This is a genomic window from Paludibacterium sp., from assembly GCF_019232825.1.
GTDB lineage: Bacteria > Pseudomonadota > Gammaproteobacteria > Burkholderiales > Chromobacteriaceae > Paludibacterium.
On the sequence record NZ_JAFAND010000094.1, the window covers coordinates 1 to 50,583 of the forward strand.

The window sequence follows — 50,583 nt, forward strand, 5'->3', positions numbered from 1 at the left end:
GCAATATGGCGATTATCGGCAATGGGCTTCTGTTCGCCGTAGCCGCGCGATGCGATCCGCCCGGGATCGATATGCTGCGCGATCAGTGCACGTCGAACGGTATCGGCGCGCCGCTCGGATAGCGCCAGATTGCGCGCCTCCGACCCGATGCTATCGGTGTGCCCCTCGACCAGCACCTGATAATCGGGATACCGATGCAACACCCCCGCCAGCTTGGCGACCGTTTCTTTCCCCCCCGGGCGCAGCGACGTGCCGGCAAAGTCGAACAACACATTGCTAAGCGTAATCACCACGCCGCGATCCGTCTGGCGCGAGGGGGTCGCCAATGCCGCATCCAGCGCGCGCTGCAATTGCGCCGCCCGCTGCTCGGCCGAACGCGCGCGCGCTTCGGCGAGCAGCCGTTCACGCTCTTGCGAGACCCGGGCGATACGCTCTTCCGCCTCGCGCCCCGCCGCCGCCTGCTCGGCGATCGCCGCCTGTTCCACCGCCAAATGCGCCAAGTGTTGCGCCTCCAGCGCTTGACGCCTTTGCGCCCAGACCTGCTCAGCCCGCGCGAGCGCGTCGCGCGCACGGGCGAGCTCGACGGGCGCCAGCCGGACCACCACGCTGTTTTGCCGTGCCGCCTCATAGGCCTGCCGCGCCGACTCCAACTCGGGATCCGGCGCTGGCGAGGTCGCGCAGCCGGCCAAGAGCGCCAACATCATGGCCTCGACACAGCGAAAGTTCTTGCTTGCCATACCCCTCTCCTCACAGTTTGTCGCGTGCCGGCAGGGGCGCCATACGCCGCGCCCGCTCGTCGATCTCCTGGCGCAACGCCCGAATCGACCGATCGAGCTCCTCGACCGCGCGCGATGACTTGGCGGTCCCGGTCCGGACGAGCGCCAAGGTCGCGGCGATCTCCGCTTCGGCGGCAAAACGCCTAGCCCGCTCGGTTTCGTTCAACAAGACCGCGTTTCTCGCTTGCTCGAGCCGATCGCGCGCCCGGGCGAGCTCATGGCTGGCGTATTGGCTCGCGCCCGCGTTCTGAGCGTGATCGATGGCGGACTGCGCCGCCGCCAACTGTTCCCTGGGCAGCGGCGAGGAGGCGCACGCGACAAGCATGCTCAACACCCCCATTCCATACATCGGACGGATGATTTTCATAGCAACGCTCCGTACTGTATCGGCCCGGCCGCGTCCGGACCGCTTGGTCGAACACGGCCCGAGCCGATTATTGTTGCGGCGGCTGGACAATGATGTGATTACGGACATCCTTGACGCCGGGCACCGAACGGGCGATCTCGCCGGCACGCATCTTCTCGGCCTCGCTCACCGCGAAGCCGGAAAGCTCCACCACGCCTTTGAGCGTCTCTACCGAAATGCGCATGGCACTGACTTTCGGCTCGGTGGCCAAGCGTTTTTTGACGCGTGCCGTCACCGTCGCATCATCGACGTATTGGCCCACGGTGCTCTGCCCGCTGGTCACCGTGCAGCCCGAGACCGAGAAGCCCATGGCAACAGCCAAGCCCAAAGCTGAGAACAGTTTCTTCATGAATGACGGCCCTCCTCCAACGTGGATCAACCTAGTAGATAAATCGCCATGCCAGCTTGTCTCCTGCTCCGCAAATGCTGTGCCAGCCGGCACCGTCCCGGCGGCGGGCCGGCTCTGTCTGGCATATGAATTGCGTGCGGCAGCAGGGTTCTTGACTCATGGGAGAGCCATCATGATTTCACCAGCCTTGCGCCTCGAGCATCGCCAAAACCAGGTATTGACCCCCCGCCTGCAACAGGCGGTGCGGTTATTGCAAATTTCGACCCAGGAGTTCAACCAAACGCTGCAACAGATGCTGAGCATCAACCCCTTTCTCGACTGCATCGATGAGGAGAGCGACACGCACGATGGCGAGGCCGAGCCGGAGCAAGAGGAAGAAGCGGAAGTACCGACGGATGCGGATCGGCTGGAAATCATCGCCCGCGACGAGCGTTTCGACCCCTTTACCGACTGCGCGCCGTGGGGCGCCCGCAAGGACAGCGCGGAAGGCCCGCACGAGGAGACGTGGCGGCAAGTGCCGGCCGAACGCACATTACGCGAACATCTGCACCAACAATGGCGTACCTATCCGCTTTCCGAGCGAGAGTGGCTGATTGGCGCCGCGGTGATCGAGGCGCTCGACGAAGACGGCTACCTACGCGTCGATCTGAGCGAGCTGCGCGCCCTTCTCGGGCTCAAGCCGCCTGTGGGCATGTCAGAAATGCACATCGCGTTGAAACTTGTGCAATCGCTCGACCCCCCAGGGGTAGGCTGCCGCGATGTCCGCGAATGCCTGCGACTGCAATTACAGAATTTGCCCGATAGCGAGGCGCGCGCCATGGCGATCGCCATTGTCGACGGCGAATTCGAGCGGTTCGTGCGCCGCGACATGACGGGCCTCGGGAAACGCTTGGCCTGCCCGCAGGAACGGCTCGAACTCGGCTGCGCGATGATCCGCCAGCTCGCCCCCCGTCCAGGGCGCCCCTTTGGCGCAAACACCCCGCCGTATCTCGTGCCGGATGTTTTCGTCCACAAGGAAGGCGGCGCCTGGCGCGCCCGGCTCAACCCGGCGGCCATTCCCAATATCGGCATCAATCAAACTTACGTGCAAATGTTCCGGCGGCATCGCCAATCCCATCACCAGGATATGGCCGCCTATCTGCACGAGGCGCGCTGGACCGTGCGCAACATCGAGCAACGCTTCAACACCATTTTGCGCGTCGCGGAGGAGATCGTTGCTCGCCAGCAGCGTTTTTTCGAACAGGGCGCGCTCGCCATGCAGCCCCTAGGGCTGCGCGATATCGCCGCGAACCTCGGACTGCATGAGTCCACGGTTTCCCGCGCCACCTGCAACAAATACCTCGCCGCACCGGCAGGCATCCTCGAGCTGAAGTATTTCTTCTCGCGCGCATTGCACACTTTGCACGGCAGCCCCTGCTCCAGCATCGCCATTCGCGATGCCATTCGACGCATGATTCGCGACGAAGACCGCAACGCGCCATTATCCGACGCCGCCATTACCCGCTTCTTGACGCAGCAGGGGCTGAGCGTGGCGCGCCGCACGGTCACCAAGTATCGGCAAGCGATGCAGCTCCCACCGATGGAAATGCGGCGAGGCGCCGTCTAAGGCCGAATCGGGCACGCAGGTTGCTCAAACAACCGCATGAAACGTCGCCGCCCAACCATCCGTCCGAGAAGGAGAAAACCTCGATGAAACCTTACCCGATCCGCACCGTCATCCTGCCGGTACTCGCGAGCCTCGCCGCACTGGTTGCCTGCGACAGACAGGCGCCGACCGCCGCGACGGACGAGGCGGACCCCACGTTAAGCGACAAGGCGGGCGAGATGATCGATGACGCTGCCATCACGGCACGCGTCAAAACCAAGCTCGCGGCGGATGCCGGTCTAAGCACCATCAAGTTGAGCGTCGACACGGATAACGGCGTCGTTACCGTGTGCGGCAAGGTGCCGGACGAAGCCATGCGCGACGCCGTCTCGCGTGTCGCAGCGGGCGTCGCTGGCGTCGTGCTGATCAACAATCACGTCACCGTCGGTCCATGAAGGAAAGGAACCTCATGAGCAATCACACCGCTATCGCGGCGCGCAATACCAGCAAATGGAAAACACCAACTACCGGCTAGTCATACAACATCCGGCGGCCATGCTGTCGGTGGCGGCGCTGATCGGCATCGTCATCGGCTGCTTGGCGTCATCCTCCACGTCACACTGATAAAGGATTCAACCATGCCATCCACTCACTTCACCGGCGCCACGGGACGCGCCGCGCCGCTGACGGACGACGAGACATTGCGGGCGCGGGCACGCCACCATATCGAGCAAGGCCCCGTGACCGCCGGCTATCGCGGCGACCGCCAAGTACTGCTCGACCTGCTTGCCCGCGCCTTGGCCACAGAGCTCACCTGCATGCTGCGCTACAAACAGCATGCGTTAACCGCCCAGGGACTGAATGCGGAAAGCGTGTCCGCCGAATTCGACAAGCATGCGCAGCAAGCGCAGGCGCATGCCTATGCCGTGGCGGCGCGGATCGTACAGCTTGGCGGTCTGCCCACGCTGAACCCGTGGCATATCGCCGCGCGCAGCCATGTCGAATATGTCGAGTGCGCCACGCTGAAAGACATGATCCGCGAAAACCTCGTCGCCGAGAGGATCGCCATCGAAAGCTACCGGGAAACCATCGACTACATCGCCGCCGACGACCCTACCACGCGTCGGCTGCTGGAGGAGATTCTCGCCGTCGAAGAGCAGCATGCCGACGAACTGACCAGTCTGATGGGCCGCTACGCGTAGCGCCCTTGGCAAGGAGGGAAACCATGATGTACAGAAATGGCATCGCGGTCGCGTTCGCAGCCGGTCTGGTCCTGAAGATCGGCAGTGTTTGGCATGCTCAGCGCCGCATATGAACGATCCGCATGGCCGCAAGGCCAACCCGCCGAACACCGCCTCATAAACCATCACCGCTGAGCCTGCTTCGCCTCTACGAGGCAGGCCCTCTCATGAATGCCGCCGATCATGTCTAGTCCTCTCGGACGGAAGGCCGGGCAACCGCCGGGTTCATCCTGAAATCGTATGAGAAGATGCCTACCCCAGAATGCACGTTTACACGATTGACGCGCCAGCCATGGCAATTAGGATGGTAAAGCCAGAAGCCATCATTCACCGTTGCCACCCCATCGCTGAACTCGCCTAGCACCAAACGCCGTTCAGTGTCCTCACGGAGAAGGAATGCAATATGTTCGAGAACCTTCGAGACGAGCCCACCTCTTCCTCCATGCCTCCTTTGCCATCGCCCTTTTCGGCCGCCGCGACCGACCTCCATGATCACGAAGCGCATCGATTCGGCTGCCTCTATGGCGCTTCATCCGCCATGCGAAAGGTATTCCGGCTGATCGGCCGCGTCGCCGCCAGCGACGCATCGGTCATGATCATGGGAGAGAGCGGCTGCGGCAAAGAGCTGGTCGCCCAAACCATCCATGAAATGAGCGGATACGCCTCCGCCCCCTTTATCGCGATCAATTGCGGCGCATTGCCGGTTTCGTTGATCGAATCGGAACTCTTCGGCTACGAACGGGGCGCCTTCACCGGCGCGAACAAGACGCATCAAGGTTTCTTCGAACGCGCGCAAGGCGGCACCTTGTTCTTGGATGAAATCACGGAAATGCCGGTTGACCTGCAGGTGCGTCTATTGCGCGTCTTGGAAACGGGGAGCTTCACGCGTGTCGGCGGCGACCGGGAGATTCGTTGCAACGCCCGCATTTTGGCGGCCACCAACCGCGAACCGCTGGATGCCGTGCGCCATGGGCAGTTGCGTCAAGATCTCCTGTACCGGTTGGCCGTTTTCCCGATTCCGCTGCCGCCGCTGCGCGAGCGCGCCGAGGACGTGCTCCTGCTGGCACACCATTTTTTGAAGGGCTGGAACACGCAATTCGGCACTCAAAAGCATTTTGCGCAGGATGTGGCCGGCAAACTCTGCCGGCACGATTGGCCCGGCAACGTGCGCGAGCTGAAAAACTGTATTCACCGCGCCTACATCATGGCGGACAAGGTGGTCGACATCGACATCGACACGCTGGTCCCGTTGACCTCGTTCACGCGCCCCCAAGAGCGGACAGTCATCGAGGTGGAGGTCGGCACCCCGCTGGAAGAGGTTGAGCGCCGGCTCATCTTCGCCACGTTGGATCGCTATCATGGCAATAAGCGCCGCACGGCCAAAGCGTTGGGCATCAGCCTGAAAACGATCTATAACCGGCTTAATTCCTATGCGGATCGCATTGCCAAATCCGCGGCCGAGATCCATCCTTCCTTGGCATGACATCCGGGGAACATTATGAGCGGCAGTAGTCGATGGCCTGTTCGAGGCGTTCGACCGCGATCACTTCCAATCCTTCAATCGGCTGGCGCGGGCGGTTGGCAAGCGGCACGATGGCGCGGGTAAAGCCGAGCTTCGCCGCCTCGCGCAAGCGCTCCTGTCCACGCATGACGGCACGCACTTCGCCAGCGAGCCCGACCTCGCCAAAAACCGCCAGTTTGGCGGGCAGGGGGCGGTTGCGCAGCGAAGAAACAATGGCGAGGATCAGCGCCAGGTCGGCCGCGGGTTCAGTGATTTTCACGCCCCCCACGGCATTGAGAAAGACGTCCTGATCGAAGCAAGCCACCCCGGCATGGCGGTGCAGCACGGCCAGCAACATCGCCAACCGATTCTGCTCCAACCCGACGGAAAGCCGCTTGGGTTGAAAACCGTGCGCATCATCCACCAACGCCTGCACCTCGACCAAGAGCGGGCGCGACCCTTCCTGCGTGACCAGCACGCAGGCGCCGGCAACATCGTCTCGCCAGGAGGAAAGAAAAATGGCGGAAGGATTGGACACCCCTTTCAGGCCACGCTCCGTCATGGCGAACAGCCCGAGCTCGTTGGCGGCGCCGAATCGGTTCTTCACCGCGCGGATCATGCGGAAACTCGAGTGGGAGTCCCCCTCGAAATAGAGCACGGTATCCACCATGTGCTCCAACACGCGGGGGCCGGCCAGCGAGCCTTCCTTGGTCACATGGCCGACCAAGAGCAGCGTCGTGCCGCTTTGCTTGGCCATGCGCGTCAACTGCGCGGCGCACTCGCGCACCTGCGTGACCGAGCCCGGCGCCGACGTCGCCTGATCGGTGTACAGCGTCTGGATCGAATCGATCACCGCCACTTCGGGCCGGTCGCGCTTGAGCACCGCCATGATGGCCTCGATACGGATTTCCGACAGCAAACGCACTTTGCCGGCATCCACCGCCAACCGCGAGGCGCGCATGGCGATCTGCTGCGGCGACTCTTCGCCCGACACGTATAACACCGGACGCGTCGCGCCCATCGAAGCCAAGGCCTGCAGCAACAAGGTGGATTTACCGATGCCCGGATCGCCGCCGATCAGAATCACGGCGCCACGGACCATTCCGCCGCCGAGCACCCGGTCCAGTTCTTCAATACCGGAACTGTCACGCGGCACGTCCTCCGCCTGGACCTCGGACAGAAGCTGCACTTCGGCCGTACCGCTCCAGGCGGCATAGCGCCCGCCGGATGCCGGCGCCGCCACAGACTCGGTCAGGGTGTTCCAAGCGCCGCAATGCGGACACTGGCCCTGCCATTTCAGGGTCTCGCCGCCGCACTCGGTGCAGGCAAAAACGATTTTGCTCTTAGCCATGTCCGTTGGATTTTTTCGATTTCGGCGGCGCCGAACTGGACGCCCCTTGTTTGAGCAACTGCTGCAGCTGCTTTTGCTCGTCGTTGCTCGGCTGGGACATGCCGTTGCCATTGCTGCGATTGTTGATGGTATCGAGCACCGCCTGCACCTCGGGGTCGGGCTTGCCGCCATCCTCGCCGGAATCCGACGTCGCTCCCGCCGGTTGTCCGCCATTGTCGCCATGCGGCGGCTCGGCATGCGCCGGCGCCGAGGCCGCGGGAGGCGGCGGCTCCGGTGGCGGCGACATCGTCGGCAGCGATTGCTTGGTCATGTACTCGTGCATTTCGCGCCAGCCGGAGTACACCTGCGCCTTGTCCGCATCCGGGTTGCGCCGGTAACACTCCTCCAGCGAGCGGCCGGTCTGGCGGCATCCCGCGCCGATGGCGCGGTCGTCATCCTTGGATAAGCCTGTGACATGGTTGATCCAGTTACAGCCCGTCAAGAGCAGCACCAACGGCAATACCCGCAACGCACGCATCCTAGCCCCCTTCTTGATCACGCCGGCGTAGATCCAACTCGATGATTTCACCACTGCGGCCGGCGCTGTCGCTCCCCAACCAGTATAGGAACCAAGGCATCACGTCCGACAGCTCGGCCCGCTCGCTCCGGTCTTCGCCGGGATGGGTCTTCATACGCAACGGCGAATTGATCGGTCCCGGCACCAGCAAATTGACGCGCAAATTCGGCTTGTCGTCCCACTCGCTCGCCGCCACCTGGGTGAGATAAACCAAGCCGGCCTTGGAGGCGCCGAACCCGCCCCAATACGCGCCGGGGTGCAGCCCATGCGTCTCGCCGACGAACAGCACCGATGCATCCGGCGCCTGCGTCAACAACGGCAGGCAGGCACGGGTCAGCGCCAACGGCGCCACCGTGTTGATGCGGTACTGGTTCATCCATTCCTCGATGCTTTGATCGGACAGCGGCGAGACGGCGTAAAGGTAAGAAGCACAGTGAACGATGCCGTCGAGCCGACCCAATTCACGTTGAATTTGCAACGCCGCGCTATTGAATTCGTTTTCGGTCGCGGTAAACAGATCGAGCGGCAGCGCCGCCGGCTCCGGTCCGCCATTGGCGACGATTTCGTCGTAGATGGCCTCCAACCGTTTCACGTTGCGCGCCGACAGCACCACGGTGGCGCCGTGCGCCGCACAGGTCAGTGCCAGCTGGCGTCCCAATCCCTTGGTGGCGCCGGTCACCAAAATGACGCGACCGGCCAGATAATCCCGGGCAAATTCTTTTCTCATCGTTATTATCGCTCTGTGTGAGTCATGTCCTGCATTAACGCGTGAGCCGCGGCAACGCCGCTTTGCACTGCGCCTTCCAGCGTCGCCGGGTACTCCCCCTCCACCCAGTCGCCCGCCAAGAACAACGATTGTACGCCAAGCCGGACACCGGGCCGAGTCAAACCCGGCGTGGCGGCGAAGGTTGCGCGCCGCTCCACCACCACCCGCGTCCAAGCGGGCTCTGGCAGATCCGCCACTATGCGCCGCGCGTCGGCCAGCACGGCGGCAATCAGCGCCGCGTCGCCCTCGGGCAGCGCCCCCGGCTGCGGCGCGCTGATGACCGCCGCCAGCATCCCCGCCTCGCCGCACAACGCATCGCGGTCGAACAGCCAATCCGCCGTACCGCGGCGCAGGCCGATCATCGGCTCCGGCAACCTCGGCGGCCGGGCGAAACGCAGGTATACGGTATATATCGGCAGGAAAGAGAGTTTCTTGACGATCGGCGGCACGATCGCCGCCGGCAACAGGCGCGCGGCATGATACGGCGCGCAGGCAACGATGGCGGCGTCGAATGCCTCGCCGTCGACCAGCACCCCATTCGCCACCGGCTCGACCGAAGTCACGCGATGGCCGAAATGAAACATGCCCCCTTGCGCCGCCAGCCACGCCACCGCGGGCTCGGGGAACAACGCGGAGAGATCCCGCCGGGGCAGCAGCATGTCGCTCGCCGCGCGCGCCGCGCCCAAACTGTCACGCAGCACCGCCGCCAGCATGCGCATCGAAGCCTGCTCCGGGGGGGTATTCAACGCCGCCAGCACCAGCGGCCGCCAAAAGGTTTCTTTTAACACCGCATCTTGTCGTGCGGCATCGAGCCATTCGGCCACGGTCGGGTCGCCGGCAACCTGCCAACGGGCCAGCGAGAGCCGCCCCAACGCAAAGATCAACCGGCCCTTATCGCGCCAGGACAGCCCACGCGCGGACAACAGCCCGGCAAGCAAATGCCATGGCGCCGGCCAGCGCGGACATCGCATACGGAGTCCGTCGGCCTGCACCCAGGTGAGCGGCAGACGCAGCAACGCCGACGCCTGATCGGCCCCCACCTGACGCATCAGACGCCAGCAGGTTTGGTAAGCGCCAAGCAGGATATGCTGGCCATTGTCGATGGTGTGCTCCGCGTCGCGTACGCGGCGCGCACGCCCCCCCGGCGTCCGCCCGGCTTCGAATACCGTCAGGCGGACATGCGGCGCCAACTCGACCGCGGCGGCCAAGCCGGCCCAGCCGGCACCGATAACGGCGACCCGCGGCTTCACGGACGGTAACCGAACGTCCAGGTCGTCCAGGCCAGCCATAATTTTCGCAACGGCGTCAGCGACAGCCGCTGATTAAGCACTTTTTCCGGCCCATCCCGCCGAATTTCTTCCAGCGTGGCGCGATAGATGGCCGCCATCACAAGCCCTGTGCGCTGGGCTTTGCGGTCGGCCGCCGGCAACAGCGACCAGGCTTGGCGGTAGTAGTCTTGCGCCCGGTCGATCTGAAACAGCATGAGCTGCCGGAACGCATCGCTCTCGCGGCCATGCTGCAGGTCGGCGGCGGGCACCTTGAAGGCATGCAGGTCTTCGATCGGCAGATAGATGCGGCCGCGGCGCGCGTCCTCGCCAACGTCGCGGATGATATTGGTCAGCTGCAGCGCCACGCCGAGGCGGTCGGCATACTGCAGCGTCTGGGCATCGGAAAAGCCGAAGATGCGCGCCGACAACTCGCCCACCACCCCGGCGACGCGCCGGCAATACAGCAGCAAATCCTGAAAACGCTCGTAGCGGGCAAACTTCAGGTCCATTTCCATGCCGTCGACGATTTCCAGCAACCCCTCCGCCGGCAACGCAAAGGGCGCGACGTGCGGCGCCAGCGCCTGCGTCACCGGATGGCCGGGCCGGCCGGTATACAACCGCCCGATTTCGTCACGCCACCAGGCCAGCTTTGCATGCGCCACCGCGTGCTCATGCGCTTCGTCGACAACATCGTCCACCTCGCGGCAAAAGGCGTATAACGCCGTGATTGCCTGCCGGCGCGCGTCGGACAGAAAACGGAAACTGTAGTAGAAGCTGGAGCCGCTCGCGGCGGCCTTGTCCTGACAATATTGCTCGGGCGTCACTCGCCTCTCCTTGTCGAAAAACGCATATTAGCGCGCCCAAAGCGCGCGCCACAGCATGCCGACCCAATCGCGCGTGCCAAGCACGGGGCGCGCCGTGAACACGTTGCCGCCGCTATGATGCAATTTTTGCAAAATGCGGTCGCCGCCCAGGATGATCAGACGCAACTCCAGACCGATCCGACCGTGCAGCTTTTTCCCGAGCGGCGCGCCGGCGTGCAGCAATTTACGCGCGCGCTCGATCTGTTTGAGCATCATCGGCGTCCACAGCCCGCCGGCATCGCCGGCGGCGATCTGCGCCTCGCCGACCCGGAACCGCGCCAGGTCCTCCTGCGGCAAATACACCCTGCCTTTGCGCCAATCGACACCGACGTCCTGCAGAAAATTGATCAACTGCAACGCGCTGCAGATGCCGTCGGACATCGCCAAACTTCTGGCATCGGTCTCGCCGTACAGCGACAACATCAGCCGGCCGACGGGATTGGCCGAGCGCCGGCAGTAATCCATCACTTCGGCGAAATTTTCATAGCGGGTCTTGACCACGTCCTGCTCGAAGGCCGACAACAGATCGTAAAACGGATCGAGCGCCAACGCGTGCTTGGCGATCACCGACGCCAGCGCCGCCATGAGCGCGGTCTGCGGCGTCTCGCCGGCGCCAATGCGGCCAAGCTCGTCACGCAACGCCTGCAGCGCCGCCAGACGCTCCGCGGCGGTAGCATCGCCCTCGTCGGCCAAATCGTCGGCATAGCGCGCGAAACGGTAGATCACGTGCACGGCCGCGCGCAAACGGCGCGGCAACAGCAACGATCCGACCGGGAAATTTTCGTAGTGACCGACCGACATGACGAACGACTCATCCGAGGCAAAGTCCGGATTATAACCGAGCCGATACCGCCTGCCCCCGCCTCGCCGCGCAAGGTTCGACAAAAAATTTTTGCCTACCCCCTTTACAGCGCAAAATGTCGTCCATATAATGCGCCCCACTGTTCGCAGTACGGGGGTATAGCTCAGCTGGGAGAGCGCTTGCATGGCATGCAAGAGGTCAGCGGTTCGATCCCGCTTATCTCCACCACAGTCCCTATAGTTTAGCGGTTAGAACACTGCCCTTTCACGGCGGCGGCCGGGGTTCGATTCCCCGTGGGGACGCCAAATACAGAAAGCCACTGGCCATTGCGGCAAGTGGCTTTTTTCATACCGGATCCAGTCCATAAAAAAAAAGCGGCGCTTGAACGGCGCCGCCAAAGACTGTGCTCAAGGCACGGGGATCAAAATGCCGGAATGATCGAGCCTTTGTATTTGCTCTCGATGAACTGGCGCACCTCGGGCGAATTCAACGCCGCCGCCAGTTTCTTCACCGCCGGGCTATTCTGGTTGTCTGGCCGCGCCACCAGCAGGTTGGCGTAGACCGAGCGGCCGTTCTCCAGGGCAATCGCATCGCGTGTCGGCGTAAGCTTGGCTTCCAGCGCGTAATTGGTATTGATCACCGCCAGATCGACCTGGTCGAGCACACGCGGCAACACTGCCGCGTCCAGCTCGCGGATCTGCAGATTCTTGGGATTGGCGACAATGTCCTGCGTCGTCGACAAGATATTGTGCGGGTCCTTCAGCGTGATCAGCCCATTGCGCGCGAGCAGCAGCAAGGCGCGGCCGACATTGGCCGGATCGTTCGGGATGGCGACCACGCCTTCGTCCGGCACCTGGGCCAATGACTTGTAACGATGCGAGTAGACGCCGAACGGCTCGATATGCACCGGAACGACGCCGACCAAGTGCGTGCCATGGCTCTGGTTGTATTTATCCAGGTAGGGCTGGTGCTGGAAAAAATTCACATCGATATGTTTTTCACTGACCTGCACATTGGGTTGGACATAATCATCGAAAACCTTCACCTGCAGATCCACGCCTTGGCGTGCCAACTGCGGTTTGACGAACTCCAGAATCTCCGCGTGCGGCACCGCGCTGGCGGCAACCGTCAACGTCTCCGCGCGCAGCGTGAAAGACGCCACCCCCAGCAGGGCAGCAAGCAAAAGATAGCGTTTTTTCAACATCATCGTCCTCTCTTCTCTCTATGAACCAGGTATTTATTTACGGGTAAAATGCAGCGTCAGCCGGTCGCCCGCCCACTGAAGCAGCTGGACCAGCACAACCATGAGCGCCACGGTGATCACCATCACGTCCACCTGAAAACGTTGATAGCCATAGCGAATCGCCAAATCGCCCAGTCCGCCGCCGCCAATGGCGCCGGCCATGGCCGAATAGGACACGAGCGCCACGCCAGTCACCGTCGCGGCAGCCACCAGGCCCGGTAAAGATTCGGGCAGCAGCGCGCCGAAGATAATCTGGCGCGTCGTCGCCCCCATGGCCTGACAGGCATCGAACAAGCCGCGATCCACTTCGCGCAGAACGTTTTCCACCAGCCGGGCATAGAAAGGCGCGGCGGAAATCACCAGCGGCGGCACGGCGCCCGCCACGCCAATGGATGTACCGATCAGCAAGACCGTGAAGGGAATCATGACGATGAGCAAAATGATGAACGGCACGGAACGCAGCCCATTCACCACCGCCGACAAGCCGGCATGCACGCCGTGGTGCTGCAACAACTGACGTCTGCCGCTGAGGAACAACAACACGCCAAGCGGCAGCCCCAGCAACACAGCAAACACCAGCGACACGCCACTCATCACCAGCGTATCGATCAATCCTTGTCCGATCTCGGGCCAGACGACATCGCTAAAATTCATGCCACCACCTCGTGATGAACGTTCCAACGGGTGAAAAACGCCAGCGCCGGGCCGATCTCGACGTGAGCGCCGACGGCTTCGACCAACAACTGGCCGTACGGCGTCTCCTTGATGCGGCCGACCGATCCTTGCAGGATGTTGAACCGCAGGCCGGTCTCCTCCGTAGCGCGGCTGAGCAGCGGCTGATAGGTGGTGTCGCCGACAAAGGTCAGACGCAGCAACGGACCGGTTGCCCGCTGACGCAGCTGTATCAGCGCCCCTTCATCCGGCGTGCCGCTTTCGGCCAACAGGCTGCGGGTCACGGCATGCTGGGGGTGAAGAAAGATATCGGCGACGCGCCCGGTTTCGACGACGCGACCGTGGTCGAGCACCGCGACGCGATCGCATAGATTGCGAATGACCGACATCTCGTGCGTGATCAATACGATGGTCAGCCCCAGCTCGCGATTGATGTCTTGCAACAATTGCAAAATCGACAACGTGGTCTGAGGGTCCAGCGCCGAGGTAGCCTCGTCGGACAGCAGCACGCTCGGCGCATTGGCCAACGCCCGGGCAATGCCGACGCGCTGCTTCTGCCCGCCGGAAAGGCGGGCCGGATAGCTGTCGCGGTATGCGCTCAGGCCGACGCGCTCAAGCAGCGCATCGACGCGGCGGTCGATGGCATCGCGATCATGCCGGCCCGCCAACCGGAGCGGGAAAGACACGTTTTGCGCCACCGTCTTTGCGTGCAGCAGATTGAAGTGCTGGAAAATCATGCCCAAACGCTGGCGCATCCGCGGCAACTCGCGCGCGCTGAGCGTGCTCAGATCTTGGCCATCGACCAGCACCCTGCCGGACGACGGCGTCTCAAGACGATTCAGGCAACGGATCAAGGTGCTTTTGCCGGCGCCTGAGCGGCCGATGATGCCAAAGATCTCCCCCTTGTCGATCGACAGATCGACCGCGTCCAACGCCAGATGGTCGGCGCCTCTTCCGGGATAGATTTTTGTTAACTGTTCGATACGAATCACTGCAGCGGTCCTCAGTCATGGCGGCGTACTTTGGATACTGTATCAACGATTAGATATTTCAAACAATTATTTAAATTGTTAAATATATAGCCAATAGGAATATAGAGAAATCAGCGGAACAGGACACCAACGGCAACAACGCAAGGATATGGCACCGGACGAGGAACGCCCGGTGCGCCGAGGAAACGCTTAAGCGGGAGAGGCGGCGCCGCCGCGCGCCCAGGCGGACACGGCGGCGATTTCCGCCGGGCCGGTGCGGCAGCAACCGCCGATCAGCCGCGCGCCGGCGCGATGCCAATCGCGCGCGGCGGCGGAGAATTCGGCGGCATCGCGCGGGCCATGCCAACATTTGTGTTGCGGATCGTAGGTTTCGCCCGAATTGGGATAGACCAGAATCGGTTTGGCGGTGACCTGCGCCGCCGCCGCGATCAGCGCGGGCACATGCACCGGCGCCGTGCAATTGAGGCCCACCGCGACTACTTGATCGAACGCCGCCAAGGCCGCCAGGCAATCCGCCAACGGCTCGCCCTGACAGTTATGCGCGCCATCGCGGCAGGAAAAGCTGATCCAGGCGCGCGCCGCGGGGAACTCCGCCAACAGTCGCGCCAAAGCCCGCGCTTCGGCCAAGCACGGCACCGTCTCGCACGCCAGCAGATCCGGCTCGGCCGACAGCAGGGCCGCCATGCGCGGCCGGTGAAAATCCATCAGCGCCGTCTCGTCGAGCCCGTAATCACCCCGGTATTCCGAGCCATCCGCCAACATCGCGCCATAAGGCCCAACCGAAGCCGCCACCAGCGGCCGCAAGCGGCCGGCGCGATGCGCCGGCTCGGCCCAGAACGCGTCGCGCGCCTCGCGCGCCAATTCGATCGAGCGTCGCATCAACGCGGCGGCCTGCGCCTCGGCGATGCCGCGGCGGGCAAATCCCTCGAAAGTCGCCTGATAGCTGGCTGTGGTGGCCACGTCGGCGCCGGCGGCGAAATAATCGACATGCACTTGGCGAATCAGCTCGGGCGCCTCGATCAGCACCCGCGCCGACCAAAGCGGATCGTTCAGATCGCAGCCGCGCGCCTCCAGCTCGGTCGCCAGCGCGCCGTCCAGCACCATCACCGGTCGCGCCGCCAAAAAATCTTGCACCGAATGGCGCTCGTCATCGTGCATATCGTCTCCTAGCGCTCGCGCGGTTGCCGGCGCCAAAAAGCCAGCAAATCCGCTTGGGTAATCAGACCGACATAATGCCCCCGATCCACCACCAGCGCCACATAACCGTCGTTGAACACCTGCAGCAAATCCTGCAGCCCGGCGTCCGGCGCCAGCGTCGTGACCTCGGTGCTCATCGCCTCCGCCACCCGCAGGCGGAAATTCTCCGGTTCGCCATGTACCGACAGCAGCAGATCCCACTCGTCGATCACGCCGACCACCCGGTCTCCATCGAGCACCGGCAGCTGCGACACATCGAACAAACGCATGCGCTGATAAACCTGAGCGAGCGCCTCATCCGGCAGGCAGGTGATCGACTGGCCCAAGTCATGCCGATGCGTAATCAGATCGAGCAAAGTACCGACCTGCGGCAGCACGATCATGCCTTGATCCTGCATCCAGTCATCCGAGTACATTTTGGAGAGATACTTGTTGCCGCTATCGCAAACGAACGTAACGACCCGTTTAGGCGTCGTCTGCGCGCGGCAGTAGCGCAATGCCGCCGCCACCAGCGTGCCGGACGACGACCCCGCCAGCACGCCCTCCTTTTGCAGCAACAAGCGCGCCGTCTCGAAGCTCTCGCGGTCGCTGATGCGAAAAGCGTGTTTGACGCGCGACAGATCCGCCTGCGGCGGCACGAAATCCTCGCCCACCCCCTCGACCAGCCAGCTGCCGGCCTCGCCATGGGTGCCCGTCTCGACATAGTCGGCCAGCACCGATCCTTGCGGATCGGCCAGAACAAACTCGGTATGCGGCGACGTGCGCGCGAAGAAGCGCGACAAACCGGATAACGTGCCGCCGGAACCCACGCCCACCACCACCGCGTCCACCTCGTGCCGCATCTGCCGCCAAATTTCCGGCGCCGTGCCGGTTTCATGCGCGCGGGGATTGGCGGGGTTGTTGAACTGATCGATGTAGTAGGCGCCCGGCGTCTCCTCGGCGATGCGGCGCGCCATGTCCTGGTAATACGCCGGGTGCCCCTTGCCCACGTCGGAGCGGGTCAAGCGCACTTCGGCGCCCAAGGCCTGCAAATGCAGCACCTTTTCCCGGCTCATCTTGTCAGGCACCACCAAAATCAACCGGTAACCGCGTTGCGCGGCCACCAGGGCCAATCCCAAACCGGTATTGCCGGCCGTCGCCTCCACCAAGGTGCCGCCGGGACGCAGCAATCCGTCGCGCTCGGCCGCGTCGATCATGGCAAGCCCAATACGGTCCTTGATCGAGCCGCCGGGATTACTGCTCTCCAGTTTGAGAAACAACTGGCATAGCCCGGTATCCAGGTGATTGACCTGCACCAGCGGGGTATTGCCGATCAACCCCAGCACCGACGAATTCGACATGGCCTTCTCTCCTGTTCGTCGCGGACAACATTGCCCGCAAAAGATCGAACAAATATAGCAGTTCGATTTTATATTTCAAACAGGAATATACGAATTGCATCCAAAGGCCAGGTCCGTTATTTCAGGAACGCGATAGCAGCCGGTCCAACCGCAAACGGTGCCGGTCGTCGGTTAGCCGGTAAACGCCACCCATGACCGCCGCCAGCGCCCCTAGGCCCGTTCCGCCGCCGATCAGAAACAAAATCAGGATCTGATATTTGACCGCCTGCGCCGGCGGTACGCCACCGAGAATCTGGCCAGTCATCATGCCCGGCAGCGCCACCACGCCGGAAGCGGACATGGTGTTGATGATCGGCATCATCGCCGACACCAGCGCCTCGCGCGTCACGGGCGCCAGCGCCGAACGGCGGTCGTGACCCAGCATCAGACGCGCCTCGATGGCGGCGCGGCGATTGACGAGCCCAGTGGTCAGCCCGTTGAGCCCCAAACCAATGCCGGTCATGGTATTGCCGAGGATCATGCCCAACAACGGGATGGCATAGCGCGGGTCGTACCAGGGGTCCGGCCGCAGCGCGCCGGTCAGCGCAAAAATCGTCACCAGCGCCGCGGCGAGAAACATGCTGAGCGTGCCGAGCCCGTAGCTCCAGCCACCCGACATTGGCCGTTGCTGCCGCGAGGCCGCCTCATGACCGGCAAAACCCACCATCGTGAGCGCCGCCAGCAGCGTCGCCCATGGCGACACCCAAGCGAACAGCTTCACCAGCACCCACCCCATCAGCGACAGCTGCAGCACCATGCGCGCCGCCGCCACCAACAGTTTCCGCTCCAGCCCCAATTGCCAACGCAACGACAGGGCCGCGTTGCACAACACCAGCACGCTGGCGAGCGCCAGGTCTCCCGCGCTCAATGCGATATAGCCGCTCATGCACCCGCCTCCTCGCGAAAGCCCTCGCCATCCCAGCGCAGCCGACGCCGCGCCACCCGCGTCACCTGGGCCGGGTCGTGGCTCACCCAAACCACCGCCAGACCGGCACGCAGGTTCTCGGCGATCAAGTCCTCGACCCGCGTCACCGAAGCCGCATCCAGCGCCGCGGTCGGCTCGTCCAGCAACAACACGCGCGGCCGGTTCATCAGTGCACGCACCAACGCCAATCGCAGCCGTTCACCGCTCGATGGCCTGGTCATCGGCCAATCGCCGGCATCCAGCGGCAAACCGAGACGAGCCGCCAGCTCGGCGGCTGCCGGCCAATCGCTGAAATGCTGACCCACGGTATCGGCCCACCAGCCGGGCTCGGCTGGGACATAGCCCACCAACCGGCGCCAAGCGGGCGCCGCCATGGCCGAGCGCAAGGCGCCGTCAAGGCAAACCTCGCCCTGGTTTGGATCCAGGTCGGCAATGGCACGCAACATCAGGGATTTACCACAACCGGAAGGGCCGGATACCGCCAGGCCCTCGCCGGCAGCCAAGGAAAACGACACCGGCTGCAGGCCAGTGCGCCGCACCGCGCGGACGTCCATCAACATAAGATTGTTTACGCGAAGGAGATAATAGATCAGTAGATTATACCCACCGCATCAGACAGGCGGCATCCCCTCAGGAAGCCAGACGGCGCCGCGCGCCGAGCCAAGTTTCAAACTCGCCGGCGGGCAACGGCCGCGCATAGAGGAACCCTTGAAACGTGTCGCACTGCCGCGCGCGCAGAAAATCCGCCTGCGCTTGCGTCTCCACGCCTTCGGCGACAGTCGACAGGCCGAGCGCGCGCGCCACCGCCACAATCGCCTCGACAATCGCCACGTCGTTGCAATCGCCCGGCACCCCGCGAACGAAGGCTTGGTCGATCTTGAGCCGGTCGACCGGAAACTGCTTCAAATAGCTGAGATTGGAATAGCCGGTGCCGAAATCGTCGATCGCCAGCCCCACGCCCAACGTCTTGAGCCGGTTGAGCTGATTGAGCGTGGCAATGGAGTTGCGCATCAGCGCGCTTTCGGTAATTTCGAACTCGATCAGTGACGGCGACAGCTGATTGGCGTCGAGCGCCTGCGTGATGACCTCGAACAAATGCGGATCCTGCAGCTGCAGCGGCGACAAGTTGATCGACAGCGCGCCCACGTCCAGATTCTGCCATTGCCGCCGCTGGCGGCATGCCTCGCGAATCACCCAGGCGCCGATCGGCACGATCAGCCCGGTCTCTTCGGCCACGGCAATGAATTCGCCCGGCCCAACCAGCCCCCTGTGCGGATGATTCAAGCGCAGCAGAGCCTCCACGCCGGTCAACGCCCCGGTCTTGGCCGCCACCTGCGGCTGAAAATGCAGCGCGAACCCATCGTGCTCCAGTGCCTGAACCAGATCCGCCGACAAGCTCAAACGGTCGCGCGCGCGCTCGTTCAACGCTTGCACGAAGAAGCGGAAATGATCGCCCCCGTTTTGCGCGGCCTCCATCCGGGCGCTATCGGCGTGCTTGAGCAAGGTATCGACGTCATCGCCATCGGTGGGAAACAGCGCGATACCGATACACGCCGTCTGGCGGATCGTGACACCGTTGAGCGTATACGGACGCGTGGCCGTCTTGAGCAACAGACTTGCCGCGCTCTCGGCTTGTTGCGCACCAGCCAAGGCCGGCAACAGCGCCACGAAGGCGCCGCCGGACAGGCGCGACAACATGCACTGCTCGCCGAGCGCCTCGCTGAAGCGCTCGGCCATGATCTTCAGCACTTGGTCGCCGGCCGCATGGCCGAGCGATTCGTTGACGTAATGAAACCGGTCCAGATTGATGCTCAGCAACGCCACCTGCTGGCCGTGGTCGCGCGCATAGGCGATCGCGGCGGCGGCATTTTCCTCCAGCGCCGCGCGGTTGGGCAGCCGCGTCAGCAGGTCGTAACGCTTCAGCCATTGCAGCTCCTCGCGCGCGCGGTGCTCGGACAAATCGCTGATCACCTCGAAATATTGGCTCACCTGGCCCGACTCGTCGTGGATGGCGTAAATCTTCACCCAGCAGGGGAACAACTCGCCATTCATGCGCCGATCCCACACCTCGCCCTGCCAGCAACCGTCCTTCAGCAGGGAGTCCCACATGTCGTGGTAGAACGCCGCGCCATGACGGCCGGAGCTGAGCAGGCGCGGCGACTGGCCGATCAAGGCGTCCATCGGATAGCCGAAGAGCGTGGTGATGGCACGATTGGCCATCAAAATCACATTATTGCGGTCACAGATCAGAATGCCGTCACGGCTCTCCTCGAATACCCGCGCAAGCAACATCATGCGCTCCATCGTCGACGCCTGGCGTTCCGCCTCGCGCAGATTCTTCAACGCAAACGATACCTCCTTGCCGACCTCCTGCATCAAGGCCACGACTTCTTCGTCGAAGAAATGTTTTTCGCTGGCATAGGCAGTCAGCGTGCCCTGAAAGCCGCCGCCGCCAATCGCCATCGAGATGCAGGAGAACAGGCCGTGCACATTGGCCACGCGCAAGCCCACCACCAAGGGGTTGCTCAGCGTGGAAAAGTCGTTTTCGATCACCGCCGTCTGCTGCTGCCAGGCACGCCCGGCGGGCGTATCGGCCTCGATCAGCTGGTTCCAGGTGTAGGTCGCGAGCTCATCCAAAAAGGCGGTGGCATGCCCCGCATAGGCCAGCGGCACCACCGGCGCCGACAACCCCATCTGCGGCGAGCCGACCCACACCAGCCGAAACACGCCGATCTTCAGCATCGCCTGGCACACCATGTCGAACAGCTCCGGCCGCGAACGGGCGTGGATGATTGCCTGATTGGTGCCGCTCAAGACGGCGTACATCGCCTGGCGCCGCCGCAGAGACTGTTCCAGTGTCTTGCGCTCGCTGATGTCGTGCACCATGGCCAACACCACATCCTCTGCGCCGACCCTTGCCGGCTCCAGCGCCACCTCGACCCAGAGCGGCTTACCCGACTGGTGCCGCGCCATCCAGTCGAAACGTTGCGATCCGTCGGTCGTCGCTTTCAGCAGCCGCACCCGGGCTTCGGCCACCGTATAGGGCAAGGTCCCGGACGAAAGCTGGCCGAAATCGCGCGCTGAGAACGCCTGACGCGCATAGCCGAACATATCGACGGCATGCTGGTTGGCGTCGAGAATCTGCCCGCTGACCGGATGGAGAATGAATACCGCCTCGCTGACGGCATTGTAGACATGACGGAAGCGCTGCTCGCGCAGATAGAGATCGGCCATGGAACGCTCGAACCAAGCGCGCGCGCGTCCATGCAGCCAGAACAGCAATAACAGGCCGGCGAGCGCCGCGGCCGCCAGGCCGAGCGACAAACGCCCACCCTGCCAAACCGACCACGCAAAAGCCGCGACGCACGCCCCCCACGCGCCGGCGGCAACGGCATATAGCACGGCAAGGCGTGACAAAGCAAACCTGGCAGGGTGGCTCATGGTATCCCGACGAGCGGGCCAGCGGCTCGCGTTAAGGAGAATACCTTACATATAATATATTGATTAATAATTTGAAGTGAAAATTGGAGTCAGACTCACACAGCTTGCTGCAAGGCAATATTTTCGAGCTTAGACACTATTTTTATGACCTACATTTGATTTATGTACAGTCGGCACGCCCGTCCGTCATGTTTCAATACCGGATTAACGAAGCCAGAGGTTGGGCCAGGATGTTGAACAAGCAGCAGATGATCACGGTGGACGGCAACGAGGCCTGCGCCTCGGTCGCCTACCGCAGCAACGAAATCGCCGTCATCTATCCGATTACCCCGTCGTCCACCATGGGCGAACTTGCCGATCAGTGGGCCGCCGAAGGCCGGCGCAATCTGTGGGGCGTCGTACCGGAAATCACCGAGATGCAGTCCGAGGGCGGCGCAGCCGGCGCCGTGCACGGGGCGATTCAAGCCGGCGCGCTGGGCACCACGTTCACCGCCTCGCAAGGCTTGTTGTTGATGATCCCGAACATGTACAAGATTGCCGGCGAATTGACGCCGTTCGTCATGCATGTTTCTGCGCGCACCATCGCCACCCATGCCTTGTCGATCTTCGGCGATCACTCCGACGTCATGGCTACGCGCCAGACCGGCTTCGCCATGCTGGCTTCGAGTTCGGTGCAGGAAGCGCAAGACATGGCCGCCATCGCCCAGGCGGCGACGCTGAAAAGCCGTGTGCCGTTCCTGCATTTCTTCGATGGTTTCCGCACCTCGCATGAAGTGGCCAAAATCGCGTACCTGGACGACGACGCGCTGGGCGCGATGATCGACGAGGCGCAGATTCACGCCGCGCGCGAGCGCGCGCTGAGTCCGGACCACCCGGTGGTACGCGGCACCGCGCAAAACCCGGACACCTTCTTCCAAGCGCAGGAAGCGCGCAATCCGTTTTACGATACCTGCGCCGCCACCGTGCAGCAGGAAATGGACCGCTTCGCCGCGCTGACCGGACGCCAATACAAGCTGTTCGACTATGTCGGCGCCGCCGACGCCGAACAGGTGATCGTCATCATGGGCTCCGGCGCCGAAACCGCCGACCTCACCTGCCAGGCGCTCAACCGCGCGGGCGGTAAGACCGGCGTGCTCAAAGTACGGCTCTACCGTCCGCTCTCGGCGCGCGATCTGGTCGCCGCGCTGCCGGCCACGGTCAAGTCGATCGCCGTGCTCGACCGCTGCAAGGAACCGGGCAGCCTGGGCGAACCGCTGTTTCTCGACGTGGTGGCCGCACTGGAAGAAGGCCGTGCCGCCGGCTGGCTCGCCGAGGACTTCCGGCCGCGCGTCATCGGTGGCCGCTATGGCCTGGCGTCAAAAGAATTCACCCCGGCCATGGTCAAGGCGGTCTACGACGCGCTGGGCACGCCCACGCCGAAGCGCCGCTTCACCGTCGGCATCAACGACGACGTCAGCGGACTGTCCCTCCCCGTCGACGAGCGGTTCCACCTGCGCGAACCCGGCGAGCAATGCGCGGTGTTCTTCGGCCTGGGCGCCGACGGCACGGTGGGCGCCAACAAAAACTCGATCAAGATCATCGCCGACAACACGCCGCTCTATGCCCAAGGCTACTTCGTCTACGATTCGAAGAAATCCGGCGCGGTGACGATTTCCCACCTGCGCTTCTGCCCGGCGCCGATCCAGTCGAGCTATCTGGTGCAGGAAGCCCAATTCCTCGCCTGCCACCACTTCGTCTTCCTCGATCGCTACGACGTGCTGCAGTACGCCGCGCCCGGCGCCACGTTATTGCTCAACGCGCCGCACCCGGCCGATCAGCTGTGGGATCATCTGCCGCGTTCGGTGCAGCAGCAGATTTTGGACAAGAACCTCCAGGTCTACACGATCGACGCCCGCGCCGTGGCGCAAGCCACCGGCATGGGCGCGCGCATCAACACCATCATGCAGACCTGCTTCTTCGCGCTGTCGGCCGTGCTGCCGCGCGAGGAGGCGATCGCCCAGATCAAGCGCGCCATCGAGAAGACATACAGCCGCAAGGGCCGCCCGGTGGTGGAAAAGAATTTCGCCGCCGTCGACCAGACGCTGGCCGGCTTGCAGCCGGTGGTCATCGGCGCACGCGCCGACGCCCAGCGCGATCTGCCGCCGATCGTACCGGCCGACGCGCCCAACTTCGTCCAGCGCGTGACCGCCATGATGCTGGCGGGCAAGGGGGACATGCTGCCGGTCAGCGCCTTCCCGGTGGACGGCACCTGGCCTGTCGGCACGGCCAAATACGAAAAACGCAATATCGCCGACGAAATTCCGGTATGGGAACCCTCGTTGTGCATTCAATGCAACAAGTGCGCAATGGTGTGCCCGCACGCGGCCATCCGCGTCAAGGGCGTCGCGAGCGACGCGCTCGATGGCGCGCCGGCCACGCTCAAATCGATGCCGTACAAGGGCGCGGAAGCCAAGGGCGGCGCCTATCTGCTGCAAGTGGCGCCGGAAGACTGCACCGGCTGCACGTTGTGCATGAAGGTTTGCCCGGGCAAGGACAAGGCCAATCCGGAACGCCTGGCGCTGGCCATGGCGCCGAAGGCGCCCATCGCGGCCGGCGAGCGCGATAATTTCGACTTCTTCCTCGGTCTGCCGGAGTTCGACCGCGCCGACATCAAACTGAGCCTGAAGACCACGCAGCTGATCCAGCCGCTGTTCGAATTCTCCGGCGCCTGCCTCGGCTGCGGTGAAACGCCGTACGTCAAACTGCTGACCCAGCTGTTCGGCGACCGCACGCTGATCGCCAACGCCACCGGCTGCTCGTCGATCTTCGGCGGCAATCTGCCGACCACGCCGTACACCACCGACCGCGCCGGCCGCGGCCCCGCCTGGTCCAACTCGCTGTTCGAGGACAACGCCGAGTTCGGTCTAGGCTTCCGCCTGGCGCTCGACCAGCACAAGACGCAATGCCACGAACTATTGCGCCAATTGGCGCCCGTTCTGCCGCCCGACTTGGCCGACATGCTGATCAACGCCGACCAAAGCAGCGACGCCGGCATCAAGGCACAACGCGAGCGCGTGGCCCTGCTGCGTCAGACGCTCGCCGGCAACGCGGAGCCCGCCGCCGCGCGCTTATTGGAACTGGCCGACTACTTGGTGGAAAAAGTGGTCTGGATCGTCGGCGGCGACGGCTGGGCCTACGATATCGGCTACGGCGGCCTCGACCACGTGCTGGCCTCCGGCCGCAACGTCAATATCCTGGTGATGGATACCGAGGTGTACTCCAACACCGGCGGCCAGCAGTCCAAGGCTACGCCGCTCGGCGCCGCGGCCAAGTTCGCCACCGCCGGCAAGGTGCGGCCGAAGAAGGATCTCGGCCAGATCGCCATGACTTACGGCAATGTCTACGTCGCCTCGGTCGCCTTCGGCGCCAAGGATGTGCAAACGGTACGCGCGCTGCAGGACGCGGTGAGCTATGACGGCGTGTCGCTGATCATCGCTTACGCGCATTGCATTGCCCATGGCTACGATATGGGCGATGGGCTGGACCGGCAAAAGGCCGCGGTACAAGCCGGCTACTGGCCGCTATACCGCTATGACCCGCGCAGGGCCGCTTCGGGAGAGAATCCGCTCAAACTGGACAGCGCCGCGCCGACGCTGCCGTTGTCGGATTTCATGGCGCAGGAAGGCCGCTTCCGCATCACCGAACGCACGCACCCCGACCACTACCAGGATTTGGTGCGTGAGGCCGACACGCAACTGCGTCAGCGTTTCGAGCATTTGCAACAGATGGCCGGCGGCGACGCGGACGGCGGCGACAACTAATCGTTCAACGCCTCTACATAACAACGCCCCAGACGGGTCACCGTCTGGGGCGTTGTCACGAACAAAAACATGTCCTCTTTTTTGCCCCAAAGTGACTACCGGACCAAAAACTGATTTTTCCACTCCTTGCACAGTTTTCTGAACGACCGACTTCCGTCAAAAGCTTGTTGTAAATCCATCGCTGCAGAGAGGGCCGGCTGATCCATTATTTCCTTATACGACTTCCCCGGCATATGTTCGCTCATCCATCCTTTTGCGTTTCGCGGCTCTTCCGCATCCATTTGAATGCCATCATAGATAAAGCCTCTTGCACCATTTAGAGAAGGCGCAGCAGCGATAAACCAGGCTTCATACTCTCGCTTGGCAATTACAACTGAAACATGGACATGAGGAATATAGGCACTGGCCCGGTTTTTTATCTGATCTGCAAGAACCACTGGGCAGTCATCATCTGCATCAAGCAGGATAAGCACCCAGTCGCCTTCTTCTACATTGCATTTGGCTGCCGCCAGCAACAAATGCTTTTTGAACTCATCTTCTTTGTTGATGAACCGATCTTTTCGTACTCGAATGGGTGTCGGGATATTGATATATTCGCCAGGAGCATACCATTCGGTCAGACGACGAAGAAGAATTGGCAACGCTTGAACTTCACCATCGCCCTCCACAACCGTTACCACCGCCGTCATTTCGCGCCTACTCCAAACAGATCTAGTTGACTACCTGCCTGTGCAGCTAGGACGTTCCTATTTGGGCTAAGTTGGTTCAACCTCAACAGCTCGCCTGGAGAAAAAATCTTCTCCCGAATCATGCTGCGGGAACCATCGTCTACCGGGGCAATATAAGTCTCGCCGCCTTCAGAGATAACGGACAAGAGCTCATCCCCCTGCAACTCCTGATCATCAAGCAGGTCTGGACTATGGCTAGTGACTATGACCTGAACCTGTTGTGATGCGCTTCTAAGTGCGACTCGGAGCGCCGCGCTAGCCGCAGGATGCAATGCAGTTTCCGGCTCTTCAATTCCGACCAATGATGGCGCGTACTCCAGAGTACCTTGGTATAGTGCAGCAAGAACCCCCAGTGCGCGCAATGTACCGTCCGACATATTCTGCGCGAGAAAGCGCCATGGGTGCTTAGCTCCCGCCATGTCTTGGCGGAATTCCAAGGTTTCCATTGGGCCAATTTGCTTGCGCTCAACGCCATGAACCATCGGGACGACTTGCTGCAGGTACTCTGTGATCAGCGACATAGTCTCGGGAGCAACCCGCTCAAGATGACCAATAACGCTTGAGATATTTTCACCCACAGGTTTTAGCAGCCGCCCCTCTTGTGGCTTTTGCAGATCACGCATTACTTTGGGATTGAGATTATAAAATCCCATGCAAGTGAGAGCGTCGAATACAGGGCGAAAAGAAGATAAACCCGACGCTGCGACTAAACCAAGCCGGTCCGCTGTGATAGCCGGAAAGGAGGTTTCGCTGGAAGCAGTAACAAGGCCTTTTTCTATTTTGAAATAGGGCCCGCGACCTACTCCCAGGATTGCACACTCCTCCTGGCGAACCTCGTAACCGCGACCAGCCAACGCCCCTATGTCGAACGCATAGTACCCTTGTTGACCATCTGCAAGACGAAACTCAAGTCTGATACCGAAATTCGTTGGATGGCCACTCGATCTTCTGCGTACCTCTGGAAGTCCACCCCGTTCGTTAAGCGCATTATCAAGTGAGCCGGCAAGCGCATCTTTGACGAGATGCATTGCATCCATGAAATTGCTTTTACCCGAACCATTGCTACCAACGAGATAGGTTAACGGGCCAAGCTTGACATCGCAGAAACCGATGCTTTTGTAATTTCGCAGAACGACCCGAGTGATGAATACTGCCTTGTTCATCCGACATTTCCTCGGCGTAGGGGTTGCTTGAAAAATAGAGCATATCGTAGCACGCCGAGGCATGAGGTAACATCGCCATCATTGGCCGACAGCGTGACGATCAACATCAATTTTCCAAAATTTTTCCCTATGATCCTGCGTAAGTCATGAAAGCAATGTGACCTTTTCCTATTTGCGCCGACTGCCGTCGTGCATCCAGCGCGCATGCTGCGGCGCTTTCTTAGTACGGTCCCACTCCTCCAGCATCGCCCACTTGACCTCGTCCAACTTGCGGTTCATCTCGGCGGTGGCGGTGTTGCAAGCCAACTCCACGCGGTGTCCGCTCGGGTCGAAAAAATAAATCGACTGAAACAGCGTATGGTCGATCGGCCCGATCACGTCGATGCCGTCGGCCATGAGTTTGGCTTTGGCGGTCAATAGATCGTCGATCGCGCCGACCTCCAAGGCCAAATGCTGCGTCCAGACGGGCGTATTCGGGTCGCGCCCCATCGGCGGCCGGGTCGGCAGTTCGAAAAACGCCAGCACGTTGCCGTTGCCCGCGTCGAGAAACACGTGCATGTACGGATCCGGCTCGCCGGTCGACGGCACCTGATCCTCGGCGATGGCCAGGATGAAGCGCATGTTCAAATACTTGCCATACCACTCGACCGTTTCCTTGGCATTGCGGCAACGGTACGCCACATGATGAATCTTGCGGATTTGCATAACGAGCACTCCAGGAGATTCCTCTATTGAAGACCAAGAATATTTATTGTACAAACCGCATTAAATAATGGATTTATAAGGTTTACCGATGAATATCTCGTTGCGTCAGCTGCGCGCCTTCGTCGCCGTGGCAAAAAGCGGCAGCTTCACCTTGGCGGCGGACAGCCTGTTCGTGACGCAATCGGCATTGAGCGGACTGATCAAGGAATTGGAAAGCGCGCTGGGTTTGAAGCTGTTCGACCGCACCACCCGGCGCATTCAGCTGTCGGACGTCGGCCATAGCCTCTACCCCCGTGTGGAAAACATTTTGCACGAACTCGACGGCGTGCTGGAGGAAGCCAGCAGTCTGCGCGCGCTCAAGACCGGCTCGGTCAGCGTCGCCGCGCCGCAGTTGATGGCGGCGACCTTTCTGCCGGAGGTCATGGCCGCGTACGGCGCGCGCCATCCGGGCGTGCGCGTGCGGCTGATGGACTGCGTGGTGGAGAACATCATGGCGCCGGTCTTTTCCGGCGAAGTGGATTTCGCCATCGGCCCGGAACGCAAACTGAACTCGGACATTCAAGCCGAGCCGCTGTTCGCGCTGCCCTTCATGGCGGTTTGCCCCGCCGGCCACCCGCTGGCGGCGCAAGACGAGGTCCGCTGGGCCGACTTGTTGGCCCAGCCGTTCATTTCGTTACGCGGCGAATTCACCCAGCGCCTGTCGGGCGATTTACTCCCGGTGTTTCGCGACCGGGCGCTGGAGCCCGGCATCGAAGTCACCTTCATGCCGACCGCGCTGTCGATGGTCAGCGCCGGTCTCGGCGTCACCGCCTGCATGCCTTACGCCGCGGCGATGGTGCGCCACTACGGCCTCGCCATGCGGCCGCTGACCGCGCCGCGCGTCACCCGGCGCTTTTTCATCTACACGCGCAAAGCGCGCGCGCTGTCACCGGCCGCGCGGCAGTTCCGCGATAGCCTCATCGCGTTTCTGGCGGAGCGCGACGACACGCTCTCGCCGCGCGCTCACTCGCCGGTGCCGCCGACGGTCAACCCGCCGTCGATGCGCAGCGTCGGCTGACCGACGCCGACCGGCACGCTCTGCCCTTCCTTGCCGCAGACGCCGACGCCTTGGTCGAGCGCCAGATCGTTGCCGATCATCGAAACATAATTCAGCACGTCCGGACCGTTGCCGATCAGCGTCGCGCCTTTGACCGGATAGGTCAGCTTGCCGTTTTCGATACGCCAAGCCTCGGAGGCGGAGAACACGAACTTGCCGCTGGTGATATCGACCTGGCCGCCGCCGAAATTGACTGCATACAGGCCGTCCTTCACCGAGGCGATGATTTCTCTCGGATCGTGCTGCCCCGCCAGCATATAGGTGTTGGTCATGCGCGGCATCGGGATGCTGGCGTACGACTCGCGCCGGCCGTTGCCGGTCGGCGCCGTCTTCATCAGGCGCGCGTTCATCGCGTCTTGCATGTAGCCGCGCAGGATGCCGTCCTCGATCAACGTGGTGCACTGGGTGGGATTGCCCTCATCGTCGATGGCCAGCGATCCGCGGCGCCCCGCCAGCGTGCCGTCGTCCACCACGGTGACGCCCCTGGCGGCCACGCGCTCGCCCAAACGGCCGCTGAACGCCGAGGTGCCCTTGCGGTTGAAATCCCCTTCCAAACCATGGCCGATCGCTTCATGCAGCAGCACGCCCGGCCAGCCTGGGCCGAGCACCACGGTCATCTGTCCGGCGGGCGCCGGCCGGGAGTCGAGATTGGTCAACGCCTGATCGACCGCTTGCCGCACGAACCGCTCGACCACCTCGTCGGTGAAATTCGACAGATCGTAGCGCCCGCCGCCGCCACTGGAGCCTTGTTCGCGACGGCCATTCTGCTCGGCGATGACATAGACCGACAGCCGCACCAACGGCCGGATATCGGCGGCGCGCACGCCGTCGTGACGCGCCAGGTAAACCACGTCGTATTCGGCGGCGAGGCCGGCCATCACTTGAATGATGCGCGGGTCCATCGCGCGGGCCAGTTTTTCCACCCGCTCCAGCAACGCCACCTTGGCGGCGGCCTCAAGGCTCGCGCAAGGGTCGATGGCCGGATACAGATCGCGCTTGGCGCGCCGCTCCGGCACCGTCACCGGCAGATGGCCCTCGTGGCTGCCGATGGCGCGCACCGCGTCGACCGCCCGCGCCAGCGCCGCGCCGCTGATATCGTCCGAATAGGCGAAGGCGGTCTTGTCGCCGCTGACGGCGCGGATGCCGACCCCTTGCTCGATGTTGAAGCTGCCGGACTTGACGATGCCTTCCTCCAGGCTCCAACCCTCGTTGCGGATATATTCGAAGTACAGGTCGGCATAGTCGATGTCGCGCCGGGCGATGCGGGCGAAGGCGGCTTCGAGGATGTCCTCGTCCAGGCCACTGGGTTTCAACAATAGCTGCTCGGCGGCGGCAAAGGCTTCTTGCATGACGGGCTCTTTCATTTCAGTACCCGGTGCGCCAAAGCGGGCAGGCGCGACCGGACGGATTGGATCAGGTTGGCGTCGATCTCGGCCAGCACCACGCCCTCACCTTCGGCTTGTTCGGCGAGAATGCGGCCCCAGGGGTCGATGATCATCGAATGGCCATGCGTGGCACGGCCGTTCTGGTGCCGCCCCCCTTGTGCCGAAGCGATGACGTAACATTGATTTTCAATAGCGCGGGCGCGCAACAGCACCTCCCAGTGCGCTTCGCCGGTGGTGGCGGTGAAAGCGGCCGGCAGCACCAGCACATTGAACGGCGCGAGCGCTCGGAAGAGTTCGGGAAAGCGCAGATCGTAGCAAATGCCCAACGCCAAGTCGCCCAGTTCGGTGTGGGCGCACACGGCTTCGCCGCCCGGCGTGATGGTATTGGACTCGCAATACGTCTCGCCCAGGCCGGAAAAACCGAACAGATGGATCTTGTCGTAACGCGCCGCCGGCACGCCGGTGGGATCGAACAGCCAGGTCGTGTTATAGACCTTGCCTGGCTCGGGCGACGCAAGCGGCACGGTGCCGCCGACGAGCCAAATGCCGTGGCAACGCGCCATATCCGCCAGCGCCTGTTGTAGCTCGCCCTGTCCCGGCATTTCGGCCAGCGCCACCTTATCATCCTCGCGCTCGCCCATCAGGCAGAAATACTCCGGCAGCGCCACCAGGCTCGCGCCACGCCGGGCCGCCTCGGCGACCAGCGCTTGCGCATCGCGCAGATTGCGGCGCCAATCGGTGCCGGACACCATCTGCACCGCAGCGGCAAGGTATTTGGTTTTCATGGCCGTTTCCATGGAATGTTGACCGGCGAAACCGGCTTGAGGCGGGTCACCACCGGCTCGGTGATCTTGCCGCTCACGCTGTAGTCCACCGAAAAAATCTTGCTCACCGGATCGCGCAGCACTTTTTGCGCCGCGAGCGCCGCCACGCCGACAACCGGGTTGATCAGCGCCGCGCCGGTGGCGAGCGCGACGCCTTCTGACAGATGCGGCTCGACATGCACCATCAGTTGCTGCGTTTCCGTGACCAGATTGACTTCGCCTTTGATGCCGACATCGGCGCCCGGCCCGCGCATGACCAAGTTATCAGATTTAAATATACCGTGATTGACCGTCGCGTCACCCCGCAATACGTCAAAGGCAAACCCATCGCTGAACACGTCGGTAAAGTCGAGATGGATGCGCCGCGGCAGCGACTGCAGGCTCAACACGCCCAACAGCCGCGCCACGCCTGGATCGACCTTGGCAAAACGGCCATCGGCCAGGTCCGTCGACACCTGTCCACTGATCTGAGCAGCGTCGAAGTCCGCCAGACCGCCAGGCCAGGACAACGCGCCACTGAGCGTGCCGTGCCCTTTGTCGAACGAGTCCTTGAGACCGGCACGCGTCAGCAGCTTGCCCAAATCCGCCGCCTGCACCTTGAAGCGCGTCTCGACCGACCCGGCGTCCAATACCCGCACCGAACCGGTGAAACTGCCCTCTGGCAAAGTCAGGCTGACATTATCCAACAGCCAGTCGCGCGCCGCGTAACGGGCGTTGAGCGCGAGACTGCCAATCGGGGTGCCGTGATACACCAGCTTGCCGACACGGATGTCCATAGCCGGCAGCGTCGAGGGCAAGCCGCCCGACAAGCCGCTCACGCCGCCACGCGGCAACTGGCTCAACGACAACAGGGGCAAGCGGGCATGGATGCTGCCGTTATTGCTCGGGTCGTAATCGATCGCGCCCTGCACCTCGGCGGCATCGATCATGGCGTGCCAAACGCGGTCATTGGGCTCGTGCCCCAACCATAAGCTCGCGCGATGCAACGTGTACGGTCCCCAACTGAGCAACGGGGTGCCCAATTCGACATGCAACAGCGGCAGCGAGGACATATCGCCGGCGCCGCTCGACGCGGCCATCACCCAGTCGCTCCAGGCGCGCGCGTCGATTTCCGGCAACGCCGCCTTGATGCGCACCCCGGGACCTGGCTGATCGCTCAAGGTTCGGCCGATCGCCACCTCGGTTCCCAGCACCGTGCCGTTAGCCGCGAAACGCGACCGCCCGGCGATCTGGCTGCCGGCGGAAAAATCGAGACGCATGCCGTCGCCGCCCCGTTCGGGCATCAGCGTCAAATTGAAAGGCAGCACCGCGGGCGCCGGCTTGGCCAGTGGCGCGGGCGCATCCAGCCCGGTGCCCGCCAGGTCGGATGCGACCTGCAAAAACTCCAAGCCGTTATGCAGGGTAAAACGCGCTTGATAGTGAGATTGCCCGCTGAAGTGCGGCGCCAGGAAGTCGACATAGCGCGCCACCACCTGGCGGCTGTCGGCCTGGCCGTCGACGCTGAAGCGCATGCGCGCGTTGGCGTCGCTGGCCGCCTTAAGAACGAAGGGCCCGCCAAAAGCCTTGAAAGCGATGCCGGAGGTGGCGACACCGTGTTCAGTGAAAGCCAGCGTGCCGTTGGCCGCCTGCAACGGCGGCAACGGCAGCGAGGTCATCGTCAGCTGATTGTCCATCAGATGCAACTGCCCGTTGACCTTGGCGGATTCCCGCCCCGCCAGCGGAATCGACAACGACAATCGCAAGGCCGCTTGTCCCGTGGCGCGGGTCTTGCCGAGAAATCCCGACAACCAGCCGTCCACCGGGCTCTTGACGGTATAGCGCAGCATTTGGGCCAACTCGCCCGCGCTTTGCCCCTGAATCTCCAGCCACGGCACGCCGGCGCCCAAATCGGGAATGCTGACCAGCACCTGAGTCAAGCGGTTGCCCAGCGTTTCCACCTGGGCCGAGCGGATGTCCATGCGTTCGTTGTGGAACGAAAGGCTCGCATCGAAGCCGGTCAGCGCCGGCCAGGCCTTGTCGAACAGCAAGGAGGCATTGCGCACCGTGCCCGTCACCAGGAATTCGCCCCCTTGCCCGCCCTTGAACGGGAAGCGGTCCAGGTCGCCGCGCAAGCGCAGCGCCGCGTTTTCAAGCACGCCCCCCTTGAGCGCGCCCTCAAGCCAGTGCAGCGTGCCGGCGCCGGCCTGATAGGGCAGATAGTCCGCCACGCGCGCGGCCGCGACCCGATCGATGCCGCCGCTCAAATCGATATTCCCGGCACCGCTGCCGGCACGGCGGTAATGTCCGCTGAATTGGCCGTGCAGATCGTCGTTGGCCAGCTGCAATTTATTGAGGTCGACCTCGACGCCCACCCCGCTCGTGCGCCAGCCGATATCGGCCAATAGCGCGGTAAAGCGCAGCGGTTTGGGGAACACGTGAGGCATCGTCACGCTATCGGCCGCCGAGAGCTGCAAGCGGCCGCCGTCCTGGTCGAACTTGACCGAGCCGCTGACGCCATCGACGCCAGGCACCTCGCCAAACGGCTGCCAAGCCAGCCGCGAGAAATCGGCGTCGAAGCGGTAACGGCTGGGCGCCTCCATCCGCCCCTCCCAGCCGACCGCCAGCCGCTGCAACTGCCCCGACGGCGCGAAATGGGCAAACAACGGGCTGCTATCCATGCCGAAAGCGTGCAGAAACGGCGTCAGGTGCGCCAGATTGACGTTATCGACGCGCATCTCTCCGCCGCCGACATTGCCGATGTTCCAATAACCGTCGATGTTCGAGTCCTCAAACACCGGTCCGCTCGCACTCAAAAGCGACAAATGGGTCGCGCTGAGCTGATAGCGGTCGCCATTGCGTATCAGCGACAGATGCCCCGCCAGCACCGGCACGGTCAACTCGGACGCGCCGGGCACCTTGTAGGCGGCGTTCTTGACCTGGACGTCGGCTTCCAGCCGGTTGACATGACCGCCACTGAACGACAGATCGACCGTGCCATCGCCTTCGCCGCTGCTCAACAGGCCGAAAGACTGCAGATAGCGGCTCCACGGCGTCACGCGGGCCCCGTGCAGGCTGGCGCTCAGGCTGCCGCGCCATTGTTGCCACTGGTCAAGCTGGTCGCCATGCCAGCTGCCGGAAAGCTCGACGCTGTCGCCGACGGCGGCTGGCGGCTTGCCGGAAAGCCGCAAGTCGTGGCCGAACAGGCCATTGCTCAGTTCGAGCTGGCCCTCCGTCAGCGTGATCTTTGGCAACCCCAGATATTCGTCCTGCCAGGCGATGCGCGCGCCGGTGACAACGATACTGTTCTGCCGCAGCAGCCAATCGCCCGGATGGGTCTTGCCCGCAGCGCGATTGCCCGTGCCGGACAGCGGAAAGCCATTGAAATAGAAGCGTCCGTCAGACCCGCGGTGAATGTCGAGCGACGGCGAGGTCAGCTCGATCAGCGCCAGGCGCGGTTCGAAGGCAATCAAACTTTGCCACGACGGCACCAGCACGACCCGATCCAGCGTCAGCGGCGCCCCGCGCGGATCGGAGATCGACAGCGCGGAGAGTTCGAAGCGCGGCGCCAAACCATCCCAGCTGCCCGCCAGCCGGCCGATGCGCACCTGACGGCCCACCGCCTGCCCCGCCTGCTGTTCGAGCGCGACGCGGTAGCGGTCCAGATTGGGCAGCACTTGGAAGGTAAACAACAGGAAACCCGCCGCGACGGCAAACGCCGCCACGCCGACAATCCAAACCAGCAGCCGCAGCAGTGCCTTGAGGGTGCGGACAACCGGAAGATGACGCAACCAGCCGATAAGCTTTTTCAACGGAGACAAACCAGTACAATGGAGGGAGACATGTCAGCACATTCTCTCGGGATCCCGAAACGCGGAGACATTATGCCATCAAACGCCGGCAGTGCCAGCGCCATTGACAAAGCAACTGGCTTTTCTCGCTATTTGTCGCGACTCTTGCAGGCTCATCCGGAGGAAGGCGCGCGGCTGCAGCGGGATCTCGCCCTGCCGTTCGACCGCGCGCAAATGCAGGCTTTCGCCGACTGGCCGGCGCTCGATACGCCGGAGACGCTGGCGCCGGCGCTACGCGCCTTGCGCCGCGCCGTCATGGCAAGACTGATCGGACGCGACGTCGGCGGCTTGGCCACGCTCGACGAAGTGGTCAGCACCATCTCGCTGCTCGCCGAATTCGCGATCCATACGGCGCTGCCGGTGGCGTGCCATGCGCTGGCGCATCACGGAACGCCGATCGGCGAGGACAGCGGCGAGCCGCAGACGCTGATCGTGATCGGCATGGGCAAGCTCGGCGGCGGCGAACTCAACGCCTCCAGCGACATCGACCTCATTTTCATTTACCCGGAAAACGGCCAAACCGACGGCGCGAAACGCATCGGCAACCACGAGTATTTCTGCCTGGTGGGCAAAAAACTGATTGCGCTGCTCAACGACGTCACCGCCGACGGCCAGGTATTCCGGGTCGATATGCGTCTGCGGCCCTATGGCGACTCGGGGCCGCTGGCCATGAGCTTCAGCGCGCTGGAAAACTATTTGCTGACGCAAGGGCGCGAATGGGAGCGCTATGCGTGGATCAAGGCGCGCGCGTTGACCGGCGACGCCGCCGGCCTATCGGAGCTCGTCCGCCCGTTCGTCTACCGCAAATACCTCGATTACAACGCCTATGGCGCCATGCGCGAGCTGTCGAGCCAGATTCGGCGCGAAGTGGCCCGGCGCGATCTGGCCGACAACATCAAGCTGGGGCCGGGCGGCATCCGCGAAATCGAGTTCATCGCCCAAGTGTTCCAACTGATCCGTGGCGGCCGCGAAAAAAGCCTGCAGCTATTCGGCACGCGGGAAACGCTCGCGCGGCTGGCCGAATTGCGCTTGCTCGAACCCTCGGCGGTCGCCGAACTCGCCGACGCCTACACGTTCTTGCGCAATTTGGAACACCGGCTGCAATACGTCGACGACCAGCAGACCCAAACGCTGCCGGCCGACGCCGAGGCACTGGAGCGCATCGCCGCCAGCATGGACTTCGCCAGCACCGATGCCTTTCTGTCGGCCCTCACCCGCCATCGGCGCCACGTCACGCGCCATTTCGAACAAGTCTTCTTCCTGCCGACCGAGAGCGCGCCCGATCATCCGCTGACCGCGCTGTGGCGCGACATCGGCGAGAACGACATCCGCCCCGCCCTGGCCGAGCACGGCTACCAGCATCCCGACGACGTGGCCCGACTGTTGCATGGGCTGTCGACCAGCCAGCGCTATCAGCAGATGGCGCTGGCCAACCGCAAACGGTTCGACGCGCTGATCCCGCCGCTCATCGAGGTCTGCGGCCATTTTCCCAATCCGGACGCCACACTGTCGCGCGTGCTGACCCTGCTTGAGGCCATCAGCCGGCGCGCGCCTTACCTGGCGCTCTTGACCGAATACCCGCAGACCCTGCAGCGATTGGCATCGCTCTCGTCGGCCAGCGCCTGGGTCTCGACCTATTTGACCCGCCACCCGATTCTGCTCGACGAGCTGTTGGACGCCCGGGTGCTCTACGGCCCGCCCGATTGGCCGGCCATCGCCGCGCAACTGGAGCAACAGCTGGCCGATTGCGAGGGCGATGTCGAGGCCAAGATGGACACCCTGCGCCATGTCCAGCATGCGCAGGCCTTTCGCCTGGTGGCACAGGATCTGGCCGGCATGTGGACGGTCGAGGCGCTATCGGACGAGCTGTCGCGCCTCGCCGATCTGATTCTCGACGCCACCTTGCGCCATGCCTGGCGCGATATCGCCAGCCGGCACCGCGAGACGCCCGCCTTCGCCGTGATCGGCTACGGCAAGCTGGGCGGCAAGGAACTGGGATATGCCTCCGACCTGGACGTCATCTTCCTCTTCGACGACCCGCATCCGGACGCGCCGGAGCGCTATGCGCGCCTGGCGCGCAAGATGGTGACGTGGCTGACCAGCACCACCGCGGCCGGCGGCCTGTACGACATCGACCTGCGCCTGCGGCCCAACGGATCGAGCGGTTTGTTGGTCAGCACCATGCAGGCTTTCGAACAGTACCAGGAGAAACAGGCCTGGGTCTGGGAGCACCAAGCGCTGACCCGCGCGCGCTTCGTGGCCGGCGACCGGCACATCCACCAGCGCTTCGACCGCGCCCGCCGCGCGATTCTCGCGGAGCCTCGCGATCCGGCGGCATTGGTCGACGAGGTGCGCGCCATGCGCAAGCGCATGCTGGAAACCCACCCGGCCGACCCGGCCGACGTCAAGCACGCGCGCGGCGGCCTGGTGGACATCGAATTCATCATCCAGTACCTGATCCTGGCGCACGCCGGCACGCTGCCCGCCTTGACCGCCAATACCGGCACCATCGCGCTGTTGGCGGTGGCGGCCGAGGCGGAGCTGATTCCCGCCGACCTGGCCGAAGCCGCGCGCCAGACGTATCGCTACTGCCGGCGGCTGCAGCATGCGGCCCGGCTCAACGAGGCGCGGCGCTGCGAAGTGACGGCCGAACTGGAAGAACACTACCGCCAAGCCCAGGCGCTATGGCACTATTTATTCGGAACGAACTGATTTATGTATTGCCACTAACGCGGCGTTATAATTGCCGCTACACAAAATATACAAACGGAGAAACTAATCATGTCGATGGCAGACCGAGACGGATTCATTTGGTACAACGGCGAACTGGTCGAGTGGCGCTCGGCCACCACTCACGTCCTGACACACACGCTGCACTACGGCATGGGCGTGTTCGAGGGCGTGCGCGCTTACGAAACCGCCCGCGGCCCGGCCATCTTCCGCCTGCAGGACCACACCGACCGCCTGTTCCGCTCGGCGCACATTCTCGGCATTCAACTGCCGTTCAGCAAAGAAGACATCAACCGCGCCCACCACGAGGTGGTGACAGCCAACAAACTGTCGTCCTGTTACTTCCGCCCGATGGCCTTCTACGGTTCCGGCAAGCTTGGCGTGGCGCCGCCGGCCAACGACGTTCAAGTCATCGTGGCCGCTTGGCCGTGGGGCGCCTACCTTGGCGCCGACGGACTGGAGAAAGGCATCCGCGTCAAGACCTCGTCCTTCACCCGGCATCACGTCAACATCACCATGTGCAAGGCGAAGGCCAACGGCAACTACATGAACTCCATCCTGGCCAACACCGAGGCCACGCGCGACGGTTATGACGAGGCGCTGCTGCTCGACGTCGAGGGCTATGTGGCGGAAGGCTCGGGCGAAAACGTCTTCATCGTGCGCCGCGGCAAGCTGTATACTCCCGACCTGACCTCGGCGCTGGAGGGCATCACGCGCGATACCGTGATCCAGCTCGCCGCCGAAATGGGGCTCGATATCGTCGAGAAGCGCCTGACGCGCGACGAAGTGTACAGTGCCGACGAGGCGTTCTTCACCGGCACCGCGGCCGAAGTCACGCCGATTCGCGAATTGGATGGCCGCCAGATCGGCAGCGGCACCCGCGGACCGGTCACCGCCGAGATCCAGCGCCGTTTCTTTGACTGCGTCAAAGGCCTCGACGCCAGCCACGACGCTTGGCTGACCTACGTGAAATAAGCAAGGAACCGCGAATCATGCCCGAATTGAAACCCAACACCGAGCGCCAGATCGAGATTACCGCGGCGGACCTGCCGTTGGCTTGCCCGATGCCGGACATGCTGAAGTGGAACGCCCACCCTCGTGTCTATCTGTCGCTGGACGAGCACGGCGAGGCGCGATGTCCCTACTGTTCCACCCGCTACCATCTGCAAGGTGGCAAGCCGGACGGGCACCATTGAGCCGCCAGTGCTTTGTTGAAGGGTGCCTGGCACCCTTTTTTAATTGAATCCGAACCGCATGAAAAAAATCCTGGTCATTGCCCCCTCCTGGGTCGGCGACAGCGTGATGGCCCAGCCGCTATACCGGCGGCTGCATGAGCTCCACGGCGAGCTCGAACTGCATGTCTTCGCGCCGCAATGGACGCTGCCGCTTTTGGCGCGCATGCCCGAAGTGGCACAGGCGCATCTCAACCCGTTCGGCCATGGCGCCTTGAGCCTGGTGGCGCGCTGGAAGACCGCCCGCCAGCTGGCCAAATACCGCTTCGATCAAGCGATCGTGCTGCCCAACTCGCTCAAGTCGGCGCTGATCCCGCTCTTCGCCGGCATTCCCAGCCGCACCGGCTTCATCGGCGAATCGCGTTACGGTCTGCTCAACGATTGGCGCGAATTGGACGAAAACCGCCTGCCGATGATGGTGGAACGGTTCTGTGCGCTGGGCACCCACCGCGGCCAAGCGCTCAAGCGCCCTATTCCCTACCCGCGGCTGACCGTCGAAGCGGCGCGCCAAGACGCGACGCTGGCCTCCCTATCGCTCACGGCCGACAAGCCGATCGCCGCCTTCTGCCCGGGCGCGGAATATGGCCCGGCCAAGCGCTGGCCGGCGCGCCACTTCGCCACGCTGGCCAGCCGCTTCGCCGAAGCCGGGTTCCAAGTTTGGCTATTCGGCTCGGCCAAGGACGCCGAGATCGGCGCCGAGATCGACCGGCTGTCAAACGGCGTGGCCGTCAATCTCTGCGGCCGTACCGGCCTGGACCAGGCGATCGATCTGATTGGCCTGGCGGATATCGTCGTGTGCAACGACTCCGGCCTCATGCACGTGGCCGCCGCGCTCGACAAACCGTTGGTGGCGCTCTATGGCTCGTCGAGCCCGGACTTCACCCCGCCGTTGTCCGACCGCGCCGAAATCGTCACCTTGGGCCTGGAATGCAGCCCCTGCTTCGAACGCGTCTGCCCGTTCGGCCATACCGACTGCCTGGAGAAGCTGGCGCCCGAACTGGCGTGGCAGGCCGTCGCCAAACTATTGCCCAGACTGCAGCCCTCCCTCGACACAGAACATGAATAACCTCGCACACGACCATAACAGCCGCCGCATGGAACTGGTGCTGGCCGCCGCCAGCCTGTTCCGCGATCAAGGCTACGAACGCACAACCGTGCGCGACTTGGGCCACGCGGTCGGCCTGCAATCCGGCAGCCTGTTCTATCACTTCCGCAGCAAGGAAGAGATTCTGGTGGCGGTGATGGCGCTGGGCATCACCCGCACCACCGAGCAGCTCGAGTCGGCGCTTGCCCGCGCAGACACGCTCAACGCCAAGCTCGCGGCCTTGTTTCATGTGCATTTGCATTCGCTGTTGGGTGAAAACCAGGCGGCGCTCGAAGTCATGCTGTACGAGTGGCGCAGCGTGAGCGAAGCGGCCCGCCCGGGACTCATCGTGCTGCGCGACCGCTATGAGGCTTTGTGGCAAGGCGTGCTGGACGAGGCCGCCGCCGCGGGTCTGGTCAGAAGCGACACGCGGCTGTTGCGCCGCACCTTGCTTGGCAGCCTGCACTGGACCGTGCAGTGGTTCCACCCGGACGGCGACATGAGCGTCGACGAGCTGGCCGAGCGGATGCTGGCGCTGGTCCTACGCGAGGAAAATACGGCAACACGCTGATTTTTCTTGTTTTATGGGTTAAGCTAGAAAAAGGTTCCTTGACGGAGTCAGGTTATGCCGCAACCCATTGCCAGCCTTCCCGCCAGTGTCGCCACTGGCATCCAGGCGCAGCAGGCGGCCCAACAAGCACAGGCGGCCGACAACAGCCGCAAGCAGCAAACCACGCAGACCGCCGCCACCCAGCAGGTGGAAGCGCCCGCGCCCAAAGCCGTGGTCCAGACGCAGCAGAATCAGCAAACCGCGCGCGTCGAGGCCGAGCTGCGGCAACAGCTGACCACCGCGCAAGCCAACGTGGCGACGCAAAGCCGTGGACAACCGACGCCGACGCCGCCGCAAACCCTGCAGGCGGAAAACAATCAAACCCAGCAAGCCGAGGCAACGCGCGCCGACGCCAAGCGCCAGGCCGCCGCGGCGCAAAATCAACGGCAAGCCCAGGCCGAGCAGGACCAGAAAACGCAACAAACCGAACAGCAGACGCGGCAGGCGGCCGCCCAGGCGGAAAAATCCCGCGCGCCCAATCCCGAAACCATCGCGCAACACTATCAAGCGACGCAAATCGTGTTGCAGCCAGCCAGCACCAACACCCATCAGGTCAACACGCAAGCGTAGGTCTCCATGTTCAGAGGGTCCCTAACGTCGCCGGACCCATTCGGCGAAGGTCTCGTCTTCAAGACGGTACTCACCCAAGGCGAGCCGCGTCACCACATTCGCCGCCTGAAGACGCCTCAGGGCATGGCTGACCGTGTTTTTGGTCACCGCCTGACGAAGCAATGACGATAACTTGGCCTGCGCGGGCGCTGCATACAAATCCGACTCGCCATGCACCAGCAACGACAAGACAGCTTGATCGGCGGGAAGCAAATTGTTCCATTGCTTCAAAAAATGCCCATCGGAAAACACTGAAGCCTTAGTATGCGCCAGCGCCGCTGCTTCACCCTCCATTTGGTAGAGCATATAGCGCTCGATAAAGCGTTTGAAAAACTCTGGCGTGCGGTGCAGTTCGTCAAAAGCGCGATGTGCATAGTCCAGACTCAAAGGCATCCTTGCCATGCTGTTGGCAAGCTCGGTGGTAAACGAGACAAACTCCGCACCCAATAGCGGAAACGGCTCCAAGGCCGCCCAGTTATAGAATGGCTCTAGCGGACGGGCAAACATATCCCGTAATGTCGTCTCCGAACTCCCGGCAAAAATCACCTTGATCCGATCTTTCCGGATATCGAGTGCCGAACGCAGGGCATGGGAAAAATCACTATGTTCCGCGCTAGCAAGAACCTGTGCTTCGTCTATCGCCAACAATAAGGGCTGCTTCTGCCGATCCAATTGCGCGAGCACATCTTGCAGGGCCAGCACCCCCTCTACCGCCGCCGAGGTCAGCTCCGCCTCAAACCCGCCTTCGACACCACCGGGGATGCTTGCACTGGCTCTGACCCGCTTGACCGGCGCACGAAATTTGGCGAGCAACGCCTGCACACCCTGAGGCTTGAGCGCCATGGCCAGCGCCGAGACGAGCGCGCTATCGGGTGCGGCACGGTTATCCCATAGATTGGTATAGGCAACGAGATAGCCCTGTTTGGCGGCAGCCGGCAACAAGTCCCGGCACAGGAACTCCGTCTTGCCCATCCGGCGGCGGGCAAACAATCCGCGCGCGGACGTGAGCTTTAAATCGAACATAGCGAGATAAGCTTCGGCCAGCGCCGGGCGCGGGAAATGCCAGGGATCGGCAAGGACAGTTTCCATTTTTCTCATTATTTTTGAGAAGTATCAAAATTGATGATACTAAATGATACTGGAAGGGATGGGGCATACACAACGTCAAAATTGAAGCTCGCCGAACGAACAGATGAGAAGTATCAAAATCGATGATACTTGATGATACCAACCGGGGAGCGGACGCTCCCCGCCTCGGTTAGCGCCTTATTCGGCAGTTAAAATCACGCACCCCGCCACCCGTCTCGTGCGCACCACTTCCGGGAAATACAGCCAAGATCGCTCCGAATCGACGCGCAGCGACGCCCACGGCAGACGGCTGTCGACGATCAGCCGGCAGATGCCGGGGTCGGCTTGGCCCGCGCGCGGCGCGCACAGTTCCGAGATCAGAGCGAACAGCGGCAGTTGCCGGAGGTCGCGGTTTGAAGCGGCGGTGGGGATTGCAGTACGATGCGAGATAGCCATTCAACTTCTCCGAGTAAAAGGGATAAGGAGTTGCGTGGTCAGCGGTCCGGGGGTGTTCCTAGGCACCCTCGGGCCGCGCCTGTTTGCGGCTGATGCCGCAAACCAAAAGCCTAGGGAGCAAGCGGAAAAAAGACAAGCCAGCACGGCTGTCAGTAAAATCTGAAACTGAGCTGACCTGCTCCCTTGAGACGGTCAACGCACTGGTCTACTATGCGGGCAAATCATCGCCATCGGGTGGACATCATGCCTTTGCATCGGTTTGGCTGGCTGCAGAAAACCGTCCGTCATTCGATCGACCTTCAACACGAGCAGGACATCCTGCTGCGCCGCGCCGCGGACCTTGCCGGCCAATCCACCGCGCAATTCATCATCGACAGCGTCTGCAAAGCGGCCGAACGGACCGTGCTCGATCAGCGCCACTTCGTCGTCTCCGGCAGCGAACGGCAGAAAATCATCGCGCTGCGCCAGCGCGTCGCGACGCCCTCCCCGGCCCTATGCCGTTTGTTGACCCAAAAAGCGCCATGGGAAGGCGAATCGGCGCTGCATGCGCCAGAACCGCTGGCGCCGGCGCATTCGATCGTGCAATTCGACTGCGGACGTCCGGCGCTCAACGACTGGCTCGCGCACCGCGCGCGCCAGGCGCAGCTGAAGAACGCGGCGCGCACCTTCGTGGTCAGCGCCCAAGGGCGCGTTGTCGGTTACTTCAGCCTGAGCGTCGGTCAGATCGACTCGCGCGAATTTCCCGGCTACGGCACGCCGGCCGTCGACCGGCAGATCTTCCCCCTGCCCATCGCCCTGCTGAACCGCCTAGCGGTCGACTCGCTCTATCAGCACCAAGGGCTTGGCCGCGCGCTGTTGCGCGACGCCATCCTGCACGTGCTGTCGATCAGCGAACAGATCGGCGTGACGGCGCTACTGATCCAGCCGCTCAACGAGCCGGCGGCGCGCTTCTACCTCGCGTGCGGCTTCATCCAGTCGCCGGCCGCCTACAAACAACTGATGCTGCCGTTCGAGGACATGCAAGCGGCGTGGCGCGACGCGCAAACGCCGGCGCTGACGCAGCGCCAGGCTTGATCGAAGTATTTACGTGGTCTTTACACGCCTCATGCTAGCCTGACGTTAGCGTTACTCACGAAAGGCCGCCATGGATCCGCGTCATCTCTGGCTGTATGGGGTGTTCCTGTTTGCCGTTACGCTATGCGTGCGTCCGCTGGGACGCTATCTGACGCACGTTTTCAACCGCGAACCCACCTTGCTCGACCCGCTGCTGCTCCCGCTGGAACGCCGGCTTTACCGCCTTGCCGGCATCCATCCGCAACAGGAGATGTCCTGGCAAGCCTATACCGGCGCGCTCATCGTCGCCGGGCTTCTGGGGGTCGCTTTCGTCACGCTGATGCTGTTGTTGCAGCCGCTAGGCCAACCCGCCGATCCACACTATCGCCCCGGCCCCTTGTCTTTTCTGCTGGCGCTGAACACCGCCATCAGTTTCGCCACCACTACCACGTGGCAAGCCTATAGCGGCGAATCGGCGCTTAGCTACCTGAGCCAATCGCTGGCGCTGACGTCGCAGAATTTCCTTGCCGGCGGCGCGGGCCTGGCGGTCGGCATCGCCTTTATCCGCGGCTTCAGCCGCCGCCACTGCGATACCTTGGGCAATTTCTGGGTGGATCTGACCCGTGCCGTGCTGTGGGTATTGCTGCCGATGTCGCTCGTGGGCGGCCTGCTGCTGGTCTGGCAAGGCGTGCCGCAGAACTGGCATGCGTACATTCCGCTCAAGACGCTGGCGGGAGCGGGGCAGCTGTTGCCGCAAGGCCCGGTCGCCTCGCTGGAATTCATCAAAAACCTCGGCACCAACGGCGGCGGCTTTTTCGCCGCCAATGGCGCGCATCCCTATGCCAATCCCTCCGGGCTCAGCAACCTGATCGGCATGCTGGCGATCGTGCTGCTGCCCGCCGCGCTCACCTACACCTTCGGTCAGATGACACAGCGCCAAGCGCACGGCTGGGTGCTCTATGGCGTCATGGTTACGCTGTTCTGCGCCGGCCTGGGGCTGCACGACCGCGCAGAGCAGGCCGGCAACCCGCGCTTGGCGGCGCAGGCCATCGCGCAACAAGAAAGCCCCTGGCAGAGCGGCGGCAACATGGAAGGCAAGGAAACGCGCTTTGGCATCGCCTCGACCACCCTCACGGCCATCGTCACCTCCAATACCGCCACCGGCTCCATCAACCAATCGATCGACAGCGACACGCCACTTGGCGGGGGGGTGCTGCTCATCAACCTGCTATTGGGCGAAGTGGTGTTCGGCGGCTTGGGCAGCGGCCTTTACAGCCTGGTGCTGACCGCGTTGGTGGCGGTGTTCGTGACCGGGCTGATGATCGGGCGAACGCCGGAATATCTCGGCAAAACCCTCGGCCCCCAGGAAGTCAAACTGATTGCGCTCTACACGGTGATCGCCCCCGCGGTGATCCTTCCGCTCGGCGCGCTGGCGCTGATCGCGCCCGCCGGGCTCGCCGGCCTCGCCACCAATCAGGGCGCGCACAACCTGACTGCCGTACTGATCGCCTACGCTTCCTGTTTCGCCAACAATGGCATGAGCTTCGGCGGCATGAGCGTGGACAGCCCGTTCTATCACCTCACGACCATGCTTGCGATGCTGGCCGGCCGCTTCGGCCTCGCGGCGCCAATCCTCGCCCTTGCCGGGTGTTTTGCCCGTCAGGGGCGCCGGCCGCAATCCGCCGGCACGCTGCCCACCGACGGCTGGGGCTTTGGCGGCGTGATCCTCGCCACGCTCTTGCTGGTCGTCGGCTTGAGTTTTCTGCCCGTATGGGTGATGGGCCCCCTGGTGGAGCATCTGCAGATGCTAAAAGGCCCATGAAGCGGCTGCTTCATGGGCCTTGGGAAAACAACAATTACCGTACCGAATGCTTAGGCGCGAACGTCGACGTTTTGCCCCAAATGCGCCGGGTTCGACGCCGTCGACTGGATCTGTTGCGATTCCTGTACGGCGGAATTCAACAGCGGCAGCACGGCGGCAGCGTCGGCGCTCTTGGCCTTATTGAGCACGGAAACCTGGATGGCCTGCGATACACCGCTGCCATCACTACCGATATTTGCTACTTGACTGGCAATGTTCATGCCCCAATCTCCCGAGAAAGCGCTTACTGCTTTAAGGCCAAGTGTAGCTGGCCATCTCACTGCTGTCAGGCCAAACTGCTAAAATAGTCCTGACTCATACTAAAACTGCAACAGGAAGACCACGATGACCCAATCCCGTCACAGCCGACTTTTGATCCTCGGCTCCGGCCCGGCCGGCTACACCGCCGCCGTCTATGCCGCCCGCGCCAATCTGCAGCCCGTCATGATCACCGGCCTCGCGCAAGGCGGTCAGCTGATGACCACCACCGAGGTCGACAACTGGCCGGCCGATGCCGACGGCGTGCAAGGCCCGGAACTGATGGCCCGCTTCCAGCGTCACGCCGAACGTTTCGGCACGGAAATCCTGTTCGACCACATCCACACTACCCATCTGACCGAAAAACCGATCCGGCTGGTCGGCGACGCCGGCACCTATACCTGCGACGCCCTGATCATCGCCACCGGCGCCTCGGCCAAATACCTCGGCCTGCCGACGGAAGAAGCCTTCATGGGTAAAGGCGTATCCGGTTGCGCCACCTGCGACGGCTTCTTCTACCGCAACCAGGACGTCGCCGTGGTCGGCGGCGGCAACACCGCCGTGGAAGAAGCGCTGTACCTGGCCAATATCGCCCGTCACGTCACCCTGATTCACCGCCGCGACAGCTTCCGCGCCGAAAAGATCATGATCGACAAGCTCAACGAGCGCGTAGCCGAAGGCAAGATCAGTCTCAAACTGCACGCCGTGCTGGACGAAGTGCTCGGCGACGACAGCGGCGTGACCGGCGCCCGTATCAAATACGTTATCGACGGAAAAACGGAAGACTTGAGTCTTTCCGGCGTTTTTATTGCCATTGGCCATCAGCCGAACACCGAGATTTTCAAGGGACAGTTGGAAATGGACACCACCGGCTACCTGATCACCCAAGGCGGCAATGCCGGCAATGCCACGGCAACCAGCCTGCCGGGCGTGTTCGCCGCCGGCGACGTGCAGGACCACATTTATCGTCAGGCGGTAACCAGCGCCGCCTCGGGCTGCCAAGCCGCGCTGGATGCGGAACGTTACCTCGACCAGCTGAAGTAAGTAAGCGTGTTGAAATCGCTCAAGGACAAGTTGCGCGCGCGCGGGGCGATCAAGGCGCCCTCCGCGCCGACCCCGGCGCCGCTACCGGTCCCTGAGCCCGACGCGGACTTCCAACGCGAAATGCGCGGCGTCACGCCGCTCGCGGATGATGGCCGCGTCCACTTCCCGCTTCCCCGTCCGAGCCCCCATCCGAAGAAACGGCCGCGCAACCCCGCCGGCGACGTCAGACAACACGCCGTCGGCTGGTTCGAACCCGCCGAGGAAGCGCAGCAATTCATCCGCGCCGGCATGCAAAACGGCACCTTGCGTAAATTGCGCGCCGCGCATTGGCCGGTATGCGCCGAACTCGACCTGCACGGTCTAGACCGTTACCAAGCACAGGACCGGCTGGCGGTGTTTCTGCACCACGCGCGCCAGCACGGCCAATGCGTGCGCATCATCCACGGCCGCGGCATCGGCTCCAACGGCGAGCCGGTGCTCAAACGCACCACGCGGCTATGGCTGACGCACCACCCGGATGTGCTGGCCTGGTGCGACAGCAACGACGGCGGCGCCTTGCTGGTACTGCTGCGTAAAATGACTGATTGATTATTCATATGCACTTCATGCTAATCTTAGATAAAACATGGAGACATCCAGCCGCAAACAGCGCGTCACATCAGCATGAGAAGATTGCGAACCACCACTGACGCCACAGGAGTGTTTATGCAAGATGAGCTGTGCCCCGATTTCACCCTTCCCGCCACCTCGGGCAAAACCTTCACTCTGGCCGGCGCGCCTCGGCCTCTGGTGATCTACTTCTACCCCAAGGACAACACGCCGGGCTGCACCAACGAAAGCATCGCCTTCCGTGATCTTTACCCGGCCTTCCAGGCCAAGGGGGCGGAGATTGTCGGCATCTCGCGCGACAGTCTGAAATCGCACGAAAACTTCAAAACCAAATTCTCGCTGCCGTTCGAATTGCTGTCCGACGGCGAGGAAACCGTTTGCCGGCTGTTTGACGTCATCAAGACCAAAAACATGTACGGCAAAAAGGTGCTGGGCATCGAGCGCAGCACCTTCGTCATCGGCGCCGATGGTCGGGTGGCGCACGCATGGCGCGGCGTTAAGGTACCCGGCCACGCAGAGGAGGTGTTGGCCGTCGTCGAGTCGCTGTAAACCTGGCAGTGCCCGATGCCCGGCGCCTTATCCAGGCGCCGGATAGGATCTTGAAGCTAATAAGGGATATCCATCATGGCAAGCCGCAAAAAAAACAAGAACGTTAAACTGTTCGTTCTCGATACCAACGTTCTGCTGCATGACCCCACCTGCTTGTTCCGCTTCGAAGAGCACGACGTTTTCATCCCCATCATCACCCTCGAAGAGCTCGACGAGCATAAGAAGGGCATGTCCGAAGTCGCCCGCAACGCTCGCCAGGCCAGCCGTTTCCTCGACGAGATCGTCAGCGGCATCGAAGCGCATATCGAGTCGGGCATCACCCTCAAGGCGGCGAGCAAGAACGCCGCCAGCGGCAAACTGATCCTGCAGACCCAAGCCATCCACAGCGTATTGCCCGCCTCGTTGCCGGTCGGCAAGGCCGACAACCAGATTCTCGGCATCGTCGCGGCGCTGCGCGACCTGCATCCCGACCGTCCGGTCATTTTGGTGTCCAAAGACATCAACATGCGCATCAAGGCGCGCGCGCTCGGCCTGTCGGCGGAGGACTACTTCAACGACAAGGTGCTGGAAGACACCGACATCCTGTACACCGGCACGCGCGAGATCGACACCAGCTTCTGGGAGCGCAACGGCAAAGACTTGAAGTCGTGGCAGGACAAAGGCCGCAGCTATTACCAGCTGCGCGGCCCGGACACCGCCGCACTGCACGTCAATCAGATGCTGTGGCAAGAGGGCGAGACGCCCTTGCAGGCGCGCGTCTTGAGTCTGACGGGCAAAGACGCCGTTCTGGAGACGTTGAAGGATTACTCCCATAGCAAAAACAACGTCTGGGGCATCACCGCGCGCAACCGCGAACAGAATTTCGCCCTCAATCTGCTGATGAATCCGGAGATCGACTTCATCACCCTGCTCGGCCAGGCCGGCACCGGCAAAACCTTGTTGACGCTCGCCGCCGGGCTTGCGCTGACGCTGGAACAGAAAATCTACAGCGAAATCATCATGACGCGCGTCACCGTGCCGGTGGGCGAGGATATCGGCTTCCTGCCCGGCACCGAGGAAGAGAAGATGGCGCCGTGGATGGGCGCGCTGGAGGATAACCTGGACGTGCTCAACAAGACCGACGACGACGGCGGCGACTGGGGCCGCGCCGCGACGCGCGACCTGATCCGTTCGCGCATCAAGGTCAAGAGCCTGAACTTCATGCGCGGCCGCACCTTCCTCAACAAGTATCTGATCATCGACGAAGCGCAGAACCTGACGCCCAAGCAGATGAAGACGCTGATCACCCGCGCCGGCCCCGGCACCAAGGTGGTCTGTCTGGGCAATATCTCGCAGATCGACACGCCCTACCTGACCGAAGGTAGTTCGGGCCTGACCTACGTCGTCGACCGCTTCAAGGGATGGGAGCATTCGGGCCACATCACGCTGCAGCGTGGCGAGCGTTCCCGCCTGGCGGATCACGCGGCAGAGGTTCTGTGACCCCGAAACTGGAGCTGATCCATCATGCGGCACAGGGGGCGGCGCGGCACGCGCCGCCCCTTTTGTTCTTGCACGGCGCCTTTTGCGGCGCCTGGTGCTGGCAGCCGCACTTTCTGCCCTGGTTCGCTCGCCAAGGCTACCAATGCTGGGCGCTGAGCCTGGAAGGGCACGGCGCGAGTTCCGGCCACGACTACCTGTCGGCCATCAGCATCGACGATTACCGCAAGAATCTGGCCTGGGCCATACGCCAGCTCGACGCGCCGCCGGTGGTGATCGCCCATTCGATGGGCGGCTACGTGCTGCAGCAATACCTGCGCCACGCCAGTCTGCCGGGCGCGGCGCTCCTCGCCTCGGTGCCGCCGGTCGGCCTCGCCGCCTCCAGCCTGCGCCTGTTGGCCCATGCGCCGGCGCTGTTCGTCAAACTCAACCTGTACCAGCACGGCCAATACAACCCGGACTTCAACGAGCTGCGCGCGCTATTGTTCTCCGCCGATACGCCGGATGACGATGTCGAATGGATGATCCGACATAGCCAATCCGAAAGTCAGCGCGCGCTGATCGACATGACGCTCGTCAATCCGCTCGCGCTCGGCCGCACGCATCCGCTGCCGACCCTGGTGCTCGGCGCCGCCGACGACGCGCTGATCCACGCCGACGACGTGGTGGCCACGGCGCGCCATCTAAACGTCAATGCGGAGATTCTGCCCGGCATGGGACACATGATGATGCTCGACACCCGTTGGCAAGCGTGCGCCGAACGCATTGCCACGTGGCTTGGGACACTGGAAACCGCCCACACGACTTAGCGCTATGGCGCGTTGCTTCGCGAACGCGCCCTACTTCCTCGCCCCGCCGACGCTTGACGCAAAAAACCCCGGCGCCGGGCCGGGGCTTTGTAGGCATCGCTGAGAGCTTCTCAGCCTAGGCGGGCGATCTGCTCGCGCAGTTTGCCCAGGCGCGCGTCCAGCTCGGCTTGTTGCGCGCGGTCGCGTTCCACCAGATGCGCCGGCGCGCGGTCGACGTAGCCCGGCTTCTCCAGCTTGGCCATCAGCTTGGCGTATTCGGCCTCGGTTTTGGTCAGATCCTTGGTCAAGCGCGCG

Annotated in this window: 46 protein-coding genes and 2 tRNA genes; 21 read left to right on the forward strand and 27 right to left on the reverse strand. The window is 63.0% G+C overall.

Annotated features, from left to right (window positions below; translation table 11 throughout):
- The 3 genes from JOZ06_RS12535 to JOZ06_RS12545 all read right to left on the reverse strand — a co-directional run.
- Positions 1–737, reverse strand: a 737-nt coding sequence (locus tag JOZ06_RS12535; RefSeq protein WP_293232903.1) for an OmpA family protein, incomplete at its 3' end; no start/stop codon positions are given.
- A 10-nt stretch (positions 738–747) separates the two neighbouring features.
- Positions 748–1,143, reverse strand: a complete 396-nt coding sequence (locus JOZ06_RS12540) for a DUF4398 domain-containing protein (protein ID WP_293232905.1) — start codon at positions 1,141–1,143, stop codon at positions 748–750.
- Positions 1,144–1,210: 67 nt separating this feature from the next.
- Positions 1,211–1,531 carry a BON domain-containing protein gene (locus JOZ06_RS12545; RefSeq protein WP_293232907.1) on the reverse strand — a complete coding sequence of 107 codons (321 nt, stop codon included), beginning with the start codon at positions 1,529–1,531 and terminating at the stop codon, positions 1,211–1,213.
- A 172-nt stretch (positions 1,532–1,703) separates the two neighbouring features.
- Here JOZ06_RS12545 and rpoN point away from each other — a divergent pair, with 172 nt between their 5' ends.
- From rpoN to JOZ06_RS12565, 4 genes are all read left to right on the forward strand, one after another.
- Positions 1,704–3,137, forward strand: coding sequence for an RNA polymerase factor sigma-54 (rpoN, locus tag JOZ06_RS12550; RefSeq protein ID WP_293232909.1), 1,434 nt, complete (start codon positions 1,704–1,706; stop codon positions 3,135–3,137).
- 83 nt (positions 3,138–3,220) lie between these two features.
- Positions 3,221–3,571, forward strand: a complete 351-nt coding sequence (locus tag JOZ06_RS12555; protein WP_293232911.1) for a BON domain-containing protein — start codon at positions 3,221–3,223, stop codon at positions 3,569–3,571.
- A gap of 183 nt (positions 3,572–3,754) precedes the next feature.
- On the forward strand, positions 3,755–4,318 hold the full coding sequence (locus tag JOZ06_RS12560; RefSeq protein WP_293232913.1) for a ferritin-like domain-containing protein: 564 nt from the start codon (positions 3,755–3,757) through the stop codon (positions 4,316–4,318).
- Positions 4,319–4,799: 481 nt separating this feature from the next.
- Positions 4,800–5,840: a sigma-54 dependent transcriptional regulator gene (locus JOZ06_RS12565; RefSeq protein ID WP_293232992.1), complete on the forward strand. Its 1,041-nt coding sequence runs from the start codon at positions 4,800–4,802 to the stop codon at positions 5,838–5,840.
- 13 nt (positions 5,841–5,853) lie between these two features.
- Here JOZ06_RS12565 and radA read toward each other — a convergent pair whose 3' ends face one another.
- The 6 genes from radA to hpnC are packed head-to-tail and all read right to left on the reverse strand — an operon-like array spanning position 5,854 to position 11,463.
- Positions 5,854–7,209 carry a DNA repair protein RadA gene (gene radA, locus JOZ06_RS12570; protein ID WP_293232915.1) on the reverse strand — a complete coding sequence of 452 codons (1,356 nt, stop codon included), beginning with the start codon at positions 7,207–7,209 and terminating at the stop codon, positions 5,854–5,856.
- A complete protein-coding gene (locus JOZ06_RS12575; RefSeq protein WP_293232917.1) occupies positions 7,202–7,726 on the reverse strand; it encodes a hypothetical protein in 525 nt (174 codons plus the stop codon). The genes radA and JOZ06_RS12575 overlap by 8 nt, the downstream gene beginning before the upstream one ends.
- Position 7,727: 1 nt before the next feature.
- A complete protein-coding gene (locus JOZ06_RS12580) occupies positions 7,728–8,492 on the reverse strand; it encodes an SDR family oxidoreductase (protein WP_293232919.1) in 765 nt (254 codons plus the stop codon).
- A 5-nt stretch (positions 8,493–8,497) separates the two neighbouring features.
- A complete protein-coding gene (gene hpnE, locus JOZ06_RS12585) occupies positions 8,498–9,781 on the reverse strand; it encodes a hydroxysqualene dehydroxylase HpnE (protein ID WP_293232921.1) in 1,284 nt (427 codons plus the stop codon).
- Entirely contained in the window at positions 9,778–10,623 is an 846-nt protein-coding gene (hpnD, locus tag JOZ06_RS12590; RefSeq protein ID WP_293232923.1) for a presqualene diphosphate synthase HpnD, read from the reverse strand. Before hpnD ends, hpnE begins: the two co-directional genes overlap by 4 nt.
- Positions 10,624–10,650: 27 nt before the next feature.
- Complete coding sequence (gene hpnC / locus JOZ06_RS12595; RefSeq protein WP_293232925.1) at positions 10,651–11,463, reverse strand: squalene synthase HpnC; 813 nt, start codon at positions 11,461–11,463, stop codon at positions 10,651–10,653.
- Positions 11,464–11,616: 153 nt separating this feature from the next.
- Between hpnC and JOZ06_RS12600 the strand changes: the two genes are divergently transcribed.
- Both JOZ06_RS12600 and JOZ06_RS12605 read left to right on the forward strand, forming a co-directional pair.
- A tRNA-Ala gene (locus JOZ06_RS12600) sits at positions 11,617–11,692 on the forward strand.
- Between the two features lie 2 nt (positions 11,693–11,694).
- Positions 11,695–11,769 (forward strand) — tRNA-Glu (locus tag JOZ06_RS12605).
- Between the two features lie 116 nt (positions 11,770–11,885).
- Here the strand turns inward: JOZ06_RS12605 and JOZ06_RS12610 are convergent.
- From JOZ06_RS12610 to JOZ06_RS12645, 8 genes are all read right to left on the reverse strand, one after another.
- Entirely contained in the window at positions 11,886–12,671 is a 786-nt protein-coding gene (locus JOZ06_RS12610) for a MetQ/NlpA family ABC transporter substrate-binding protein (protein ID WP_293232927.1), read from the reverse strand.
- Positions 12,672–12,701: 30 nt separating this feature from the next.
- Positions 12,702–13,361, reverse strand: coding sequence for a methionine ABC transporter permease (locus tag JOZ06_RS12615; RefSeq protein WP_293232929.1), 660 nt, complete (start codon positions 13,359–13,361; stop codon positions 12,702–12,704).
- Positions 13,358–14,371, reverse strand: coding sequence for a methionine ABC transporter ATP-binding protein (locus tag JOZ06_RS12620; protein WP_293232931.1), 1,014 nt, complete (start codon positions 14,369–14,371; stop codon positions 13,358–13,360). Before JOZ06_RS12620 ends, JOZ06_RS12615 begins: the two co-directional genes overlap by 4 nt.
- 189 nt (positions 14,372–14,560) lie before the next feature.
- Positions 14,561–15,529: a homocysteine S-methyltransferase gene (gene mmuM / locus JOZ06_RS12625; protein ID WP_293232933.1), complete on the reverse strand. Its 969-nt coding sequence runs from the start codon at positions 15,527–15,529 to the stop codon at positions 14,561–14,563.
- Between the two features lie 8 nt (positions 15,530–15,537).
- Complete coding sequence (locus JOZ06_RS12630) at positions 15,538–16,908, reverse strand: cystathionine beta-synthase (RefSeq protein ID WP_293232936.1); 1,371 nt, start codon at positions 16,906–16,908, stop codon at positions 15,538–15,540.
- A 121-nt stretch (positions 16,909–17,029) separates the two neighbouring features.
- Positions 17,030–17,833: an ABC transporter permease gene (locus tag JOZ06_RS12635; RefSeq protein WP_293232938.1), complete on the reverse strand. Its 804-nt coding sequence runs from the start codon at positions 17,831–17,833 to the stop codon at positions 17,030–17,032.
- Positions 17,830–18,432 (reverse strand): ATP-binding cassette domain-containing protein, encoded by a 603-nt coding sequence (locus JOZ06_RS12640; RefSeq protein ID WP_293232940.1) that lies wholly within the window; start codon positions 18,430–18,432, stop codon positions 17,830–17,832. Before JOZ06_RS12640 ends, JOZ06_RS12635 begins: the two co-directional genes overlap by 4 nt.
- Positions 18,433–18,502: 70 nt before the next feature.
- Complete coding sequence (locus tag JOZ06_RS12645) at positions 18,503–21,313, reverse strand: EAL domain-containing protein (RefSeq protein WP_293232942.1); 2,811 nt, start codon at positions 21,311–21,313, stop codon at positions 18,503–18,505.
- Positions 21,314–21,543: 230 nt separating this feature from the next.
- On the opposite strand from JOZ06_RS12645, the gene nifJ reads away from it, so the two are divergent.
- Positions 21,544–25,113, forward strand: a complete 3,570-nt coding sequence (nifJ, locus tag JOZ06_RS12650) for a pyruvate:ferredoxin (flavodoxin) oxidoreductase (RefSeq protein ID WP_293232944.1) — start codon at positions 21,544–21,546, stop codon at positions 25,111–25,113.
- A gap of 95 nt (positions 25,114–25,208) precedes the next feature.
- On the opposite strand, the gene JOZ06_RS12655 is transcribed toward nifJ, so the two are convergent.
- The 3 genes from JOZ06_RS12655 to JOZ06_RS12665 all read right to left on the reverse strand — a co-directional run bounded on the left by JOZ06_RS12655 (position 25,209) and on the right by JOZ06_RS12665 (position 27,709).
- The gene (locus tag JOZ06_RS12655; protein WP_293232946.1) at positions 25,209–25,802 is read right to left on the reverse strand and encodes a DUF4276 family protein; all 594 of its coding nucleotides are present in this window, start codon (positions 25,800–25,802) and stop codon (positions 25,209–25,211) included.
- The gene (locus JOZ06_RS12660) at positions 25,799–27,004 is read right to left on the reverse strand and encodes an AAA family ATPase (protein WP_293232947.1); all 1,206 of its coding nucleotides are present in this window, start codon (positions 27,002–27,004) and stop codon (positions 25,799–25,801) included. Before JOZ06_RS12660 ends, JOZ06_RS12655 begins: the two co-directional genes overlap by 4 nt.
- 168 nt (positions 27,005–27,172) lie before the next feature.
- Positions 27,173–27,709 (reverse strand): VOC family protein, encoded by a 537-nt coding sequence (locus tag JOZ06_RS12665; RefSeq protein WP_293232949.1) that lies wholly within the window; start codon positions 27,707–27,709, stop codon positions 27,173–27,175.
- An 88-nt stretch (positions 27,710–27,797) separates the two neighbouring features.
- On the opposite strand from JOZ06_RS12665, the gene JOZ06_RS12670 reads away from it, so the two are divergent.
- Positions 27,798–28,766, forward strand: coding sequence for a LysR family transcriptional regulator (locus JOZ06_RS12670; RefSeq protein WP_293232951.1), 969 nt, complete (start codon positions 27,798–27,800; stop codon positions 28,764–28,766).
- Here the strand turns inward: JOZ06_RS12670 and tldD are convergent.
- The 3 genes from tldD to JOZ06_RS12685 are packed head-to-tail and all read right to left on the reverse strand — an operon-like array spanning position 28,712 to position 34,802.
- A complete protein-coding gene (gene tldD / locus JOZ06_RS12675) occupies positions 28,712–30,154 on the reverse strand; it encodes a metalloprotease TldD (RefSeq protein WP_293232953.1) in 1,443 nt (480 codons plus the stop codon). The two genes, JOZ06_RS12670 and tldD, sit on opposite strands and share 55 nt — an antisense overlap.
- Before the next feature lie 11 nt (positions 30,155–30,165).
- Positions 30,166–30,975, reverse strand: a complete 810-nt coding sequence (locus tag JOZ06_RS12680; RefSeq protein ID WP_293232955.1) for a carbon-nitrogen hydrolase family protein — start codon at positions 30,973–30,975, stop codon at positions 30,166–30,168.
- Positions 30,972–34,802, reverse strand: a complete 3,831-nt coding sequence (locus JOZ06_RS12685; protein ID WP_293232957.1) for a YhdP family protein — start codon at positions 34,800–34,802, stop codon at positions 30,972–30,974. The genes JOZ06_RS12680 and JOZ06_RS12685 overlap by 4 nt, the downstream gene beginning before the upstream one ends.
- Before the next feature lie 72 nt (positions 34,803–34,874).
- Between JOZ06_RS12685 and glnE the strand changes: the two genes are divergently transcribed.
- The 6 genes from glnE to JOZ06_RS12715 all read left to right on the forward strand — a co-directional run bounded on the left by glnE (position 34,875) and on the right by JOZ06_RS12715 (position 41,067).
- A complete protein-coding gene (gene glnE / locus JOZ06_RS12690) occupies positions 34,875–37,553 on the forward strand; it encodes a bifunctional [glutamate--ammonia ligase]-adenylyl-L-tyrosine phosphorylase/[glutamate--ammonia-ligase] adenylyltransferase (RefSeq protein ID WP_293232958.1) in 2,679 nt (892 codons plus the stop codon).
- Positions 37,554–37,622: 69 nt separating this feature from the next.
- Entirely contained in the window at positions 37,623–38,546 is a 924-nt protein-coding gene (locus JOZ06_RS12695) for a branched-chain amino acid transaminase (protein ID WP_293232960.1), read from the forward strand.
- A 17-nt stretch (positions 38,547–38,563) separates the two neighbouring features.
- Positions 38,564–38,767: a zinc-finger domain-containing protein gene (locus JOZ06_RS12700; protein ID WP_293232962.1), complete on the forward strand. Its 204-nt coding sequence runs from the start codon at positions 38,564–38,566 to the stop codon at positions 38,765–38,767.
- A 58-nt stretch (positions 38,768–38,825) separates the two neighbouring features.
- Complete coding sequence (gene waaF, locus JOZ06_RS12705) at positions 38,826–39,869, forward strand: lipopolysaccharide heptosyltransferase II (RefSeq protein ID WP_293232964.1); 1,044 nt, start codon at positions 38,826–38,828, stop codon at positions 39,867–39,869.
- Positions 39,862–40,458 carry a TetR/AcrR family transcriptional regulator gene (locus tag JOZ06_RS12710; RefSeq protein WP_293232966.1) on the forward strand — a complete coding sequence of 199 codons (597 nt, stop codon included), beginning with the start codon at positions 39,862–39,864 and terminating at the stop codon, positions 40,456–40,458. Before waaF ends, JOZ06_RS12710 begins: the two co-directional genes overlap by 8 nt.
- A gap of 54 nt (positions 40,459–40,512) precedes the next feature.
- A complete protein-coding gene (locus JOZ06_RS12715) occupies positions 40,513–41,067 on the forward strand; it encodes a hypothetical protein (protein ID WP_293232968.1) in 555 nt (184 codons plus the stop codon).
- 21 nt (positions 41,068–41,088) lie between these two features.
- Here JOZ06_RS12715 and JOZ06_RS12720 read toward each other — a convergent pair whose 3' ends face one another.
- Together JOZ06_RS12720 and JOZ06_RS12725 are read right to left on the reverse strand one after the other, a co-directional pair.
- Positions 41,089–42,195, reverse strand: coding sequence for a hypothetical protein (locus JOZ06_RS12720; protein ID WP_293232970.1), 1,107 nt, complete (start codon positions 42,193–42,195; stop codon positions 41,089–41,091).
- A 177-nt stretch (positions 42,196–42,372) separates the two neighbouring features.
- Positions 42,373–42,630, reverse strand: a complete 258-nt coding sequence (locus tag JOZ06_RS12725; protein ID WP_293232972.1) for a hypothetical protein — start codon at positions 42,628–42,630, stop codon at positions 42,373–42,375.
- A gap of 243 nt (positions 42,631–42,873) precedes the next feature.
- Here JOZ06_RS12725 and JOZ06_RS12730 point away from each other — a divergent pair, with 243 nt between their 5' ends.
- Complete coding sequence (locus JOZ06_RS12730) at positions 42,874–43,704, forward strand: GNAT family N-acetyltransferase (RefSeq protein WP_293232974.1); 831 nt, start codon at positions 42,874–42,876, stop codon at positions 43,702–43,704.
- A 70-nt stretch (positions 43,705–43,774) separates the two neighbouring features.
- Entirely contained in the window at positions 43,775–45,505 is a 1,731-nt protein-coding gene (gene kdpA, locus JOZ06_RS12735; protein ID WP_293232976.1) for a potassium-transporting ATPase subunit KdpA, read from the forward strand.
- Positions 45,506–45,555: 50 nt separating this feature from the next.
- On the opposite strand, the gene JOZ06_RS12740 is transcribed toward kdpA, so the two are convergent.
- Complete coding sequence (locus JOZ06_RS12740) at positions 45,556–45,765, reverse strand: hypothetical protein (protein ID WP_293232978.1); 210 nt, start codon at positions 45,763–45,765, stop codon at positions 45,556–45,558.
- Positions 45,766–45,889: 124 nt separating this feature from the next.
- Here JOZ06_RS12740 and trxB point away from each other — a divergent pair, with 124 nt between their 5' ends.
- The 5 genes from trxB (at position 45,890) to JOZ06_RS12765 (ending at position 50,289) form a co-directional block, all read left to right on the forward strand.
- Positions 45,890–46,846, forward strand: a complete 957-nt coding sequence (trxB, locus tag JOZ06_RS12745) for a thioredoxin-disulfide reductase (protein WP_293232980.1) — start codon at positions 45,890–45,892, stop codon at positions 46,844–46,846.
- A gap of 6 nt (positions 46,847–46,852) precedes the next feature.
- On the forward strand, positions 46,853–47,434 hold the full coding sequence (locus JOZ06_RS12750; RefSeq protein ID WP_293232982.1) for a Smr/MutS family protein: 582 nt from the start codon (positions 46,853–46,855) through the stop codon (positions 47,432–47,434).
- A gap of 117 nt (positions 47,435–47,551) precedes the next feature.
- A complete protein-coding gene (locus JOZ06_RS12755; RefSeq protein WP_293232984.1) occupies positions 47,552–48,004 on the forward strand; it encodes a peroxiredoxin in 453 nt (150 codons plus the stop codon).
- A 75-nt stretch (positions 48,005–48,079) separates the two neighbouring features.
- Complete coding sequence (locus JOZ06_RS12760) at positions 48,080–49,483, forward strand: PhoH family protein (RefSeq protein WP_293232986.1); 1,404 nt, start codon at positions 48,080–48,082, stop codon at positions 49,481–49,483.
- A complete protein-coding gene (locus tag JOZ06_RS12765) occupies positions 49,480–50,289 on the forward strand; it encodes an alpha/beta hydrolase (protein WP_293232988.1) in 810 nt (269 codons plus the stop codon). Before JOZ06_RS12760 ends, JOZ06_RS12765 begins: the two co-directional genes overlap by 4 nt.
- Before the next feature lie 110 nt (positions 50,290–50,399).
- Here JOZ06_RS12765 and JOZ06_RS12770 read toward each other — a convergent pair.
- Positions 50,400–50,583: hypothetical protein (locus JOZ06_RS12770; protein ID WP_293232990.1), on the reverse strand; the 184-nt coding region annotated here is incomplete at its 5' end.

Excerpts from the sequence above, each read along its gene's own strand:
- JOZ06_RS12540 (WP_293232905.1), bottom strand. The coding sequence starts at position 1,143 with ATGAAAATCATCCGTCCGATGTATGGAATGGGGGTGTTGAGCATGCTT.
- JOZ06_RS12545 (WP_293232907.1), bottom strand. The coding sequence starts at position 1,531 with ATGAAGAAACTGTTCTCAGCTTTGGGCTTGGCTGTTGCCATGGGCTTC.
- rpoN (WP_293232909.1), top strand. The coding sequence starts at position 1,704 with ATGATTTCACCAGCCTTGCGCCTCGAGCATCGCCAAAACCAGGTATTG.
- JOZ06_RS12555 (WP_293232911.1), top strand. The coding sequence starts at position 3,221 with ATGAAACCTTACCCGATCCGCACCGTCATCCTGCCGGTACTCGCGAGC.
- JOZ06_RS12560 (WP_293232913.1), top strand. The coding sequence starts at position 3,755 with ATGCCATCCACTCACTTCACCGGCGCCACGGGACGCGCCGCGCCGCTG.
- JOZ06_RS12565 (WP_293232992.1), top strand. The coding sequence starts at position 4,800 with ATGCCTCCTTTGCCATCGCCCTTTTCGGCCGCCGCGACCGACCTCCAT.
- radA (WP_293232915.1), bottom strand. The coding sequence starts at position 7,209 with ATGGCTAAGAGCAAAATCGTTTTTGCCTGCACCGAGTGCGGCGGCGAG.
- JOZ06_RS12575 (WP_293232917.1), bottom strand. The coding sequence starts at position 7,726 with ATGCGTGCGTTGCGGGTATTGCCGTTGGTGCTGCTCTTGACGGGCTGT.
- JOZ06_RS12580 (WP_293232919.1), bottom strand. The coding sequence starts at position 8,492 with ATGAGAAAAGAATTTGCCCGGGATTATCTGGCCGGTCGCGTCATTTTG.
- hpnC (WP_293232925.1), bottom strand. The coding sequence starts at position 11,463 with ATGTCGGTCGGTCACTACGAAAATTTCCCGGTCGGATCGTTGCTGTTG.
- JOZ06_RS12610 (WP_293232927.1), bottom strand. The coding sequence starts at position 12,671 with ATGATGTTGAAAAAACGCTATCTTTTGCTTGCTGCCCTGCTGGGGGTG.
- JOZ06_RS12615 (WP_293232929.1), bottom strand. The coding sequence starts at position 13,361 with ATGAATTTTAGCGATGTCGTCTGGCCCGAGATCGGACAAGGATTGATC.
- mmuM (WP_293232933.1), bottom strand. The coding sequence starts at position 15,529 with ATGCACGATGACGAGCGCCATTCGGTGCAAGATTTTTTGGCGGCGCGA.
- JOZ06_RS12630 (WP_293232936.1), bottom strand. The coding sequence starts at position 16,908 with ATGTCGAATTCGTCGGTGCTGGGGTTGATCGGCAATACCCCGCTGGTG.
- JOZ06_RS12635 (WP_293232938.1), bottom strand. The coding sequence starts at position 17,833 with ATGAGCGGCTATATCGCATTGAGCGCGGGAGACCTGGCGCTCGCCAGC.
- JOZ06_RS12640 (WP_293232940.1), bottom strand. The coding sequence starts at position 18,432 with ATGTTGATGGACGTCCGCGCGGTGCGGCGCACTGGCCTGCAGCCGGTG.
- JOZ06_RS12645 (WP_293232942.1), bottom strand. The coding sequence starts at position 21,313 with ATGAGCCACCCTGCCAGGTTTGCTTTGTCACGCCTTGCCGTGCTATAT.
- nifJ (WP_293232944.1), top strand. The coding sequence starts at position 21,544 with ATGTTGAACAAGCAGCAGATGATCACGGTGGACGGCAACGAGGCCTGC.
- JOZ06_RS12655 (WP_293232946.1), bottom strand. The coding sequence starts at position 25,802 with ATGACGGCGGTGGTAACGGTTGTGGAGGGCGATGGTGAAGTTCAAGCG.
- JOZ06_RS12660 (WP_293232947.1), bottom strand. The coding sequence starts at position 27,004 with ATGAACAAGGCAGTATTCATCACTCGGGTCGTTCTGCGAAATTACAAA.
- JOZ06_RS12665 (WP_293232949.1), bottom strand. The coding sequence starts at position 27,709 with ATGCAAATCCGCAAGATTCATCATGTGGCGTACCGTTGCCGCAATGCC.
- JOZ06_RS12670 (WP_293232951.1), top strand. The coding sequence starts at position 27,798 with ATGAATATCTCGTTGCGTCAGCTGCGCGCCTTCGTCGCCGTGGCAAAA.
- tldD (WP_293232953.1), bottom strand. The coding sequence starts at position 30,154 with ATGCAAGAAGCCTTTGCCGCCGCCGAGCAGCTATTGTTGAAACCCAGT.
- JOZ06_RS12680 (WP_293232955.1), bottom strand. The coding sequence starts at position 30,975 with ATGAAAACCAAATACCTTGCCGCTGCGGTGCAGATGGTGTCCGGCACC.
- glnE (WP_293232958.1), top strand. The coding sequence starts at position 34,875 with ATGCCATCAAACGCCGGCAGTGCCAGCGCCATTGACAAAGCAACTGGC.
- JOZ06_RS12695 (WP_293232960.1), top strand. The coding sequence starts at position 37,623 with ATGTCGATGGCAGACCGAGACGGATTCATTTGGTACAACGGCGAACTG.
- JOZ06_RS12700 (WP_293232962.1), top strand. The coding sequence starts at position 38,564 with ATGCCCGAATTGAAACCCAACACCGAGCGCCAGATCGAGATTACCGCG.
- waaF (WP_293232964.1), top strand. The coding sequence starts at position 38,826 with ATGAAAAAAATCCTGGTCATTGCCCCCTCCTGGGTCGGCGACAGCGTG.
- JOZ06_RS12710 (WP_293232966.1), top strand. The coding sequence starts at position 39,862 with ATGAATAACCTCGCACACGACCATAACAGCCGCCGCATGGAACTGGTG.
- JOZ06_RS12715 (WP_293232968.1), top strand. The coding sequence starts at position 40,513 with ATGCCGCAACCCATTGCCAGCCTTCCCGCCAGTGTCGCCACTGGCATC.
- JOZ06_RS12720 (WP_293232970.1), bottom strand. The coding sequence starts at position 42,195 with ATGGAAACTGTCCTTGCCGATCCCTGGCATTTCCCGCGCCCGGCGCTG.
- JOZ06_RS12725 (WP_293232972.1), bottom strand. The coding sequence starts at position 42,630 with ATGGCTATCTCGCATCGTACTGCAATCCCCACCGCCGCTTCAAACCGC.
- JOZ06_RS12730 (WP_293232974.1), top strand. The coding sequence starts at position 42,874 with ATGCCTTTGCATCGGTTTGGCTGGCTGCAGAAAACCGTCCGTCATTCG.
- kdpA (WP_293232976.1), top strand. The coding sequence starts at position 43,775 with ATGGATCCGCGTCATCTCTGGCTGTATGGGGTGTTCCTGTTTGCCGTT.
- JOZ06_RS12740 (WP_293232978.1), bottom strand. The coding sequence starts at position 45,765 with ATGAACATTGCCAGTCAAGTAGCAAATATCGGTAGTGATGGCAGCGGT.
- trxB (WP_293232980.1), top strand. The coding sequence starts at position 45,890 with ATGACCCAATCCCGTCACAGCCGACTTTTGATCCTCGGCTCCGGCCCG.
- JOZ06_RS12755 (WP_293232984.1), top strand. The coding sequence starts at position 47,552 with ATGCAAGATGAGCTGTGCCCCGATTTCACCCTTCCCGCCACCTCGGGC.
- JOZ06_RS12760 (WP_293232986.1), top strand. The coding sequence starts at position 48,080 with ATGGCAAGCCGCAAAAAAAACAAGAACGTTAAACTGTTCGTTCTCGAT.